The sequence below is a fragment of the Gilliamella sp. W8123 genome, from assembly GCF_016101085.1.
Lineage (GTDB): Bacteria > Pseudomonadota > Gammaproteobacteria > Enterobacterales > Orbaceae > Gilliamella > Gilliamella apis.
In genome coordinates this window covers 173,015-230,685 of sequence record NZ_JACFRE010000001.1, presented here as the reverse complement: position 1 = coordinate 230,685, position 57,671 = coordinate 173,015, and the positions used below count along the sequence as shown (strand labels likewise).

At 33.8% G+C, this 57,671-nt stretch carries 48 protein-coding genes and 4 tRNA genes (2 of these 52 running past the window's edge); 26 read left to right on the top strand and 26 right to left on the bottom strand.

Features of this window, described 5'->3' with window-relative positions; genetic code table 11:
- Together H3T56_RS11710 and H3T56_RS01040 are read left to right on the top strand one after the other, a co-directional pair.
- On the top strand, nucleotides 1-625 hold the end of the coding sequence (locus H3T56_RS11710) for an SWIM zinc finger family protein (RefSeq protein WP_198191803.1). 731 nt of this gene lie to the left of the window's left edge; 625 of the gene's 1,356 nt are visible here — the last part of the coding sequence; its start codon lies off the left edge, out of view; its stop codon occupies nucleotides 623-625.
- Nucleotides 615-3,932, top strand: coding sequence for a FimB/Mfa2 family fimbrial subunit (locus tag H3T56_RS01040; protein WP_198191802.1), 3,318 nt, complete (start codon nucleotides 615-617; stop codon nucleotides 3,930-3,932). Before H3T56_RS11710 ends, H3T56_RS01040 begins: the two co-directional genes overlap by 11 nt.
- 753 nt (nucleotides 3,933-4,685) lie before the next feature.
- Here the strand turns inward: H3T56_RS01040 and H3T56_RS01035 are convergent.
- From H3T56_RS01035 to H3T56_RS01025, 3 genes are all read right to left on the bottom strand, one after another.
- Nucleotides 4,686-5,504 carry a helix-turn-helix domain-containing protein gene (locus H3T56_RS01035; RefSeq protein WP_034902177.1) on the bottom strand — a complete coding sequence of 273 codons (819 nt, stop codon included), beginning with the start codon at nucleotides 5,502-5,504 and terminating at the stop codon, nucleotides 4,686-4,688.
- Between the two features lie 834 nt (nucleotides 5,505-6,338).
- Entirely contained in the window at nucleotides 6,339-7,868 is a 1,530-nt protein-coding gene (locus tag H3T56_RS01030) for a DHA2 family efflux MFS transporter permease subunit (protein WP_198191801.1), read from the bottom strand.
- 8 nt (nucleotides 7,869-7,876) lie between these two features.
- Nucleotides 7,877-9,052, bottom strand: coding sequence for an efflux RND transporter periplasmic adaptor subunit (locus H3T56_RS01025; RefSeq protein ID WP_198191800.1), 1,176 nt, complete (start codon nucleotides 9,050-9,052; stop codon nucleotides 7,877-7,879).
- A gap of 599 nt (nucleotides 9,053-9,651) precedes the next feature.
- Here H3T56_RS01025 and H3T56_RS01020 point away from each other — a divergent pair.
- Nucleotides 9,652-9,807 (top strand): hypothetical protein, encoded by a 156-nt coding sequence (locus tag H3T56_RS01020; protein ID WP_165755233.1) that lies wholly within the window; start codon nucleotides 9,652-9,654, stop codon nucleotides 9,805-9,807.
- A 264-nt stretch (nucleotides 9,808-10,071) separates the two neighbouring features.
- Here H3T56_RS01020 and H3T56_RS01015 read toward each other — a convergent pair.
- A tRNA-Ser gene (locus H3T56_RS01015) sits at nucleotides 10,072-10,159 on the bottom strand.
- Between the two features lie 193 nt (nucleotides 10,160-10,352).
- Here H3T56_RS01015 and H3T56_RS01010 point away from each other — a divergent pair.
- Genes H3T56_RS01010 through H3T56_RS00985 form a run of 6 tightly spaced genes read left to right on the top strand, consistent with a single transcriptional unit; the run spans nucleotide 10,353 to nucleotide 13,856 of the window.
- On the top strand, nucleotides 10,353-10,670 hold the full coding sequence (locus H3T56_RS01010) for a TusE/DsrC/DsvC family sulfur relay protein (protein ID WP_034902173.1): 318 nt from the start codon (nucleotides 10,353-10,355) through the stop codon (nucleotides 10,668-10,670).
- A gap of 21 nt (nucleotides 10,671-10,691) precedes the next feature.
- Nucleotides 10,692-10,985 carry a cell division protein FtsB gene (gene ftsB / locus H3T56_RS01005; RefSeq protein ID WP_065614553.1) on the top strand — a complete coding sequence of 98 codons (294 nt, stop codon included), beginning with the start codon at nucleotides 10,692-10,694 and terminating at the stop codon, nucleotides 10,983-10,985.
- Nucleotides 10,986-10,993: 8 nt separating this feature from the next.
- Nucleotides 10,994-11,689, top strand: coding sequence for a 2-C-methyl-D-erythritol 4-phosphate cytidylyltransferase (gene ispD, locus H3T56_RS01000; RefSeq protein ID WP_198191799.1), 696 nt, complete (start codon nucleotides 10,994-10,996; stop codon nucleotides 11,687-11,689).
- Between the two features lie 12 nt (nucleotides 11,690-11,701).
- Nucleotides 11,702-12,175, top strand: a complete 474-nt coding sequence (gene ispF, locus H3T56_RS00995) for a 2-C-methyl-D-erythritol 2,4-cyclodiphosphate synthase (protein WP_065614554.1) — start codon at nucleotides 11,702-11,704, stop codon at nucleotides 12,173-12,175.
- A 26-nt stretch (nucleotides 12,176-12,201) separates the two neighbouring features.
- Nucleotides 12,202-13,224: a tRNA pseudouridine(13) synthase TruD gene (gene truD, locus H3T56_RS00990; protein WP_198191798.1), complete on the top strand. Its 1,023-nt coding sequence runs from the start codon at nucleotides 12,202-12,204 to the stop codon at nucleotides 13,222-13,224.
- A 5-nt stretch (nucleotides 13,225-13,229) separates the two neighbouring features.
- Nucleotides 13,230-13,856, top strand: a complete 627-nt coding sequence (locus tag H3T56_RS00985; RefSeq protein WP_034902158.1) for a protein-L-isoaspartate(D-aspartate) O-methyltransferase — start codon at nucleotides 13,230-13,232, stop codon at nucleotides 13,854-13,856.
- A gap of 71 nt (nucleotides 13,857-13,927) precedes the next feature.
- Here H3T56_RS00985 and pnuC read toward each other — a convergent pair whose 3' ends face one another.
- Together pnuC and nadR are read right to left on the bottom strand one after the other, a co-directional pair.
- Nucleotides 13,928-14,632, bottom strand: coding sequence for a nicotinamide riboside transporter PnuC (gene pnuC, locus H3T56_RS00980; protein ID WP_065578644.1), 705 nt, complete (start codon nucleotides 14,630-14,632; stop codon nucleotides 13,928-13,930).
- 5 nt (nucleotides 14,633-14,637) lie between these two features.
- A complete protein-coding gene (gene nadR / locus H3T56_RS00975; protein ID WP_086320561.1) occupies nucleotides 14,638-15,870 on the bottom strand; it encodes a multifunctional transcriptional regulator/nicotinamide-nucleotide adenylyltransferase/ribosylnicotinamide kinase NadR in 1,233 nt (410 codons plus the stop codon).
- A gap of 232 nt (nucleotides 15,871-16,102) precedes the next feature.
- On the opposite strand from nadR, the gene H3T56_RS00970 reads away from it, so the two are divergent.
- The gene (locus tag H3T56_RS00970) at nucleotides 16,103-17,680 is read left to right on the top strand and encodes a DUF4139 domain-containing protein (RefSeq protein ID WP_034902154.1); all 1,578 of its coding nucleotides are present in this window, start codon (nucleotides 16,103-16,105) and stop codon (nucleotides 17,678-17,680) included.
- Nucleotides 17,681-17,704: 24 nt separating this feature from the next.
- Entirely contained in the window at nucleotides 17,705-19,561 is a 1,857-nt protein-coding gene (gene recD / locus H3T56_RS00965; protein WP_198191797.1) for an exodeoxyribonuclease V subunit alpha, read from the top strand.
- 74 nt (nucleotides 19,562-19,635) lie between these two features.
- On the opposite strand, the gene H3T56_RS00960 is transcribed toward recD, so the two are convergent.
- The 9 genes from H3T56_RS00960 to rsfS all read right to left on the bottom strand — a co-directional run bounded on the left by H3T56_RS00960 (nucleotide 19,636) and on the right by rsfS (nucleotide 26,777).
- Complete coding sequence (locus H3T56_RS00960; protein ID WP_034902152.1) at nucleotides 19,636-20,361, bottom strand: amino acid ABC transporter ATP-binding protein; 726 nt, start codon at nucleotides 20,359-20,361, stop codon at nucleotides 19,636-19,638.
- A complete protein-coding gene (locus H3T56_RS00955; protein WP_034902150.1) occupies nucleotides 20,358-21,059 on the bottom strand; it encodes an ABC transporter permease subunit in 702 nt (233 codons plus the stop codon). Before H3T56_RS00955 ends, H3T56_RS00960 begins: the two co-directional genes overlap by 4 nt.
- Before the next feature lies 1 nt (nucleotide 21,060).
- On the bottom strand, nucleotides 21,061-21,795 hold the full coding sequence (locus H3T56_RS00950; RefSeq protein ID WP_065578633.1) for an amino acid ABC transporter permease: 735 nt from the start codon (nucleotides 21,793-21,795) through the stop codon (nucleotides 21,061-21,063).
- An 82-nt stretch (nucleotides 21,796-21,877) separates the two neighbouring features.
- The gene (locus H3T56_RS00945; protein WP_198191796.1) at nucleotides 21,878-22,786 is read right to left on the bottom strand and encodes a glutamate/aspartate ABC transporter substrate-binding protein; all 909 of its coding nucleotides are present in this window, start codon (nucleotides 22,784-22,786) and stop codon (nucleotides 21,878-21,880) included.
- Nucleotides 22,787-23,012: 226 nt separating this feature from the next.
- Nucleotides 23,013-24,554 (bottom strand): apolipoprotein N-acyltransferase, encoded by a 1,542-nt coding sequence (gene lnt / locus H3T56_RS00940; RefSeq protein ID WP_198191795.1) that lies wholly within the window; start codon nucleotides 24,552-24,554, stop codon nucleotides 23,013-23,015.
- Nucleotides 24,547-25,419 carry a CNNM family magnesium/cobalt transport protein CorC gene (corC, locus tag H3T56_RS00935; RefSeq protein WP_034902143.1) on the bottom strand — a complete coding sequence of 291 codons (873 nt, stop codon included), beginning with the start codon at nucleotides 25,417-25,419 and terminating at the stop codon, nucleotides 24,547-24,549. The genes lnt and corC overlap by 8 nt, the downstream gene beginning before the upstream one ends.
- Before the next feature lie 87 nt (nucleotides 25,420-25,506).
- A complete protein-coding gene (gene ybeY / locus H3T56_RS00930) occupies nucleotides 25,507-25,971 on the bottom strand; it encodes an rRNA maturation RNase YbeY (RefSeq protein WP_198191794.1) in 465 nt (154 codons plus the stop codon).
- 13 nt (nucleotides 25,972-25,984) lie between these two features.
- The gene (rlmH, locus tag H3T56_RS00925) at nucleotides 25,985-26,455 is read right to left on the bottom strand and encodes a 23S rRNA (pseudouridine(1915)-N(3))-methyltransferase RlmH (protein WP_065651767.1); all 471 of its coding nucleotides are present in this window, start codon (nucleotides 26,453-26,455) and stop codon (nucleotides 25,985-25,987) included.
- A 4-nt stretch (nucleotides 26,456-26,459) separates the two neighbouring features.
- Nucleotides 26,460-26,777 (bottom strand): ribosome silencing factor, encoded by a 318-nt coding sequence (gene rsfS / locus H3T56_RS00920; RefSeq protein WP_034902136.1) that lies wholly within the window; start codon nucleotides 26,775-26,777, stop codon nucleotides 26,460-26,462.
- A gap of 676 nt (nucleotides 26,778-27,453) precedes the next feature.
- Here rsfS and H3T56_RS00915 point away from each other — a divergent pair.
- The 5 genes from H3T56_RS00915 (at nucleotide 27,454) to H3T56_RS00895 (ending at nucleotide 36,370) form a co-directional block, all read left to right on the top strand.
- Entirely contained in the window at nucleotides 27,454-28,692 is a 1,239-nt protein-coding gene (locus tag H3T56_RS00915) for a hypothetical protein (RefSeq protein WP_165601595.1), read from the top strand.
- Nucleotides 28,693-29,482: 790 nt separating this feature from the next.
- Nucleotides 29,483-30,589, top strand: coding sequence for a hypothetical protein (locus H3T56_RS00910; RefSeq protein WP_065578637.1), 1,107 nt, complete (start codon nucleotides 29,483-29,485; stop codon nucleotides 30,587-30,589).
- Nucleotides 30,590-31,209: 620 nt separating this feature from the next.
- The gene (locus H3T56_RS00905) at nucleotides 31,210-32,451 is read left to right on the top strand and encodes a hypothetical protein (protein ID WP_198191793.1); all 1,242 of its coding nucleotides are present in this window, start codon (nucleotides 31,210-31,212) and stop codon (nucleotides 32,449-32,451) included.
- A gap of 702 nt (nucleotides 32,452-33,153) precedes the next feature.
- Nucleotides 33,154-34,449 (top strand): hypothetical protein, encoded by a 1,296-nt coding sequence (locus tag H3T56_RS00900; protein ID WP_198191792.1) that lies wholly within the window; start codon nucleotides 33,154-33,156, stop codon nucleotides 34,447-34,449.
- Between the two features lie 385 nt (nucleotides 34,450-34,834).
- Nucleotides 34,835-36,370 (top strand): hypothetical protein, encoded by a 1,536-nt coding sequence (locus tag H3T56_RS00895; protein ID WP_198191791.1) that lies wholly within the window; start codon nucleotides 34,835-34,837, stop codon nucleotides 36,368-36,370.
- A gap of 268 nt (nucleotides 36,371-36,638) precedes the next feature.
- Here the strand turns inward: H3T56_RS00895 and cydC are convergent, their stop codons facing one another.
- The 5 genes from cydC to H3T56_RS00870 form a co-directional block, all read right to left on the bottom strand.
- Complete coding sequence (gene cydC, locus H3T56_RS00890) at nucleotides 36,639-38,270, bottom strand: cysteine/glutathione ABC transporter ATP-binding protein/permease CydC (RefSeq protein ID WP_198191790.1); 1,632 nt, start codon at nucleotides 38,268-38,270, stop codon at nucleotides 36,639-36,641.
- Nucleotides 38,264-40,003 (bottom strand): cysteine/glutathione ABC transporter permease/ATP-binding protein CydD, encoded by a 1,740-nt coding sequence (gene cydD, locus H3T56_RS00885; protein ID WP_198191789.1) that lies wholly within the window; start codon nucleotides 40,001-40,003, stop codon nucleotides 38,264-38,266. Before cydD ends, cydC begins: the two co-directional genes overlap by 7 nt.
- Before the next feature lie 15 nt (nucleotides 40,004-40,018).
- Nucleotides 40,019-40,972 carry a thioredoxin-disulfide reductase gene (gene trxB / locus H3T56_RS00880; RefSeq protein ID WP_198191788.1) on the bottom strand — a complete coding sequence of 318 codons (954 nt, stop codon included), beginning with the start codon at nucleotides 40,970-40,972 and terminating at the stop codon, nucleotides 40,019-40,021.
- A gap of 511 nt (nucleotides 40,973-41,483) precedes the next feature.
- Nucleotides 41,484-42,137 (bottom strand): NAD(P)H-dependent oxidoreductase, encoded by a 654-nt coding sequence (locus H3T56_RS00875; protein ID WP_034902787.1) that lies wholly within the window; start codon nucleotides 42,135-42,137, stop codon nucleotides 41,484-41,486.
- Between the two features lie 8 nt (nucleotides 42,138-42,145).
- Entirely contained in the window at nucleotides 42,146-43,408 is a 1,263-nt protein-coding gene (locus H3T56_RS00870) for an AmpG family muropeptide MFS transporter (RefSeq protein WP_034902784.1), read from the bottom strand.
- Nucleotides 43,409-43,682: 274 nt separating this feature from the next.
- Between H3T56_RS00870 and H3T56_RS00865 the strand changes: the two genes are divergently transcribed.
- The 3 genes from H3T56_RS00865 (at nucleotide 43,683) to H3T56_RS00855 (ending at nucleotide 47,913) form a co-directional block, all read left to right on the top strand.
- On the top strand, nucleotides 43,683-44,672 hold the full coding sequence (locus tag H3T56_RS00865) for a 2-hydroxyacid dehydrogenase (protein WP_198191953.1): 990 nt from the start codon (nucleotides 43,683-43,685) through the stop codon (nucleotides 44,670-44,672).
- Between the two features lie 55 nt (nucleotides 44,673-44,727).
- Nucleotides 44,728-45,801 (top strand): lytic murein transglycosylase B, encoded by a 1,074-nt coding sequence (mltB, locus tag H3T56_RS00860; protein WP_198191787.1) that lies wholly within the window; start codon nucleotides 44,728-44,730, stop codon nucleotides 45,799-45,801.
- A gap of 768 nt (nucleotides 45,802-46,569) precedes the next feature.
- Nucleotides 46,570-47,913, top strand: a complete 1,344-nt coding sequence (locus H3T56_RS00855; RefSeq protein ID WP_198191786.1) for a hypothetical protein — start codon at nucleotides 46,570-46,572, stop codon at nucleotides 47,911-47,913.
- A 141-nt stretch (nucleotides 47,914-48,054) separates the two neighbouring features.
- Here H3T56_RS00855 and H3T56_RS00850 read toward each other — a convergent pair whose 3' ends face one another.
- On the bottom strand, nucleotides 48,055-48,861 hold the full coding sequence (locus tag H3T56_RS00850) for a sulfite exporter TauE/SafE family protein (protein WP_198191785.1): 807 nt from the start codon (nucleotides 48,859-48,861) through the stop codon (nucleotides 48,055-48,057).
- Nucleotides 48,862-49,136: 275 nt separating this feature from the next.
- Here H3T56_RS00850 and H3T56_RS00845 point away from each other — a divergent pair, with 275 nt between their 5' ends.
- From H3T56_RS00845 to H3T56_RS00835, 3 genes are all read left to right on the top strand, one after another.
- A complete protein-coding gene (locus H3T56_RS00845; RefSeq protein WP_034902772.1) occupies nucleotides 49,137-49,556 on the top strand; it encodes an OsmC family protein in 420 nt (139 codons plus the stop codon).
- Between the two features lie 93 nt (nucleotides 49,557-49,649).
- Nucleotides 49,650-49,886, top strand: a complete 237-nt coding sequence (locus H3T56_RS00840; RefSeq protein WP_198191784.1) for a hypothetical protein — start codon at nucleotides 49,650-49,652, stop codon at nucleotides 49,884-49,886.
- A 490-nt stretch (nucleotides 49,887-50,376) separates the two neighbouring features.
- Nucleotides 50,377-51,003 carry a LysE/ArgO family amino acid transporter gene (locus tag H3T56_RS00835; RefSeq protein WP_198191783.1) on the top strand — a complete coding sequence of 209 codons (627 nt, stop codon included), beginning with the start codon at nucleotides 50,377-50,379 and terminating at the stop codon, nucleotides 51,001-51,003.
- 36 nt (nucleotides 51,004-51,039) lie between these two features.
- On the opposite strand, the gene H3T56_RS00830 is transcribed toward H3T56_RS00835, so the two are convergent.
- On the bottom strand, nucleotides 51,040-51,996 hold the full coding sequence (locus H3T56_RS00830; RefSeq protein WP_198191782.1) for a tetratricopeptide repeat protein: 957 nt from the start codon (nucleotides 51,994-51,996) through the stop codon (nucleotides 51,040-51,042).
- A 397-nt stretch (nucleotides 51,997-52,393) separates the two neighbouring features.
- On the opposite strand from H3T56_RS00830, the gene H3T56_RS00825 reads away from it, so the two are divergent.
- Nucleotides 52,394-54,355, top strand: coding sequence for a glycoside hydrolase family 3 protein (locus tag H3T56_RS00825; protein ID WP_198191781.1), 1,962 nt, complete (start codon nucleotides 52,394-52,396; stop codon nucleotides 54,353-54,355).
- A gap of 115 nt (nucleotides 54,356-54,470) precedes the next feature.
- Here the strand turns inward: H3T56_RS00825 and H3T56_RS00820 are convergent, their stop codons facing one another.
- The 4 genes from H3T56_RS00820 to H3T56_RS00805 all read right to left on the bottom strand — a co-directional run bounded on the left by H3T56_RS00820 (nucleotide 54,471) and on the right by H3T56_RS00805 (nucleotide 55,988).
- Entirely contained in the window at nucleotides 54,471-55,088 is a 618-nt protein-coding gene (locus H3T56_RS00820; protein ID WP_198191780.1) for a tetratricopeptide repeat protein, read from the bottom strand.
- Between the two features lie 621 nt (nucleotides 55,089-55,709).
- Nucleotides 55,710-55,785: transfer RNA gene (locus H3T56_RS00815), tRNA-Lys, on the bottom strand.
- A 16-nt stretch (nucleotides 55,786-55,801) separates the two neighbouring features.
- Nucleotides 55,802-55,877, bottom strand: a tRNA-Val gene (locus tag H3T56_RS00810).
- Nucleotides 55,878-55,912: 35 nt separating this feature from the next.
- Nucleotides 55,913-55,988, bottom strand: a tRNA-Val gene (locus tag H3T56_RS00805).
- Between the two features lie 201 nt (nucleotides 55,989-56,189).
- On the opposite strand from H3T56_RS00805, the gene H3T56_RS00800 reads away from it, so the two are divergent.
- The 3 genes in view from H3T56_RS00800 to H3T56_RS00790 are tightly spaced (each overlapping or abutting the next) and all read left to right on the top strand, a layout consistent with a single transcriptional unit that may run on beyond the window.
- Nucleotides 56,190-57,137 (top strand): PilN domain-containing protein, encoded by a 948-nt coding sequence (locus tag H3T56_RS00800; protein WP_086360796.1) that lies wholly within the window; start codon nucleotides 56,190-56,192, stop codon nucleotides 57,135-57,137.
- Nucleotides 57,130-57,603, top strand: a complete 474-nt coding sequence (locus tag H3T56_RS00795; protein ID WP_065651282.1) for a hypothetical protein — start codon at nucleotides 57,130-57,132, stop codon at nucleotides 57,601-57,603. The genes H3T56_RS00800 and H3T56_RS00795 overlap by 8 nt, the downstream gene beginning before the upstream one ends.
- Nucleotides 57,600-57,671, top strand: partial view of a hypothetical protein gene (locus H3T56_RS00790; protein WP_034902436.1) — the 5' end (the start) only. It continues 300 nt past the right edge of the window; only the first 72 of its 372 coding nucleotides appear in the window; its start codon is at nucleotides 57,600-57,602; its stop codon lies off the right edge, out of view. The genes H3T56_RS00795 and H3T56_RS00790 overlap by 4 nt, the downstream gene beginning before the upstream one ends.

The window sequence follows — 57,671 nt, the reverse complement described above, 5'->3', positions numbered from 1 at the left end:
TAAGCGACTAATAACTAATATTAAAAGTTTAACCTTTTACTGTTTGCAAAATAACGAGCAGGGGCCATGCATGATTGAAGTAAGCCTTTTGGGTGCTCGTTTAACACTCAGCTTAACAGCTGAAACATGGCAAGGATATTCTGGTGAAGGAGCATTGTTAACATCTTTAGTTTCATCAGCAGAACAAAAAGATTCAAAAATAGTGAATGATCTTTTACAGTTTGATGCGCTTATTAATAAAGAACAATTGTCAAATGCTTCAGCATTAGAGGCTTATCGCATTGAGCGCGCACTTGCTTATCTTGCCGTTTGTGGAAAACTTGGGTTTGATGCATACGAAGGTTCTTATTTTCATCGCGAGTTACCAGAAGATCCGAACCGAGTTTTAAAAGATAATCCACGGCTTATTGGTGCACATAAATTAGTTGATCAGGTCGAAAAAATAGATGAGATAACATGGATGGTCAATTCTACAGATGATAATTATCGTGTGTCTATTCCTACAAATCAATTGGATTGTAATCCACAATGTACATGTACTTGGTATCTTAAAAATCAACAGAAAAAAGGCCCCTGTAAGCACGTTTTAGCTGTACAAATCAAGGAAGGTATTTATGAACTCTAAGCTTGAAGAAGCCGTCGCTATTTTTAACTCTTTGCGATGGGAAAAAGTAACTATAGATACCATATTACAGCAACCACTAGGCACAAAAGAACAACAAAAAATAGCGCTGAATGGTCTAAAAAATGGAGACTGGGAGCGTCTTATTAAAAGAGAGGCAAACAGCGATTACAGCAATGAAGGATATATTGAATGCAATCTCAAACATATCACATTGTATGCCATTAGGATTGGCGTTTCTATCACCCGTGCTCTAGAGTTTGCTTATTTTGCTGATAGGCCCTTATTACTGCCTATTATTAAGGATAAAGGTGAAAAATATGCGACTAACTTTATCAGCAAAGCTTGCGTATCCAGAAGAAGAGTATTTGAACACTCTTCAAGTGTATTTGGTGATATTGCCGTTCAACTTGTTGATCAGTTAAATTTAGCTATTCCTGAAAGCTACGAATATATGAAAGATTGGGCTGTTTATGCTGCTTTGTCTATGGGATTACCTGCTGAAGACTATTCTAGAGCAGTATCGACTCAAGAGTTACCAACACAAGAACAAATAAAACGCAGATTTTCTGAGCATATTAAAATAGGGATTGCCGTCAATGTACCTGCAACTGGACCATTCTTTTCTGTATTTATCGAAGGTGTTAAACAAGGTTGGCTCTCAAAACACGATGCAATAGAGTTTATCTTTTTTGCGTTAGATATTGCCATTCGACCTGGGGATAGAAAGGTTTGGGTTAGTGCAATAGAGGGGTTAGGGATAAGTACTACAACGTTATGTGAAAGAACAGCTGTTTTGATTCCTTTACTTGCCAAAGGTGAATCAGATGTAATTGCAAAAATTGCGCCTATATTGATAAAAAATGTTGATGATGAACTTTTAAATGAGGTAATGATAGCTTCATTCTCAGCAAAGGTTAAATCAACAAAACAGTTAGTTTTAAAAACAGCAATGACAAGAAAAGGTCCTAGTAATATAGAGCAACTCACACCATGGCTGGCGATATGGTGTGACGATAAAGATAAATCTATTGCAAAGCTAGCTCGTCAATTGGCTAACCATTGGCAACTCAATTATGCACGAATTGAAGAAAGTCATACACAGGACATTAAACATCTTTGGCAAAAAACACCATCTTTGTGGGCATGCCCTCAATTTGATTGGGGGAAAGTTACACCTCAAGCACTAACAGAGCTTGCCAGTGAACTGGTTAATCGAAGAGAGTTTGTTTGTGATACTGTTGCTGAAAGATTTTTAGCTGTTGCAAATAAGATCGCTTATAACGATCCTCAATCGGCTCGAACAAGTTTGGCGGGGGTGAAACCAACATCTGTTGATGTACTACTTAATTTGATTGCTTGTTGGGTGAAAGGAATCGAACCTGAAGGCTATTGGGGAGCAAATCAGAAAGATATGGTACATGAAGTATTGCATGCTCGTAATTATGTAGTGTGCAAAAATTTAGATCAATTGCCTTGTATTTTATCAACTCCTAGTAAAAGTGATCTTTCAATTACAGTAGATGATCTTTGTAGGCGACTAAAAAAATATCAGAAAAATAAAATTTATGCACTTGAAGCGGATATATTTTTAGCTTTAACTCGTTTGGATACCAAAACACAAAGTAGTAAAAATTTAAACTTATTAAAAACGTTAAAGGTTGATGTCATTTTACAATCAGGTAAAAAAATTCCTGTTAACGCTGGTGACATGGTTTTAGCTTATCTTGATTGCCCAGTAAAAGAAGTTTTATTAGATTATAATGAGGAATATTTTTGGGATATAAAAATTCCAACCACTCCATCATTACAATACTTTCCTAAAAGGTTTGATTCTTTAGGTGATTTGACTACTAGTGCATTTTCTGTGTTTCCGCTCTGGGGTGATGCTGCTATACGACTGAGTGTTTCTTGTTTCAATGAAACGGAACATGTCAAGGGTCTCATTTTTAGGCAAATTGCTAAGCGGCAAATACCGTTAACTGCTGGCGCTGCAATGAATTTTCTTGCAGCACAGCGTTCAGCATCACCCCGTGCTATAGCTGATATAGCCTTAGCCGTGAATGAGGCATGGGAAAGAGGTTTACTTATACCAGGAATTGCTGATGTTTTCTTGCTAGATTGGGCAAATAGAACCCCTTCTAAATTAGTGAGCTTAGTTGCAACGCTGTCAAATATTGCTCAGCAAGGGCTTTTATCCGTTGTATGGCCAATTTTAGATGAATTAATTTTAGCGTCTTTAAAAGCGCCGAGATTACTAGTGGGAACTGATGAAATTGTAAATGCTATGGCAGAATTTTTACCCGAAGTTCAGTTTGCAGTTACCAATGGACTTGCGTCGCCAAACCAACTGGATCTTTTAGGTTTGAGAGCTTTAGCTGAAAAAACAGGTAGTTCACGGGCAATCAGTGTAGCAAAATATATTATTACCCAATTACCAGACATTAAGTCTGTTAAATCAAAAAAATCTAATGAAGTTAATATAACTGATTTTGATAAAATTTGGCCTAAAAAAGAAAGAAACATTCCGGTACTTGATGATGGCGCTATTATCTCAATTGATTTATTTGAGCAAAGCAAATCTAATTCCGCTTTCATTTTTACATTGAAACTACCAGATATTAATGACCATGTTTTTCATATAGTAAAAACAAATTGGTTTTTTGATTTAGAAATAGAAGGGCAATGTCAAGCATATCCCGCCCCCATAGAACACCCTAAATTTACAACAGATAGCCAAGAAAGTGTTTATTTGCATTGGGATAATGATAAAAAGGCCTTACTGGTTAGCAAATATCGGAATTGGCTAAGCAATGAAGATGAACCATTATCTAGTACAGAAATACCGGCATTATCGAATACTTTATTGATGGTTGTTATTGGACTTCTCGCTCAAGATGGCGAGGGTGCCTATTTTGCTGAAAACTATGTTTTAACGAATCGCATTGATGAAGAAACTGTTCGTAGAGCAATTTTACTATTTTTAAAAACTCCCATTGTAAGTCCTGCAAAACTTATTAGGTCATTAGAAAAAGAAATTAAATTTTTACCATTACTTTGGCCTATTTTAATTGAATGTGTTGGTTTTGTTGGTAATCTAATTAGTCGAGGGGAAAAAATACCAGTCTGGACAAATCGTATTTTAGATATATCGTTACAGTATGCCGCTTATTTGAAAGAAGCTGCATTGCGTGGTTACATCAAAGATGCTAAATGGGAAGGTCTGCACGAAATAGCTTCATCAAAATTAAAGTCAACAGCAGTTGCGAAAGCAAAACAGTTACAAGAAGCTTTGAATATTAACCTTTAATCAAAGACTGTTACAGTACTATTAAATCTAAATTTATTTAGGTTATTGCTAGTGTATTATCAATTTTAATGCCTAGGTAGGATGTTATACTTTTGTAGTAGTATGTCTATTTAGGTAATAGTTTTAGTTAAAATGAGCCTTAAGCATAGCTAATTCCTTTATCCATAATCATCCAAACGAGAGTGCTTTATTAATCCCCAAATATTAATTTGATGGTATACACTCCTCAATTATTTTTACAAATAAATGATGAAGTGATACTACAGTAAAGAAAGATAACTAACACTACAATAAAAATGACTTATCCTGAAATCAGTTATTTCTTTACCAAAAAATTCCAGATAGAATACTTGCAATTATATATTTTTTATATAGTTATATTCTCGGTTCAACGTATATTGATTAAATTTAATTTTTTATCATAATAACGATGTGTATGAGGAATAGGTGTTCCTCTAGTTTTGTACTCAATATGAAAATGTAACATACTATCTTCAATATTTATCAAGTGTATTTTTTCCATATTCGGATGCATTGTTAATTGTTTACATAATGCTTCAAAAGAGCAATTAGTCATTTTATCTAATCTGCAAAGTATTAACTCAGTCTTAATTCATCAAGGTATAAGTGCTTGCGAACGCTTGATACAACTCAATGGTATTGCGATTAATCAAATACAATCTTTGGTCAATATTTCTGAAACGAAGAATCTTATATTCAGTTAGTAGTATATAAACGATAATACAGTGTATTTTAGGTATGTAATGCCTGAAATACGCTGTACAAACAGTAATGTTTTCCGCATATAGTGTCTTTATTATCAATTATTAAAGCTCGTTTGAGTTGTGATGGTCTCAGCCCCAAACTAGATAAACATGTTCTACTAAAATGAGCCGAATCAGAAAATCCCATATCATTGGCTAATTTTGTCAGCGTTGTATGGGAGTCGAGTGTATCAATTACATCCTGCAATCTTTTCCACAATAGGTAACCCCTGAAATTAATACCCAACTCAGAACGAAAAAGATGAAGAAAGCGACTTTCAGAAAGGTGTATTTTTTCGGCGATTTCCCTCGATGAAATTTGCTTTATGGGTAATGATGAAATAATAGAGATTGCTTTATTAATGCGGTTATCTTGATCACATGAACAATTAGGATCTGACTCACATAATAACTTATAGACGTGATAAAGCTCAAATGGTTGGCTTATAGTAACAGACTTCATAAAATAACTGGCAATTTTTAATGCTTCTTCTTTAGTAAGAAAATAAACAGGATTAGTTTCAGTAAAATGCGATAATAAGTGATAATAGGGATCTTCTGGGTCAATAAGCAAATTAATACAACAGACATCTGGTGCGCGCAGTTTATGGGGAACATTTGATTGAATAATAAAACCAAACACCTCTTTTTTTTCATCTGGTGTTTCTAGCTCAAAAGACATATTGTGCAATGATATTGTCAATTGAAGAGAAGGGTGACGATGCCAATCCGTCGTGATATTGTTTATGAAAAGCAATGTAGATAAATTTTGTCGGTGCACTTTAACTAACAAATCATTGTCTAACATGATATTTTATCCTTGCTAAATAAACATCCTTGTCATTAAAAACAGTAACATAAACCATATTTAAAGACTATATATACGTAATTCGATTAACTAAAACTAACTAAAGGATAACACACATCATATATAAAGTTAATCAAGAACAATACAAACGTATTTTTGGCTATTTTAAACCTATCACCAAGAACTTTATTATAGGATCGCAAAATATTTCGCAATCTTTTAGCCATTTTCAGTAGATAATTTTAATATTAATAATTTTGATGATTTACCATTAAAATTAAAAAAAGATATTCAATACATTCCAGTAAGGAGAAAAATAGAGTTCTTAGCTGGTAGAGTGTGTTCTGCTATGGCATTAGAAAACTTATTGCGTGAGGGAGAATATTACTGGAGACTAAAAAAGTTCCAACGAAACCGTTTTATGGCCTAAAACATAGCTGGTTCAATATCTCACTCTAATAATTTTGTAACTGCGGTTACAATAAAACACTCAAATGAGGTTCAAAGCATAGGAGTTGATATAGAAAAAATAATGTCCACTCAAAAAGCAATTGATTTAAGTCAAACGATCCTAAAATGCTCTATTCCCAGTGACATGATAATGGACATAACACATTACATTACTTTAGTATTTTCAGCACAAGAGAGTTTATATAAGGCGTTTAGCTCAACTGGTATTACACTTTCATATGAAAATATTTTTTGCATAGGTATAAACAAAGAAAAAAACATGTACATTACATGTAGGTAATCCGATCAATAAAGTTTTTGAAGTTCATTTTTATTTTTCAAAATATCATAATCTTGTTATGACTTACGTACTTATCTAACCAACTATTTTTCTATTTCATTCTTTGATGTAATGGTTGATTTTGCAAACCAAACAACTATGATTAATAGTATAAAAATAATTCCATATAGCCAAAAAATTTCGTTGGTTGCGATTACCAGCCCCTGATTAGTAATATTTTGTGCTAGTTTTGCCGAAGCTTGAGTTTCAGAAAAACCTTGCAACTGAAACTGCTGATATGTGTATTCTAGCGTTTGTATATTTTGATTCATTAGATCAGTTAGTTGGTTGTGATGAATTGCTTCACGATGTTCCCATAATGAATTTGTTAAAGAAGTACCAATGGAAGTAGATAATGTTCTAAAAAAATTAAATAAACTTCCTGCTGCCGCTAACTTGTGAGCAGGTATATCAGTTAAAATTATTATATTCAAAGGCATAACAAAGCAAGCTATCGCAAATCCTTGAAAGAATTGGGGCCATGCAGAACTCGAAAAATTCATATTAGGCTCAAACGAGTAAGCTCTCCAAAAAAAGCACAAAGCAAAAACAATGAAACCAAAAGTCACAAGCTTCCTCATATCTAAATAAGGAACCAAACGGCCGACTATTGGAGCAAGAACGATAGGAACTAAACCGATGGGAGACAATGCTAATCCTGCCCACGTTGCAGTATAACCAAAAACTCGTTGTAATAGCTGTGGTTGCATAACTAATGTCCCTATATGTAGCAAAAATGCCAAACTTATGCAAATTGTCCCTACTGTAAAATTTCTTGATTTAAATAAAGATAGATCAACAATAGGATGATTCGATGTCATTTCCCAAAGAACAAAAAAAGAAAGTGTTACTAACGCTATCACAGATAAAATAATAATTTCAGATGAGTTAAACCAATCCAGTTCTTTCCCTCTATCTAAAATAAGTTGTAAACTACCAACACCAAATATTAATAAAGCAAGCCCGATAGTATCTATTCGAGATTTACTTATTTCTGTTTCTCGTCCTTTTAATAATATTCTAATACTTATCCATGCTATTAGACCAATTGGCACATTTAGTAAAAAAATCCAGCCCCAAAATAAATTGTCACTTATCCATCCACCCAAAATAGGTCCACAGACGGGAGCAATAATAATAGTCATCGACCATATTGCTAAAGACATATTTTTTTTGGAATCTGGAGAGTTAGCTAATAATAAGCTTTGAGAAAGAGGAATAATTGGTCCAGAAACCGCACCTTGTAGTACTCGTGAAATAATTAACATTTCAAGGCTGTTGGAGACACCACATAACCAAGAAGCAAATACAAACAACAAAATTGAAAACAAAAATAATTTAACTTCCCCAAAGTACTTAGCTAGCCATCCAGATAAAGGAATTGAAATGGCATTGGATACGGCAAATGATGTAATTACCCATGTTGCTTGGCTACTTGATGTTCCTAGGTTTCCAGCAATAGTAGAGAGAGCTACATTGGCAATTGTTAAATCTAAAATTTGTAAGAAGGCCACTGTTGCCAATGCAACAATAAGCCCAATTAATTTTGCACCTGATAGATATAATGGTGACATTTTATGATTCACTGAATATTACTCTCTAAAATTAAGTTATTTTGCATAATTTCTCGTACTAGTTGCTCGAATTCATCTAAGTCGTAAGCAAGTACATCTGTTTGATATTTAATTTCTTGAGGTGAAATATCAGTAAGTAATTTTCCACTTACATCACTGGTATCCACTGTTACATACATAGATAACCCCACCCGTAATGGATATTTCTTAATTTGCTCTTTATTCAATTCAATACGAACAGGTAAACGCTGAACTACTTTAATCCAATTTCCTGTTGCATTTTGTGCTGGTAATAACGAAAATGCACTTCCCGTTCCCATAGCAATTCCTGTAATCACCCCGTCGAATTTAATATCATCTCCATAAAAATCACTAGTTAACTTAACTTTTTGTCCTATTCGAATGTGTTTTAATTGAACTTCTTTAAAGTTAGCTTCTACCCAAACTTGATCCAAAGGAACAATAACTAATAATCGTTCTCCTCTATTAACCTGTGTTCCAACTTGGACTTGGCGCCTCGAAACATATCCAGTGACAGGGGAAACAATTGTTACTCGTTTTAAGTTAAGCCAAGCTTCCTTTAGTTTAGAAATAGCTTGCTGAATACGTGGTTGTTCTAATAATGAATTCTGCATTAATAGGGCATTATTAATTTCTAACTCTTGCTTGGAAATTTTTAAGTCATTTAACGCAATTAATACATCTTGCCTAGCATGCTCTATTTCTTCTTTTGAAATAGCATTACGAGACCAAAGGCCTTCTCTCCGAGCTAAATCTTTTTCTAATTTATCTAATGTCGCTTGCTTTAATTGAATACTTGCTGACAATTTTTCAGTTGTCAGTTTGATCTGTTGAATTTCTCTTATTACCTTGGCTAATTCATTTTTTGCATAACTAAAATTATTTTCAGCATCAATTGATTCTAATTGAGCGATAACATCTTTTTTTCTTATAAAGTCATTATCATCAACGTAAATGGAGGAGACTCCTCCGCTTATTTGAGTATGAATTGGAATTTGATTTCCCATAACATACGCATTATCTGTAGATTCTGTAAACCGAGAAAACATGTACCAAAAAATGAAGTATCCTATCCCTGAAACTAGGAAAATAACAGATAAAATAATCAATTTTTTATATCGTTTTAAACCATTGAATTGTCGGCCATCGGTGTTGTTTTCCATCCTACACTCCATTTACATCTTTCATTTTAATCATTGCTTCTATGAACAGCATCACAAAATGCTGTTTCATTAAGCAGACATTCCACCATCAATAACTAGAGTTTGACCCGTAATATAATTACCCCTACAACCGAGTAAAAAATTCACAGACATAGCCACTTCCTTATTATTTTCCATTATGTTAGTCCATCTCTTGTTTGGTTATTAGATTGTGAAAAGTTAACTGCATTATATAAATGGGTGAGTAATATTGTCTTGAACAAATAAGCTGACTTCATTTTATAAAAAAAAATTATTGATTTATTTAACTCTCTATATTTCAAATAGTTATTTATTCTTTGACAATTATTTTCATTTAAAAAAAAGAATGAGAGATTTAATATAGCTAGTTTATTCAATTAAATAACCATTGAATTGATATATGCTCACCCAACATATATCTATTAAAGGATATAATTCATGACTTACGACTGTGTAATCATCGGTGCTGGACAAGCTGGACTGTGTTTAGCATCGTTTCTGACTAAAAAGATATCACAGTTCTTATATTAGAAAGAGATGAACGTAAAGGAGACGTCTGGCGTAGACGACCAGATAGTATGCGGTTGTTTACACCAAGAGCAATGAATCAGCTACCAAGTTTAATTATGGCTGTTGATCAAAAAGGGTATCCAGATAAGCATGAAGAGGCTGATTACTTAGAGTTTTACGCTCAACATAACAAATTACATGTATTGCTAAATAAAAACCAATAAAATTCCGAATAAAAAAGGAGTTAGGCTTTACTCTAAACTTACTTTTTTAATTAGTGTTTTAAATTTAAAAAAATTTCATTATTTTTTTGCTAATTCGGCTAATTTAGCCGTTTTAGCCATAAGTTAGTGCGTATTGACTTAAAATATTGGCAGATGAGAACTTATTTAAGATTGTAAGATTATTTAACTAAAGTGGTATATTAGATGGAATACTAAAAAAATTCTATTTCAACTTTTTGATTTTTAGATAATATTTAAAGAAGATGGCGGAAGCGCAGAGATTCGAACTCTGGGAGGGTCGCCCCTCGCCGGTTTTCAAGACCGGTGCTTTCAACCGCTCAGCCACACTTCCGCAATGGCTGTGAATATTAAAGGAGACGGGCTTGTTTGTAAATAGTAAATTTAATATTTTTTATCGACTGCTTTAATTTTCGCCAAATTCGGATGAAATTCAGCAAAACTAGATTGTTTACTCGCCAAAACTAGTGTTGCAATGTTATTAATCGAGTATAATACGCAGCAAATATTAAGTTATGTTTTGAAAAATGTTAAATCAAATAGACACTGATGATAAAGGGTATTTAAAAAATTGGCAGGATTGGACTGTTGATTTAGTACCTGAATTAGCTACTTTAGAATCTATAGAGTTAACTGATGCTCACTGGGAAGTGATTTTATTTGTTCGTGATTTTTACTTAGAATATAAAACTTCACCGGCAATTCGTGCATTGGTTAAAGCAATGGAAAAAAAATTTGGTCCAGAAAAGGGCAATAGTAGGTATTTATATAAGTTATTTCCTGATGGTCCAGCTAAACAAGCAACTAAACTAGCAGGCTTACCAAAACCTGTTAAATGTATTTAAGTTAAGAGATAAATTAAACTTATGATTAGGTGGAAAATTCCATTTTTATTACTACTAGTGCTGGGTTATTTACAGTACTCATTGTGGTATGGGAAGAATAACATTTATGATTATCAAGAAAATGTGCAAATGTTACAGAATCTGCATCGAGAGAATGATATGTTGAAAGCACGTAACGAACAGATGTTTGCGGAAGTTGACGATTTGCAAAAAGGCTATGAAGCGATTGAAGAAAGAGCGCGCAGTCATTTAGGCATGGTTAAAGCCAATGAGTATTTTTATCGAATAATTATTGATTCTAAAGCAAAACAATAAGGTATTACGTGACAAATAATAGTGATATTATCGCAATCGTTCCTGCTGCAGGAGTGGGTTGTCGCATGAAAAGCCAATTACCTAAACAATATCTAAAAATTGGTCCAATGACAATATTGGAACATACTATACAAAAATTGTTAACTCATCCCAATATTTCCTGTGTAGTGGTGGTCATCAGTCCTGAGGATAAATTTTTTAATACACTTGAACTCGCATCGCAAGATAATGTTAAAGTGGCTTATGGTGGTGAAACTCGAGCTGATTCTGTTTTAGCAGGTTTAAATTTAGTTAATGATAACCAATGGGCCTTAGTTCATGATGCTGCAAGGCCATGTGTTACTCATGAAGATATTACAAAATTAATTAATCGAGTATTACAAGAAAATAAGGGTGGAATATTAGCAACACCACTAAGTGATACGATTAAACAAGCTTATAAAGATAATCAAACTGTTATTGATCACTCTATCGATCGAACTTATCTATGGGGAGCTGCTACGCCGCAATTATTTAATGCTGGTGAACTTAAAATGTGTTTAAGTAAAGCCTTAAAAAATAACATTGCAATTACTGATGAAGCATCGGCTATAGAGTATTGTGGTGGTCATCCATTATTGGTGGAATGTCGTCGAGATAATATAAAAATTACTCGACCAGAAGATTTAAACTTAGCATCATTTTATTTAACTAATCAAAATTAATATAGGTAGATTATGCGAATCGGTCATGGGTTTGATGTCCATAAATTTGGTGGTGAAGGGCCAATTACATTAGCTGGAGTGAAAATCCCTTATCAGTTTGGTCTTGTTGCTCATTCTGATGGTGATGTGGTATTACATGCTATTACTGATGCATTAATTGGTGCATTGGCTTTAGGAGACATTGGTAAATTATTTCCAGATACAGATCCTAAATACAAAGGTATAGATAGCCGATTATTATTGAAAGAAGTGTATGGTATTATCCAATCTAAAGGTTATAAATTAATTAATTTAGATACTACTATTATTGCACAAGAACCTAAAATGAGACCTCATGTAGATCAAATGCGGGTTAATATTGCTGAAGATTTGCAAGTTCATTTTGATCAGATTAGTGTCAAAGCAACGACGACTGAACAATTGGGTTTTACTGGCCGTAAAGAAGGCATAGCTTGTGAAGCCGTAGTGTTATTAGCAAAGAAATAGAGATAAATTAGACAATAGGCGATTACGTGTTAGCAGAACTCAATTATTTTTATGGTAAACCAACAAGCCATGGTTTATATAAGCAACAATATGAAGATTTTATTGTTATCGAAGAACTAGGTTTTGATTTCACTGGTGAAGGTGAACATGTTTTAGTTTATCTCGAAAAGAAAGATTGTAATACGGTCTTTGTGGCTGAACAGTTAGCTAAATATGTTGGCATTTCAGCGAAAAATGTCAGTTATGCAGGTCTTAAAGATCGCCAAGCTGTTACCCAACAATGGTTTAGTTTGCATATGCCAGGGCAAGATACCCCAGATTTTTCACAATTTGATTTAACTGGTTGTCAAATATTGCAGGTTACTCGGCATAATAAAAAACTGAAAATAGGGGCTTTAAAAGGTAACCGATTTAAAATTGTTTTAAGAAATTTGACTGGTCAACAAGAAGTCGAATCAAAATTAGACTTAATTAAACAGCATGGTGTTCCTAATTATTTTGGCGAACAACGATTTGGACGTGAGCAAAATAATATTCATCAAGCAATAAAGTGGGCTAATGGTGAAATTTCAGTTAAAGACCGTAAAAAACGAAGTTTTTATCTTTCTGCTGCACGTAGTGCTATTTTTAATGATATAGTCAGTCAAAGGATTCAACGCCAGATTCAGCAAACAGTTGTTGATGGGGATATATTACAATTATCAAAAAGTAATAGTTGGTTTTTATCTAAAACAGAGGAATTATCACTTTTACAACAACGTTTACAAAATGGTGAGATTAATATTACCGCTCCTTTGGTGGGGGATTCAGGATTAGGTACTGAATCTATTGCTTTAACATTTGAACAAAATTGTTTAGAAAATTGGGCTTGTTTTGCTGAGTTATTTAGAAAGGAACGGGTTGAAACGATGCGACGCTCAATATTGTTGCGTCCTGAGCATCTAGAGTGGCAATGGCGAGATGAAAATAACTTGGACATCAGTTTTTATTTACCTTCAGGTTGTTATGCAACAAGTGTATTACGTGAATTGATTATTGGAAATGAGTAATTTAAATGCAAAGTTTAAAAAGGCAGCAGTTGATTGACTTATTACGCCAGCAGGGCATAAAAGATGATCGTGTTTTAGAAGCTATAGCTTCAATACCACGTGAAAAGTTCGTTGATGAAGCGCTTTCACATCAAGCTTATGATGATCGCTCGTTACCTATTGGTAGTGGTCAAACTATTTCTCAACCTTATATTGTTGCTAAAATGACCGAATTATTAAACTTAACGCCTAATGCTAGGGTACTTGAAATTGGTACTGGTTCAGGATATCAAACAGCAGTTTTAGCCAAACTAGTTAATCATGTTTTTTCAGTAGAAAGAATAAAAAGCTTACAATGGAATACCAAACGACGATTAAAGTTACTTGATATCCATAATATTTCAACTCGGCATGGTAATGGTTGGCAAGGTTGGCCAGAACGTGGGCCATTTGATGGCATAATTGTAACTGCAGCAGCAACCGAAGTGCCTTCAAGTCTGCTGACACAACTAGCCGACAAAGGGCGACTAGTGTTACCTGTAGGTAAAAACCAGCAAACGTTACAATTAATTGAGCGAGATGGTGATAATTTTATTACTCAGAATATTGGTGAAGTGAAATTTGTTCCGCTTGTTGATGGTGATATAGAATAATGAAAAAGGAGCAAATAATTTGATTATTTGCTCCTTTTTCAATTTAACTATTCTCTTTCATTTATCGAAAATTAATTTTTCTTCTCTTTTTCTTTTTGTTCGGAAAGTTTCCACTCACAAATACCGTATACTGCATTAAACAGATAAATTAAATACTGAGTTGCGATAACAATATTGTCAGTATAAATATTTAAACTAATAACTAATACATTTAATAAAACCCATAAATACCAATTAAAAGCATATCTCATCATTAATAAAAGTTGAGCAACTACGCCTAGACCGAATATAAAGCAATTAGTAATAAGTTGGTAGGAGGTATTTATTGCGCCGATTTCATTAGTTAAATAAATATTGAAAAAAGCAGCCGCAATGAGGAATATTAACGCATATAAAAAGGCATTTTCATTTAAAGTACGAACTTTAACGCTTTTATTATTATCTAGATTTTTTTGCCAAGTTAATATGCCATAAATATGTGAGCCAAAATAGTAAAACGTTGGCAAACCCGCCCCAATATTACCACCAAGGAAATTTGCACAACATTCAGCAATTACCGCTAGCATACCAAGCACATTACCTAAATTTTTTCGTTTTGCTAATAAGATCACACATAACAATCCTAAAAATGCACCAGCGTATGATACTGCATAGCGTAAATTGAAATCATTAATTGGATCCGTATATATATATGCTCCGGTGACACAGATAATACAAAACAATGGATAAAATTTATTGCGGCCAATAGCTATGGCAAAATGGCTTAATTTATTCATAATCATTACTCTTCATCATTAATAAGTTGATTGACTAGTTCGATACTTCGCAAATAACGCTCTTCATAATCTGGTGAATCAATTTGGATGTATTTAATATGATTTTTTTTTAACAATGAGATCAGCAATTGTTGAAAATCTTTTCGTTGTTTTGGACTGCCTAAACTTCTTAATCCGTCAGCAACCCACGGTGTGTTATTACCTAATAAGATAACTAGATCGAATCGATAATTATTGATCATAGCTTGTAAAAAAGGATGTTCTTTACCTTCATATTTTTTACAAAACGCTTGAGTCGTAATAAAATCGGTATCAATAAATGACACTTTGTTAGCATGTTTTATTGCGAAATCAATATATTGAGCATGCCCTAATGCAATTTTATCATAGTCAGCATATTGCAATGCTCGTTCATCGCCACCAAGGTGAGAAAATACATAATCACGGCCATATTCCCAAGCACTAGTGGTATTAAACATATTGGCTAATTTATTTACTAATGTCGATTTACCGCTTGATTCACCACCAAGAATAGCTACCGTTCTCACAAAAAATGGTCTCACTTCTGTTGGTATATATTGCCAATTTTTTAATGGGGCTTGACGAATTTGAGTACCACTGACTTGCATAAATTGCCGAGTAGGATCGATAAGTACTGTGTCTAAATCGAATAAATCTTTATACATGGCTACATCTTGTGGTTCACTTGAATAGACGCAACTAGGATTAATGCCTTTTTCTTTAAATAATTTTTTGACTCTATCACTCCATTCATTCCAACCATTTGGATAAGCCGGAATACCATCTTCTTCTAAAAGTTCAATATGGATATTTTTTTGATATTTGAATGTTTGTAACAACCAACGAATCCTATCATTGATCGTTGGTTGGCGTGACATAGCACTTTCTTCAAATAACGCCATATCCCGGATAGTATCGGAACAAAGAATAATATAAAGTTCATCAACTTGGCTAATTGCACGTTGAATCAAATAAATATGACCAGTATGCAATGGATAAAATTTTCCAAAAATCACTCCAACTTTTTTATTTTTGCTAGCTAAGTCTATTTGTAAATAATGATGCAGTGATTGTAATTTCTGTGCGCTTGGATTTTTAATTTTATCATTGATCAATTGACTCAAATAACCTTTAGTCATCTGACAAGCATCAGCAACAGTCTGTAATGATAAGTTTTTGCGTTTTATGGCTGCTTTTAAATAATTGAAACCATCCATACCGCCTCCTTTTTGTTTTTTATCTGTAACAAAATTTACATCATTTTTTATAAATGTTCAATATACTAAACAAAAAATAAATATTTTTGATTTGTAATTTAAATCTTATGCTGATTAAATATAAAATAATGAATATTTTTTGATCATAAAAAACTGTAGATAATTATATTTTTATTAATTTATATTTAATAGATTAATAAATAAAATCATCATGATATAGGGAACTGCTAATATGAAAATTCACAAAATTGCATTGGCTATTGCATTAATTTCAGGAAGTGCTTGGGCAAATAATAATGTTACATTAAATAAAGTAACTTTGTTTTTACAAGGTGCCGAATTGCAAGGACAATCCACTGTTTCATTAACTAAAGGTGAAAGTGAAATCATATTAACAGGTATCGCAAATAATGTTAAGCCTGATTCAATCAATGTTGGTTTTGGTAATAATGATGTCAAAGTATTGTCGACATCATTAAATAATAAATATGCTGGAAATGTAAATAATAGTCAAGATATTCAAAAGCTTATTGATAATAGGCAACAGTTACAAGAAAAGCATGATATTGTAGAAATTCAACTAAAAGTGGTGAATGAACAAGTTTCACTTTTGCAAGGTAATCGCTTAGATAGCTTAGTTAAAAGTGAATCTGCTGATTTAATTGCCATGAAAAATGTACTAGATTTTGTAAAAGCTAATCTAACTGTGACATTAAATGAGCAAAGTCGATTACAAAAAGAAATTGATTGGTTAGATGAACAAATTAAACAATGCCAAACCCAAATAGATGAAATGCAAGAAGCTGACAAATTACATAATGCAGTTGTTGTCAAAGTCATTTCCAATAAAGATATTACATTACCTATTACACTTTCATATGTTACCTCTGAAGCTGGTTGGGAACCGATTTATGATGTCCGAGTTGCCGATATTAATTCGCCTTTACAATTGACCTATAAAGCAGCAATTTATCAAAACAGTGGTTTAGATTGGCAAAATGTCGATTTTAGTTTATCAACCTCTAATCCGAGTAAAGGTATATCTGCCCCTGAAATTAATCCATGGTATATTGATGTTTATAGTGAAAAAAGTGGTCTATTTTTTTCCAAGTCCGAGAAAGAAGAATATTACGAACGAGAATCAAAATCAAGATTGGTAGAGCCTGGCCAAAATACCAAAGTTAATACTTTAGGTATCAATACCCAATTTGATGTTAAATTACCTTATACTATCAAAACCAATAGTGAAAATAATATTCTTACATTGCAAACAAATGAAGTTGAAGCTAATTATCATTATATTTCAACGCCTAAATTAGATAGTAGTGTTTATTTACTAGCACAGATAAGAGACTGGGATAAACTGAATCTATTCTCAGGAAAAGCCAATATCTTCTTTAATGGAGATTTTGTTGGTGAGACAACTATCTCAACCCAAAGTGCTAAAGAGACATTGGATTTTTCATTAGGACGTGATAAAAACATTTTAATCGCCCGCAATCGTAATGTTAAAGAAACCTCAACTCCATCACTATTTGGTGATGATATTTCACAAAAGTATGCTTATACTATTGATGTCAAAAATAATAAAATATTGCCAATTGATATCGTAGTTAATGATCAGCTACCGGTGATTTTAAATAAAACCGTAATACTTGATGATGCTAAATATGATGGTGCTCAATATGATAAACAAACCGGATTATTAACTTGGCGATTTACTTTAAATCCAAGTGAAACTAAAGATCTTAATTTAAGCTTTAAACTCACTTATCCAAATGATAAAGAAAAAGATATATATGGTTTATAAACCTCATAAAATAAAGTACAAACAATGTTAACTAATTGGTTTGAGCAATTTAAACAGAATAGTCAGATAAGTTTACTCGATCTTCATTTGGCACAATTTTTGGTCAATAAAGTTGATGGCAACGATGAAATTATTAGTAAACGTTTTGCCTTTTTAATTATATCGTTAAGTCAGGAAGTCAGGTCAGGTCATGTTTGTCTTGATATTACTCGCCTGAATCAACAATTTATCGATCCACAACTTTGGCAGGAACTCAATGCTCCAACAGTTGAAGATTGGGTTAATGTACTCTGTGTAGCTTCATATAAACAGGTAGTAAGTGATGGGAAGCAACTTGCGCCACTTATTTTTATTGAAAATAAACTTTATTTTCAACGTATGTGGCTAGATGAACGTCATGTTGCACAGTTTTTTAATCAACCACAGTTGAATATTACATCAAGTAAACCGATTGACTTAAAAAATATTCTCGACCAACTATTTGTTGATGATAATACAACTATTGATTGGCAAAAAATTGCGGTTGCGGTGGCGCTAACTCGTAAAATTGCCATTATTTCAGGTGGCCCAGGTACAGGTAAAACAACCACAGTAGCTAAAATCTTAGCAGGAATAGTCTTAAATGATCCTACCACGCGAATCGTGGCAGCAGCACCAACTGGCAAAGCTGCATCAAGGTTAACCGAATCTCTCAGTCGAGCAATTGAACAGTTATCTTTTGAATCATTAAATATTCAAACTGAAGCCGTGACTCTGCACCGTTTATTAGGTGCAAAAACTGATAATCGCTCATTTAATTATAATAAACACAACCAATTACATATTGATGTTCTTGTAGTTGATGAAGCGTCAATGGTTGATCTGAATATGATGGCAAGAATTATTGAGGCTCTGCCTAATTGTGCTCGCTTAATCTTATTGGGTGATAAAGATCAGCTATCTTCTGTTGAAGCCGGTGCAGTATTTGGTGACTTATGTGACTTTATTTTAAATGGATATAGTCAATCTAGGGCTGATGAACTAAATCAATTAACTGGCTATACTATTCCAATCGCAGACCAACCAGCAAGCATGATTACTGATAGTATCTGTTTATTGAAAAAAAGTTATCGCTTTAATGAGTCTTCAGGAATAGGCTTGTTGGCTAATGCCGTTAAAGAAGGTCAATTGCAAGCGGTTAAAAAACTGCTAGCCAATAAAGCTTTACCAGATGCTTGTTATTATGAATTATCTTCAAGTCAAACTTACCAAGCTGTTTTAGATGATTGTGTAGCACATTATAAAAATTATCTAAATGCTATTAAACATCATCAAAATAATGATATTGCCAATGTTTTAAGTAAATTTGCTGAGTGTCGTTTACTGTGTGCTGTACGTGAAGGTAAATTTGGGGTAGGTGGGTTAAATAAGCAAATTGAATCATTATTAGCCAAACATAAATTGATTAAATTAAATAATCGTGATCAATGGTATATTGGTCGGCCAATTATGATCTTACGCAATAGTACCGCATTAGGTTTATATAATGGTGATATTGGTATCACTCTTATGGCTGAACATGATCACTCAAAATTACGGGTTTATTTCCCTTTTTCTGATGGTTCTATTAAAGGCTTTTCTCCCTATCGATTACCGGAGCATGAAACAGCCTATGCAATGACGATCCACAAATCTCAAGGTTCTGAATTTGATCATGTTAATATCATTCTACCAACAGAATTTTCGCCACTACTTAATCGATCATTACTCTATACGGCAATAACAAGGGCTAAAAAAACAGTCTCAATTTATTCTGATGCTAAAATTTTAGATCGTGTAGTGAAAAGTCAAATACATCGAGAAAGTGGCTTAGTTGAACAAATAAAAAATGTTCTACAATAGTAGCGACACTTAAATTATTGCTGATATAGATAAAGCACCAACTTATTGTATTATAGCTGGTGCTTTTTTATCTATTAGTGAATGATCTTAGCTAAAAAGTCTTTAGCACGATCTGATTGTGGATTGGTAAAGAATTGTTCTTTTGAGGTATCTTCAATGATTTCACCTGCATCCATAAAGATTACTCGGTGTGCAACTTTACGTGCAAAGCCCATCTCATGGGTAACAACCATCATGGTCATGCCTTCATAAGCTAATTCAACCATAACATCTAGTACTTCATTAACCATTTCTGGATCAAGAGCCGAGGTTGGTTCATCAAATAGCATAACGACAGGATCCATACATAGTGCTCGAGCGATTGCAACACGTTGTTGTTGACCACCAGATAGTTGAGCTGGGAATTTATCTGCATGAGCCAATAAACCAACACGATCTAATAGCGATAGCGCTTTTTCACGCGCTTCTTCGTTTGATCGGCCTAATACCTTAATTTGAGCAAGTGTCAAATTTTTCAAAATTGTTAAATGAGGGAAAAGCTCGAAGTGTTGAAATACCATTCCCACTTTTGAACGCAGTTTTGCTAAATTAGTCGATGGATTTGTAATCTCAGTACCATCAATAATAATTTTACCTTGTTGAATAGGTTCTAGAGCATTTACGGTTTTGATTAGTGTTGATTTACCTGAACCAGAAGGCCCACAAACAACAACAACTTCACCTTTACCTACTCTTGTAGTACAGTTTTTTAATACTTGAAATTTTCCGTACCATTTTGATACATTTTCTAAGGAGATCATCGACTTATCCCTTTCTTGAAATAATTAACTAAACGAGAAGCAGTATAACAAATTATAAAGTAACTTATTGCTGCAAAAATAATCATTGAATATTTAACAGTGCCACCCTGAACCGTACCGATTTGGGTAACACTGGCGCCAAATAAATCAATTAAGCTCATCACATAAACCAAAGAGGTATCCTGGAACAAGATAATACCTTGTGTTAACAACAATGGCACCATTGATCTAAATGCTTGTGGTAATATTATCAAACGCATTGCCTGACTTTTGGTCATACCTAATGCGTAAGCCGCATGATATTGACCTTTAGCAACCGCATTAATCCCTGCACGAATGATTTCAGAATAGTAAGCTGCTTCAAATAAAGCAAATGCGATCATTGCTGAAACAATCCTAACATCAGCATAAGGCGGTAAATTAAATATATGTTTAATAACTTGTGGTAACGCTAAATAGAACCATAACAAAACTAATAGTAATGGAATGGAACGGAATAAATTGACATAACATTTTGCAAAAATATTTAGTATTTTATTATTTGATAAACGCATTAAAGCTAATACTGTCCCCCAAACAATACCAAATACGACGGCGGTAAATGTAATTTTAGCGGTTAACCATAACCCACTTAATAGTAGATGATAATTGTCTGATACCAATGAAGGTATATCTGCAATCCAATTTAGTAGTTGCATGTTATCCTCCATGATTCATATTAGGTAAGCGGGTTTGTTTTTCAACAAAACGCATAATGGTTAGTACTGCATAGTTTATCAACATAAATGCAATCGTTACTCCACATAATATTTCAACAATGCTGTTAGTTGCATCGTTAATGCGATCTATTTGACCAATCAAATCTATCAATCCAATGGTGGATGCAACTGATGAATTTTTAATGATATTGGTCATTTCAGACGTTAGTGGTGGAATAATACGACGATAAGCATTAGGTAGTAGAACATACATATATGCTTGTCGATTTGTTAAACCAAGTGCAATAGCGGCATAACGCTGACCTATGGGTAAAGTTTGAATACCGGTTCTAACTTGTTCTGCAATACGTGCAGAAGTAAACAGACCTAAAGCAATTGCCGCCGTGATAAATGCACTGACATCAGGTGATAAACCAGATATAAACCATGTTTTTAAACTTCCAGATAGAATTTCTGGAAATAACATGTACCATAAAAACATTTGTACTAGTAATGGGATATTACGGAATAGTTGGATATAACCGGCTGCAAAACGATTTAGAAATTTATTTTCTAATGTTCGGCAGATTCCCACTAGTGATCCTAGTATGAATGCAATAATCCAAGCAGTAACTGCTAATGAAACGGTTACAATAATACCGTCAAAAAGCCAGTTTAAATAAATTCCATCACCATACGGGGTGGATTCAAAAAATAGTGTCCAATTGAAACTCATAATATATTTATTTCACTAAATTAGATTATGTACTAAATGCAACATACATTTAGTACATAGGATTAGAAAGATGAGAAAAGTATTAATCTAATGCTTTATCATTTGGATTTGCAAAAAGCTCAACCATTTTTGGTGAAATTGTTAGAGCCATATTCGCTCCTTTTGGTGGAACAGGTTGAGTGAACCATTTGTTATAAGATTCTAATGCTTTTCCTGATTTTTGGGCATCAGCAATGGTTTTATCCATTAATTGTTTAAATTGGGTATCGCCTTTTCTTAACATACAACCATAAGATTCATAAGATAATGGCTCACCGACAATTTTCCATTTAGCTGGGTTAATTGCACGTGAACGCTCACCGGCTAAAAGTGCATCATCCATTAAAAATGCCTCAGCACGACCAGTTTCAAGAGCATTAAATGCATCACCATGATCTTTTGGTGTAATAATACGAATACCTAATTTTTCTTTATTGTTAATTTGATTTAAACGGACTTCAGATGTAGTACCAGCGGTAGTCACTACATTTTTTCCTTTTAAATCTTCAATACTATTGATATTACTATCTGCTTTAACAAGGAATCGGGTACCTACAATAAAAATACTGTCAGAAAAATCTACAGTCTTTTGACGTTCAAGATTGTTTGTTGTGGAACCACATTCAAAATCATAGGTATAGTTATTTAGTAATTGAATTCGAGTCTTAGAGGTAACTGGTAAATATTTAACTTTAAGATCCGGTAAGTTTAGTTCTTTTTTAACTGCATCTATAATTAGGTTAGAGTAATCTTGAGAATAACCGATAACTTCTTGTTTTTCACCATAGTAGGAAAATGGGATAGAAGACTCTCGATGACCAACAACAATCACACCGCTTTCTTTGATTTTAGCCAATGTACCACTTAGTTCCTCTGCAACAGCGGCACCACTCATTAGGCCTAGCATTGCTAATGATAACACTAATTTGGTTAGTTTTGTCTTTTTGTACATACTCATCTCCTACTGTTTAATTTGTATCATATTAAATAAATTTAATATTTTTACAAAGGGCGTATATTATAACTTATTTTTTAGCATAAAAGTACTTTTTACTGTTTATTTATCGTTTAAAAGGACAAGCTATCGTCAAGAAATTCGATGATTTTTACCAATTCTTAACATAGCCAATTTTTTGAATTTCAATATTATATAAGCAATATTTATGCCAAAATATTGCTTAGCGACGATTTCTTACAAAAATCAAAATAAATAATATTGAAATAATCAGATAATAGAAAAGGTTTCCAAACCTTGCATAAGGGGTTAAACCAACAGTGGGGGATAATTTGTAATTTAAAACCTGAGTTTGAAATTGTGGTAATTGTTCAACAATTTGACCATGATGATCAATAATTGCTGTAATGCCTGTATTGGTACTACGAATCATTGGTCTGCCAAACTCTAAGGCTCTTGCTTGTGCCATTTGTAAATGTTGTTTGGGGCCAATACTGTTACCAAACCAAGCATCGTTAGACACAGTTAGTAAAAAATCTGTGTCTGCGGTAAAGTTGTTTAAAATCAAATTGGATAAAATAACTTCATAGCAAATTGCTGTAGTAAATTTGAAGCCTTTTATCTCAAGTGGTGGTTGTTTTTCAGCACCAGCTTGCATGGATGACATTGGTATATCAAGCATTTGCCCAATAGGATCAAGTAATGATTCTAAAGGAGTAAATTCACCAAACGGTACCAGATGATGTTTTTGATAACGGTTGGTGTTAGGGTATTGATATGGTGTTTTTCCACCTAACACTAGCAATGTGTTATAAATATTAGGGTTCTCTTGATAACCGTAATTTCCTAAACGGTAATCAATAATACCAACAGCTATTTCACTATTATTTGCTCTTGCTTCGTTATCTAAAAACTGGAGGAAAGGTTGCTGATTGATTTCGTAATCGGTAATGCTTGCCTCAGACCAAATAATAATTTTATCTTTAGCGAGATTTTGTTCAGTCAATGAGCCATATGTTTGCAGAGTTTTATTTAGTTGCTCTTTAGTCCAGCGAAGAGATTGTGAAATATTACCTTGAATTAAGCTAAAATCAGCAGAGCGGCTGTGGTCAATTGTTGTCCAATTAATTAAATTGAATGATATTGGTGCAATAAAGAGCATTAATAGTGCGAAAATTGCACCAATTGTGTGCTTTTTAGGGGAGCGATTCAATGCCATATTTAAACAATAGATGATTAAACCACAGCAGATAGTCAATATTAATGTGACACCATTTATTCCAACTATCGGGAAGTAGCCTCTCAATGGACTATCTAGTTGACTATATCCTAGTTCTAACCATGCAAAACCGGTTAAAATATAGCCTCGTAAAAATTCAGTAAGCTGCCACAAAATAGGGGTGAGCAAAACCAATTGTTTTATCGAGAATTTTGGTGCGAAACGATCACATACTCTTAGCAATAATGCAAATAACATAGGATAAAATGCTAAGTATGCGATTAGTAGTCCTAAAATAATTACTGCTACCGATGTTGGTACTTCACCATATTGTTTAATGCTTATATAAACCCAATGAGTACCCGCTAAAAAATAGCCAATACCCCAGCTAAAACCAATAAGCATTGCTCTCTTTTTCGGTTTATCAGCGATTAACCACAAAAGGCCGGCAAATGCTACAAATGCAAGTGGCCAGATATGAAAGGGTGCGTAACTAAATACCGCAATTGCACCAAAGATAAAGCTTAATAAAATTTGTTTAAGCATTTTCTGATTGCTCTAAATTAGGTATGTTTGCATCTTCAGGGATGGTGACATGCAATTGAATAATACGTCTTCGGTCAACAATGGTTACTTTAAATTGATAACCATCAATAGTAATCGTTTCGCCTCGGATTGGTAAACGTCCAAAATGTTGCATGACTAATCCGCCAATAGTATCCATTTCATCATCACTAAACGTGGTGGCAAAAATTTCATTAAAATCTTCTACAGGAGTAAGGGCACGGACAGAATAAACTGATTGTGATAAACGGCGAATATCGCGATCTTCAACTTCATCGTATTCATCTTCGATATCACCAACTATAAGTTCTAAAATATCTTCGATAGTGACTAAGCCTGAAACACCACCAAACTCGTCAATGGCCATTGCCATATGATAGCGTTGCATGCGGAATTCTTTTAACATATGGTCAACGCGTTTACTTTCAGGAACGACAACAGTTGGTCTTAGGATCTTTTTCAAATCAAAATCCTTGACACCTTGTCGAATATAAATGAGTAAATCTTTGGCTAATAGTACCCCTTCGATATGGTCTCGATCTTCACTAATTACTGGATAACGTGAATGACCATGTTCAGAAATAATATCTAAACATTCATCAAGGGTGAAATTATCTTTGATTGTTACAATTTGAGAGCGAGGTATCATGATATCACGAACGCGTTGATCGGCTATATCCATTACACCTTCGATCATATCGAGGGTATCAGGATCAATGAGTTGATTTTCTTCAGCCTCACGAATAACTTCGATCAGTTCTTCTTTATCTTTTGGTTCTGAATTGAATAATTGACTTAACCATAATGTAAACCCTTTTTTGGGTCTCCGGTGATTATCATCACTCATTTTGCTCTCTTCCTTTTTGTAATATCAAATATAGTTCGATTTATTGTTATTGTTCTAATATCTAAACAGATTATTAGTCACACTTATTTAATCAATTAGTTGATAAGGGTTATCAAAACCTAATTGTGCCATGATGTCGATTTCGATATTTTCCATTTCTTCAGCTTCTTCGTCAAGGATATGATCATATCCTAATAAATGCAAACATCCATGAACAATCATATGTGCCCAATGTGATGTTAATGATTTATGTTGTTCGTTAGCTTCGATTTCAACCACTTGCTTACAAATCACTAAATCACCGAGTAATGGCACATCAATTTCAATTGGTGATTCAAATGGGAATGATAAAACATTTGTCGGTTTATCTTTATTACGATAAGTGTAATTAAGATGTTGGCTCTCTTCTTTATCGACAATACGTATAGTAATTTCGGCATTATCCATAAACTGCGGTAAGATCACTTCTAGCCATTGCATAATTTGTTGTTCTGTTGGTAGATTCTCATGATGCTCACAGGCAATTTGCAAATCTAAAATAATAGTACTCATTTTATTATCCGATCTATTCACGATGATAAGGATGATTAGCCGTTAAACTCCATGCACGATAAAGACTTTCAGAAACAATTACTCGTACTAATGGATGAGGCAATGTTAAAGGTGATAATGACCAACTTTGTTCAGCCGCCGCTTTACATGCTGGCGACAAACCTTCAGGACCGCCAATTAACAAACTGACATCACGACCATCGGTTTTCCAACGTTCAAGTTGTTTTGCTAAATCGTGGGTTGTATAAGGTTTGCCTGGAATATCCAGTGTGACAATGCGATTACCTTTGCCACATGCAGCTAGCATTAATTCACCTTCTTTATCTAAAATTCGCACAATATCAGCATTTTTAGTCCGTTTTCCTGCTGGTATTTCAATCAGTTCTAAAGGCATATCTTTGGGGAAACGGGATTGGTAATCATTAAAAGCAGTGGTCACCCAATTGGGCATTTTATTGCCAACAGCAATAAGCTGTATTTTCACGTCACTAACTCCAAAGTTTCTCGAGTTCGTAAAGTTGCCGACTCTGTTCTTGCATGATATGTACAATGACAGAATCCATATCAACTACCACCCAATCAGCATCATTTTGGCCTTCACTACCTAATACAAGATGGCCTTGTTTTTTTGCTTCATCAAGTAAGTGACCTGCTATTGATGCAACATGACGGTTAGATGTGCCTGTACAGATAATCATATAATCGGTAATACTTGATTTACCTCGAACATCAAGGGTAACAATATCTTTGCCTTTAAGGTCATCAATTTTATCAATAATAAAATCTTGTAATGATTGTTGCAAAATAATCTCTCTACTATTTTAAATAAAGCAGTAGTATAGCATATTTTTTCTAAATCGCCTTGAAAATAGTGTGTCTCAGCAATAGCCCTCTATATTTAAAAAGTCACAAAAATAATTTTATGGAGAGCTATTTTAATCAAAAAAAGTTGAGGAGAGAGGGTTTTTAAAAGGGAAAAATATGATTAAACCGCTTATCTCACTAATAATATTTACAAAAGTTAACAATTTAGCTTTTTAAATCAGTTGCATAGATTATTTTCAATCACTATACTTTTAGATGATTTTTAGCGCAATAATAGGCTGTTATTTAGTTAAATTAACTTAAAAAAGCCAAATAAAACATGGAATTACTTGACAAGGCTGTTGTTATGAACTATAATTTTAAACACCAAACACCAAACACCAAACCTGCCCAACTTATACTTTAAATTCATCTCGTTATTGCAATCAACGTTTAGTCTTTTCTAATAATTTATTTTTTCCTCGATTTTTAAGGTTATTTTTATTCTCGCCACTTTTTAGTGTTTTCGCCGTTACTTTAGTTTTATTCTTTTCATCAAGTAGTTATGCACTAACATCCCTAAGAGCCAGTACCGTCAAAGTTATTACCGGGAATTCTCCCTATATTATATTAGGTGATGGTTTTAACCCTTTAACTGATTTGCGTCAAATAATAGGTTTGAATTTTCCTAATGGTCAAGGTGGTTATAATTGGATAAGCGCCTGGGATGCCGGGGTTGCCATCAAAGCACCTCCCGGTATGCATTTTAATCAAGTCTTGTCCCATAGTGTCATCAGTGATGGTAATGCTCATCATATCCCTTCTCTTTATATTGGTGATGCAGATGGTGATGAAGCGGGTGGATATATATCAGGTTATCTAAAAGCGACATGGTATGAAAATGGCGTACAAATTCCGAATGATAGGTTAGGTAATGAATTATGGGGCTGCGGTGGGCCTTATAAATTAAGAGTAGAGGTTAGGGATATTAAAGCTAATACCCCTTATGGTGTACCGAATAATCGTTATTATGGTAATAGTTGGGTGGAATATACCGTCATTCCCTATAATCCCAGTATCTGCTATTTAAGACCAAATGATATGGACGATTATGGTGGTTATGACGGAAATGTATTTCATAACTTTTGGGGCTTTTCACGCTGGAGTGGTTTCCCGACCACGGGTTTTCAAAATGCGGCATTTACGTTAATAGGTGCAGGTGCAGACCAAAGTCGTTATCGCTGTTATTCACATAATGGGGGTGGCAAAATATGGTTATCGACCATCAGTGGTTATGGTGAAAACTGCACGGTTAATTATGCGGCAGAAAAAAAATGGCAATTTATTCAAAATGGTACGCCGGTAATAACTATGGAGTATTTTAACGGTCGAGATTGGTTTTGGATAGATAGTTTTACGATCCCGGTACCGAGTAAATGGCCATCGAAAGGAGGTAAACGTATGACATATACCAATGTTAAATCAGAAGCAAAAAAAGATTCAAGAGCATTCGAAAAGTTTACAGATAAACTGACTTTTTATGTATTAGATTATTGTACAGGAAGAGAACTTCCTCCTGATAATGTAGGACACTATAATCCTAACCGAGTGCGATTACATGAAGCATTGGATGACAACTTCCGTCAACAATATATGTATAAATCAGATGAAATAATAATGAAAAACCCCAATAGTAATGATGGTTGGGTTCGTTCAGTTGGTAATTTTATGGGAGAATGGGGGATGTTAAAGAAATATAACGTAGGATTGTGGGGAGATAGAGGAATATGGACAGCAGATAGAGGTGTAGACACAAAGTATACAAGTCCAGTTTATGTTGCATCATATGGTATTATTTATCATGATAATTGGACAGATATATATCATGCTATAGAAGCAGTTTGTCGAGGAGATTAATCCTATGATGTTACCATTGATAATCTGACAAATACAACGTAACAAATTGTACCTATCAATAAGTGTATAAATACAATAAGTTGCGTTCAACCTTTAACAAATCAGGCATCGAATGTAGATTGACTGCATAGCATATCTTTGAAGAGCGCACTTTTTAAACTCAAGAATTTGAGGAGAGGTGAAGGGTTTAAACAGAGCGTTAACAGCTTATCTCACTAATAATATTTACAAAAGTTAACAATTTAGCTTTTTAAATCAGTTGCATAGATTATTTTCAATCACTATACTCTTAGCAGATTTTAAGTACAATAATCGACTGTAATTTGCTCGAACAGACTTAAAAAATTAAATAAAACATGGAATTACTTGACAGGACTGTCGTTATGAGCTATAATGTTAAACACCAAACACCAAACACCAAACCTGCCCAACTTATACTTTAAAATCATCACGTTATTTTAATCAACGTTCAGTCTTTTCTAGTGGTTTATTTTTTCCTCGATTTTTAAGGTTATTTTTATTCTCGCCACTTTTTAGTGTTTTCGCTGTTACTTTATTTTTATTCTTTTCATCAAATAGTTATGCATTATCGTCTTATACAACTAATGTTATTCATGGTAGTGCACCCTATTTAACATTTGATGAAGGACAGACTAAAGTTACTGATACCAATCATTTATTAGCTATCCGTTTATCTGATGGGCGATTATTTACAAATGAATCAAATAATTCAACGGCGACTAATCCTATTGTATTAACTAATTTGGGTGAAAGCTTCGCTGATATAAAGATGTTTATACCAACCAATACTAATTCAATCCGATTAAATACACTTATTGGCGCGCCTTATAACTATTGGCGCGATGATGATGGCGATGGTCAGGGGAGTAATGGTATTTCAGCTACTGGTAATTTAACTTTAACTATTGTTGATAATAAAAATCAAGTAGTAGCACGTAATCATGTACTAAATATTTGCGAAGCACCATATAAAGTCACAATAACAAGTACTGATGGCTTATTAAATACTCAGTATGGCGTTCCTAATCGTAGCACTTTTAGCGCTAGTAATGCTACATATTACATTAGCCCTAAAGCTATGCCAACGATCTGTTTTGCTAAACCAGAGCTAAAGTCTGGTACAGGCATATATGCTGGACCTAAATCGATATGGGATCCTGAAAGGGGATTTCTAGTCCAATCAACTACTCCATCATCTTATGCACGAAATTTTCCAACTACTGGAGCAAATGGTTTATATTTTGATTTAAGTATTGGTGGTAGTTATGAACCTTTGAGTTGGTCTGTTACTAATAGCGGTAGCGGTATTAGTGCTGATGTGAAGTATTTAAATGAATCAGATACCAGTGTTGTTCGGGTCACCTTAACGGGTCCCTTTGCTATAGATGAAAAGATACTTGTTCCATCATTGCCTCAGACATTTGAGTTAATAGGTAAAGATAGTGATGATAATGATGTGGTGAAGTATGGTTTTCAGGTAAAAAAGTGGTTTATCAACCGAGGAAATGTAAAAGCTAAAAATGGTGACCAACGTTCGTGGTGCAAAAAAATTGGCTATCGTCTTGCACAAGTAAAAGATTTAACTAATGCTTCTTGTCAAGGAAAAAATGCTGATGATCGTTGTGTAGGTGCTGTCGGTGCGACGCCATTGTCACCTAATAATTATTATCAACGTATAATTAATGCAGGTTTTTTTTCGGAGTGGGGATATATGATTAAATATGATGGAGCTAACTTTTTTAATGACTATTATTGGACAGACGACACAAAAACGAATGGGGTTTATACTGGTATATTTGTGGTTTTTCCTGATGATGGAGACATTCATTATAGAAGTTTTAGCAAAAAAACTTATGCCGTCTGTGTTACACCTTAATGATTAATCTCTGATTAGCTTGCTAAAAACGATAAATAATACAGTTAAATAAAAAATGGTCGTTATTGCTTTGTATTTAATACACCCTATATCATCTATAGATGGTATGGGGTGTATTAAATAGTCACAATTCATAAATATGAGATATCTTTACATAAATTAACAATTTAGATTCTAAAATCAGTTGCATAGATTATTTTCAGTCACTATACTTTTAGATGATTTTTAGCGCAATAATAGGCTGTTATTTAGTCAAATTAACTTAAAAAAGCCAAATAAAACATGGAATTACTTGACAAGGCTGTTGTTATGAACTATAATGTTAAACACCAAACACCAAACACCAAACATGCCCAACTTATACTTTAAAATCATCTCGTTATTACAATCAACGTTTAGTCTTTTATAGTAGTTTATTTTTTTCTCGATTTTTAAGGTTATTTTTATTCTCGCCGCTTTTTAGCGTTTTCGCCGTTACTTTAGTTTTATTCTTTTCATCAAGTAGTTATGCACTAACATCCCTAAGAGCCAGTACCGTCAAAGTTATTGCCGGCAATTCTCCCTATATTATATTAGGTGATGGTTTTAACCCTTTAACTGATTTACGTCAAATAATAGGTTTGAATTTTCCTAATGGTCAAGGTGGTTATAATTGGATAAGCGCCTGGGATGCCGGGGTTGCCATAAAAGCACCGCCCGGTATGCATTTTAATCAAGTCTTGTCCCATAGTGTCATCAGTGATGGTAATGCTCATCATATCCCTTATCTTACTATAGGTGATGCAGATGGTGATGAAGGGGGGGGATATGTGTCAGGTTATCTAAAAGCAACATGGTATGAAAATGGCGTACAAATTCCGTATGATAGGTTAGGTAATGAATTATGGGGTTGTGGTGGGCCTTATAAATTAAGAGTAGAGGTTTGGGATATCCAAGCTAATACCCCTTATGGTGTGCCGAATAATCGTTATTATGGTAATAGTTGGGTGGAATATACCGTCATTCCCCATAATCCCAGTATCTGCTATTTAAGACCAAATGATATGGGTAATTATGGTGGTTATGACGGAAATGTATTTCATAACTTTTGGGGCTTTTCTCGTTGGAGTGGCTTTCCGACCACGGGTTTTCAAAATGCGGCATTTACGTTAATAGGTGCAGGTGCAGACCAAAGTCGTTATCGCTGTTATTCACATAATGGGGGTGGCAAAATATGGTTATCGACCATCAATGGTTATGGTGCAAACTGCACGGTTAATTATGCGGCAGAAAAAAAATGGCAATTTATTCAAAATGGTACGCCGGTAATAACCATGGAATACTTTAACGGTCGAGATTGGATTTGGATGGATAGTTTTACCATACCGGTACCGAGTAAATGGCCATCAAAAATGGGCAATGAGAGTAATTTTACCAATCAAGTGATTCTTGACGGTATGCACGAGCCTGGAGATCGAAATGTTTGGGATGGAGGTGCTGAACATGGACAATGGGTACATGTTCCTAAAACAATTTATTACATATTGGATTATTGTAGTGGCAGAAATAGTAACAATGTAAAACGCCGAACCCAAACATCGGAAGCGATGGATGACAATTTTCGCAGGGGATTGCTATATACGCTTGTAGAGCTTAAAGGTAATAATAATACACGAGGTTTTGTTCGTGGTTTAGGTAATTTTATGGGCGAATGGGGGGCATTGAAGAGTTATAATTCACTTTGGGGAGATAAGATATGGACAGCAGATAGAAATGATGCTTACAAGCCTTTTTATGTTCGAGTAGATGGATATGCTATTACACCAAGTATAAACCGTAATGGAGTGACAATTTCAGCCAATTCAATATGTCGTGGAGATTAATCCTATGATGTTACCATTGATAATCTAGCAAATATAACGCAACAAATTGTACCTATCAATAAATGTATAAATACAATCAGTTGCGTTCTGCCTTTAATAAATCAGGTATCGAAGGTAGAATTAACTGCATAGCATATCTTTGAAGAACGCACTTTTTAACCTCAAAAATTTGCGGAAAGGAGTTTTAAAAAGGTTAAAACAGTGCGTTAACAGCTTATCTGACTAATAATATTTACAAAAGTTAACAATTTAGATTCTAAAATCAGTTGCATAGATTATTTTCAATCACTATACTTTTAGATGATTTTTAGCGCAATAATAGGCTGTTATTTAGTCAAATTAACTTAAAAAAGCCAAATAAAACATGGAATTACTTGACAAGGCTGTTGTTATGAACTATAATTTTAAACACCAAACACCAAACACCAAACCTGCCCAACTTATACTTTAAATTCATCTCGTTATTGCAATCAACGTTTAGTCTTTTCTAATAATTTATTTTTTCCTCGATTTTTAAGGTTATTTTTATTCTCGCCGCTTTTTAGCGTTTTCGCCGTTACTTTAGTTTTATTCTTTTCATCAAGTAGTTATGCACTAACATCCCTAAGAGCCAGTACCGTCAAAGTTATTACCGGGAATTCTCCCTATATTATATTAGGTGATGGTTTTAACCCTTTAACTGATTTACGTCAAATAATAGGTTTGAATTTTCCTAATGGTCAAGGTGGTTATAATTGGATAAGCGCCTGGGATGCCGGGGTTGCCATCAAAGCACCTCCCGGTATGCATTTTAATCAAGTCTTGTCCCATAGTGTCATCAGTGATGGTAATGCTCATCATATCCCTTATCTTAGTATAGGTGATGCAGATGGTGATGAAGCGGGGGGATATATATCAGGTTATCTAAAAGCGACATGGTATGAAAATGGTGCAAAAATTCCGAATGATAGGTTAGGTAATGAATTATGGAGCTGTGGTGGGCCCTATAAATTAAGAGTAGAGGTTAGGGATATCAAAGCTAATACCCCTTATGGTGTACCGAATAATCGTTATTATGGTAATAGTTGGGTAGAATATACCGTCATTCCCCATAATCCCAGTATCTGCTATTTAAGACCAAATGATATGGGTAATTATGGTGGTTATGACGGAAATGTATTTCATAACTTTTGGGGCTTTTCACGCTGGAGTGGCTTCCCGACCACGGGTTTTCAAAATGCGGCATTTACGTTAATAGGTGCAGGTGCAGACCAAAGTCGTTATCGCTGTTATTCACATAATGGGGGTGGCAAAATATGGTTATCGACCATCAATGGTTATGGTGCAAACTGCACGGTTAATTATGCGGCAGAAAAAAAATGGCAATTTATTCAAAATGGTACGCCGGTAATAACCATGGAGTACTTTAATGGTCGAGATTGGATTTGGATGGATAGTTTTACGATCCCGGTACCGAGTAAATGGCCAGCGAAAATAAATCAAAACCTTCTTGAATTTACTAACCAGTTATCAGACGATATTAGCGATCCCGGAGATCGAGATGTTTGGCGTGGAGGTGGAGATCGTGGTGGACATTGGGAGCATATTCCCAAAACAACTTATAAAACATTAGATTATTGTCGTAACGATGACCACTCATCGCTCTTAAGATATAAAACAACAAGAGATGAAGCTTTAGATGATAATTTTCGTAGGGGATTGCTATATACACTAGAAGAATATAAAGGAAATAGTGATTGGAATCCAAATTTTATACGAGGAGTAGGCAGTTTTATGGGCGAATGGGGGGTATTGGGTAATTATAACTCTCTTTTTGCAAACGAGATATGGACCGCTTCTAAAACGGCTTATAATAGTCTTGGTGTTACACGTTTTTATCCGCTTGGTTTGAGACAAAATGGTCAGGTTGTATTCCATATGGGCGGCAAAAATCAAGGAAATTCTAATATTATTAATATGGCTATTTTTAACAAAAGAGCGATATGTCGTGGAGATTAATTCTATAAAGTTAATGATTGATAATCTGGCAAATACAACGTAACAAATTGTACCTATCAATAAACATATAAATACAATAAGTTGCGTTTAACCTTTAACAAATCAGGCATCGAATGTAGATTGCCTGCATAGCATATCTTTGAAGAGCGTACTTTTTAAACTCAAGAATTTGAGGAGAGGTGAAGGGTTTAAACAGAGCGTTAACAGCTTATCTCACTAATAATATTTACAAAAGTTAACAATTTAGACTTTAAAAGAAGTTGCATAGATTATTTTCAGTTACTATACTTTTAGATGATTTTTAGCACAAGAATAGGCTGTTATTTAGTCAAATTAACTTAAAAAAGTTAAATAAAACATGGAATTACTTGACAAGGTTGTCGTTATGAGCTATAATATTAAACACCAAACACCAAACACCAAACACCAAACCTGCCCAACTTATACTTTAAAATCATCTCGTTATTGCAATCAACGCTTAGTTTTTTCTAGTAGTTTATTTTTTCCTCAATTTTTAAGGTTATTTTTATTTTCGCCACTTTTTAGCGTTTTCGCCTTTACTTTAGTTTTATTATTTTCATCAAGTAGTTATGCATTATCGTCTTATACAACTAATTTTATTCATGGTAGTGCACCCTATTTAACATTTGATGAAGGACAAACTAAAGTTACTGATACCAATCATTTATTAGATATCCGTTTATCTGATGGAAGATTATTTACAAGGGAATCGAATAATTCAACGGCGACTAATCCTATTGAATTAGCTAATTTGGGTGAAAGCTTCGCTGATATTGAGATGTTTATACCAACCAATACTAATTCAATCCCATTAAGTACGGTTATTGGTGCGCCTTATAACTATTGGCGTGATGATGATGGTGATGGGCAGGATAATCTTGGCATTACTATTACAGGTAATTTAGATCTGAAAATTACTGATAAAGATAATAAGGACGTGTCCCGCAATGAAACGTTAGATCTCTGTAAAGCTCCTTATAAAGTGACATTAAGTAGTACTTCAGGAACTTTGAGTACAAGTTATGGTGTTCCCAATAGTAGTGATTTTATTGGCAATAGTGCGACCTATTATATTAATCCTAAGGTCATACCAAAGGTTTGCTTTGCTAAACCCAATATGGATAGAAGTAAAAATGAGTTTGCTGGTCCTGATTCAATGTGGGATCCTGAAAAGGGATTTTTAGTCCAATCAACTACTCCATCATCTTATGACAAAAATTTTCCAACTACTGGAGCAAATGGTTTATATTTTGATTTAATTATTAGTGGCAGTCATGAACCTTTGAGTTGGTCTGCCGTCCCTAATGATGGTAAAGGAGGTATTACTATTGATGTGGGGTATGATCCTAAAAAACCAGATACAAGTGTTGTTCGGGTCAAAATAAAAGGTTATATTGCGGATAATCGACAACGGAAGTCAGACTCTCCTTCCCATGTGAAAAAGCCAACATTACCTCAAACTTTTGAGTTAATAGGTAAAGGTAAAGATATTCACAATAATGATGTTGTTGTGAAGTATGGTTTTCAATTACAAAAGTGGTTTATCCTTCGAGGACAGGTATTAGGTGATTTTACGCCTCAAATAGAATGGTGCGATAAGATTGGTTATCGTGCAACTAAAATTAAAGACTTGACCAATGCAAAATATGAAGGCGTCGAAAGTGCCACACCTTTGTCGTCAGGTAATTATTTTCAGCGCCACATTGGTGCAGGTTTTTTTACAGAGTGGGGCACTATGCAAAGGTATAGTGGTGCTGAGTTTCCAGATATTTATAATTTTTGGCAAAACGATGAGTATAAGAAAAAACCGTATGTTGCGAGCCAGACAAATGGATTTATCCGTAACTACGCTGTCAAACATTTTGGTGATGGTGGTCATGTTCTTTGTGTTACTCCTTAAACTTGGTACCTATTTTTTAAGCAATAAGAAAATATTAACAAAATGTGGGTAAGCAATTATAGGATAGTTATTAACTAAAATATGGCTAATGAACTAATATTTGTTTAGAAATGCTAAAAAAGCACATTACAATACTCAATATTTTTTAAATATAGGCATTATATTAAATATCACTCGATAAATTAATCAAGTTATATTTAATATAAAAAATTGTGGATTAGAGTTTGAACTATGAGTATAACGATATTTTACATATATAATGCAAAAATTATAAGTTTATAATTCGATCAAACAACGGATTATTGGTTAATCTATGGGTGACCATTAGTAATGTTTTATTTTTACAGGTTTGTTTAATCAGCTCGATGATCTGATGTTCGGTTTGTTGGTCAAGACTTTCAGTTGGTTCGTCCATTAGGATCAGTGGTGAATTATGTAATAATGCTCGAGCAATACCGATACGACGAATTTCGCCGCCTGATAGAGCGCGCCCACCTTGTCCTAATGGTAAATTTAAACCTTGATCGTTCGCTAATAATTTTGATAGTTCAACTTGATGTAATACATCGATCAACTGTTGGTCAGATGCCTGTTGATTACCAATTAGCAAATTTTGTTTAAGTGTATCACTAAAAATAGTAATAACCTGAGGTACAACCGCAATGATTTGTCTAAGTGTGGTTTCATCGAGTTGATCAACCGGAATATCATTGATCAAAATTTTGCCGGAATTTGCTTCCCATGTGCGTGTAACTAAATTAAGCAGTGTTGATTTGCCACAGCCAGTTTTACCTATTAAACCAACATGTTGACCGGAATTAATAGTTAATGAAAAGTGACTTAAAATAGCAAAAGGTTGATTAGGATAACTAAAACTAATGTCATCGAATTGTAGTTTAGCAATAGATAAATCAATAGTTTTGCCTTGTTCAATAAATTTGATATCAGGTGTTTGGTTAAATAAGACTGTTGTGCGTGTTGCGGATGTTAATACCTGCCCTAAAAAGATAAATGCTCCTGGAATGGGCGCTAAAATTTCACTACTAGCCAAGCAAACAAAAACAAATAAGGCAACTAAAGGTGATAATGTGTATTGAGTAATCAACCACAGCACCAATAAAGTTAAAAAACCAGCAATCAACACGACGAGTGCACTTGATAATGCCATTAATGTTGATTGACGTTGTTGATGAAAAAGCCAGTCTGATTCAAGTTTATCTAGTTTTGTGCGGTAACGATGTTGCGCATTAAATAACGTTAGTTCAGCTTGACCTTGTAAATAATTAATTAATGACGCCCGATATTCACTTTGTTGTTTAGCTAATGTTTCTCCTAACTGTTTGCCTGCATGATAAAAAATGACAGGTATAGCAAGTAAGGTAATTGTTAACACGATAGTAATGATTAAGGCAATGGGTAAATTGATATAACTTAGTCCGACAAACAGCAACAAAATTATGACTAATGCTGTAACAATCGGTGAAAATAGTTTTAAATATAGATGATCAAGTGCATCAATATCGACAATAAAACGGTTAAGTAAATCAGCTTTTTGATATTGAGCTAATTGGTTAGCACTGAGTGGTAAAATCTTTCTAAATGCTAACGTTCTTAAATAAGCTAAAATTTTAAAAGTAGTGTTATGATCAACTAAACGCTCTACATAGCGTGATGCTGTTCGGGTAATTGCTGCTGCTCGTACACCAGCTGCAGGTAACATGTAATTAAAGGTATATAAACCGGCAACACTAACAACGGCTGTAGAGGCTAAAAACCATCCCGATAATGAGAGCAAAAAGATACTGGCTAATAGCGTAAGAATAGATAAACCAAGTCCAATAACAATTTGCCAAAAGTAGTGCTTATAAAGTGCAATATAAGGGAGTAATAGCGTTAGCATAAACTCTCCTTAATGGCGTTAATTTGTCCTTTTGACAGTTTCCAAACTAGCTCAAAATCATGCATATCATCATGTTGATGAGTTATGGTAATACTGTTAGTGGCAATATCATATGGTGCTAACAATTCTACTGTCTGTTTATCTAAACTTGCGGTTGGTTCATCTAGGATTAGTAATTGGCAAGGTTTTAGCATTGCTCTGGCGAGCGCTACACGTTGGGCTTGTCCTACTGATAATCGTACCGCATCTTCGCCGACCTGTGTCTCCACTCCCTCAGGCAGTTTAGCGATAACATCAGATAATTGTGCTTTGGCTATCACTTCATCAAGCTCATTAGTGGTTGCTGTGGGTTTACCAAGTAGAATATTTTCACGAATCGAACCGTTAATGAGATAAGGATTTTGGCCAATCCAACTGATTTGTTGTTGCCAACTCTTTAAATCTAAATGATTAAATTCAATACCATTAATTTTAAGTGAACCTTGATAAGGCAAAAATCCAAGTAATACTTGCATGAGCGAGCTTTTTCCTTCACCACTAGTGCCAATTAAGGCTAGTTTAAAGGGCGCATGTAATGAAAAGCTAAGTGGCCCAACAATTGGCAGAGCTTCATTGGATAGTACGATCAGATCTTTGGCTTCAATTGTTTTTAAAACTCCAATATCTAGATAATTGTTTGCTTGCAATTGGTTCAAGTTATTTTTTGGCTGAGCGTTATCAACTTGTTGCGGTAAATTTTTATTTAAAAAAGTTTCGATATTATCAGCAGCAGCAATAGCTTCGGCTTTAGCATGATAATAGACTCCGAGATCTCGTAAGGGTTGAAAATACTCAGGTGCTAAAATTAATGCAAAAAAACCAGCAAATAAAGTAACAGTTCCATTATAGGCGCCAAAATCAAATTCGCCTAAATAAGAAAAACCAAAATAGACTGCCACAATAGCAATTGAAATTGAGGTAAAAAACTCTAACACAGCAGAGGATAAAAAGGCCATTTTTAACACTTGCATGGTTTTAACTCGGAAATCTTCAGATGCTTGAGCGATTTCTTCCGTTTGTTGTTCACCTTGATTGAATAAACGAATGGTGTTAAGTCCTTTTAATCGATCTAAGAAATGGCCACTTAAATAAGCTAACGCTTTAAAATGGCGTCGATTAATGTCAGCTGCTCCCATTCCCACTAAAATCATAAAAATAGGGATCAGGGGGGCTGTGCAAAGCAAAATAATGGCCGCAGCCCAGTTGAAAGGGAAGATAGCAATACAAATTAATATTGGTACCATGCTGGCTAAACGCATTTGCGGTAAATAACGAGCAAAAAAGTCATGTAAATTATCGACTTGTTCAATAACTAACGTACTCCATGCTCCGGTAGTGCTTTGATTTAAATAAGCTGGACCAAACAATTCAAACTGATCGATTAATTTTTGTCTAATTTGCTTACGGATCTTTTGCCCTAAAGCAAAGTTAATCTTTTCACGAAAATAAATTAACGATCCTCGAGCCAGTAAAATGATAATTAAAGATAAAAAGTAAGGAATGACCGTCAAAAAAGACTGTTGTTCAATAATTAATCTTTGTAAAATAATCGCCAAAAAAGCTGCTTGAGCAATCATTAAAATACTTAACATAAATCCAGTCAAAACCGAAGCCCGTAAATCTGACTTGTGTATTTTGGTGTGTTGTTTTAACCAGTTAAGTAAATAAGTTTGGCGTTGTTTATCTAAAGACATATTATTTAGCTGATTCTATTTTAAATTATCTAAATAATGTTCAGCATCTAACGCTGCCATACATCCCGTTCCAGCCGATGTAATTGCTTGTCGATAAATATGATCCATAACATCACCGGCAGCAAAAATACCCTCAATGCTAGTTTGAGTTGCATTACCTTGAGTGCCTGATTGCACTTTTATATAGCCATTATTTAGTTCAAGTTGGCCGTCAAAAATAGCAGTATTAGGTTTGTGGCCTATAGCAATAAAAACGCCCATTACATTAATTTTTTCGCAAATATTGGGATCTTGGCTACTACGAATTCTAACACTTGTCACGCCCATATTATCACCTAGAATTTCATCAATAATTTGATGAGTATGCAATATAACTTTACCTTCTTGCACTTTTTCAGCTAAACGGTCCATTAATATTTTTTCAGCCCTAAAACTATCACGACGATGGATCAAATGAACTTCGCTAGCGATATTGGCTAAATAGAGGGTTTCTTCAACAGCAGTATTACCACCACCGACGACAGCAACTTTTTGGTTACGATAGAAAAAACCGTCACAAGTAGCACAAGCTGACACACCTTTACTTTTAAACGCTTCTTCCGATGGTAAACCAAGATATTGTGCTGACGCGCCTGTAGCTATGATTAATGCATCACAACTATATTCGGTATCACTACCAAAAAGTTTGAATGGTTTTTGGCTAAAGTCAACACGATCAATATGATCTAAAATGATTTCTGTATTAAATCGTTCTGCTTGTTGTTGCATTTTTATCATTAATTCTGGTCCGGTAAGTTCTGGATCGCCAGCAGGCCAGTTTTCGATTTCGGTGGTTGTAGTCAGTTGTCCACCTTGTTGTGTACCAGTAATTAATACTGGTGATAAGTTTGCTCGTGCAGCATAAACAGCAGCTGTATAGCCAGCAGGTCCTGACCCTAGTATCAATAAGCGGGCATGTTTGGTGTTCATGTTATATCCTTCTTTATTCTGATATTCTGGCTAATTTAAATACGGTTAGCGCAATTTATAGTTGATAAGTCTAACATTATCAAGCACTATCGTGCAAAAAAATTGGTTATCATAGCAATAGGTAGCATTGATAATTTGAATCGCTATTGAATTTTTTATTTCTTTATATTTTTATTTTTTTAATTAGGTTTTTCTTTATACGTTTTGCGTTGTTTATATTAATTTTTTAAGTTTTCAATTAGATCTTAAAAATTATTTTTTATTAAATAATGAGATCACACTCTCATAATAAACTGTGGAAGCTCTGCTTGCTAAAATAAGGTGAGTTAAAAAATTTTAAATTCTACCTAAAAAATATTAGTGATCCACAAATAGGTAATATTTTATCTGGTATTGAATTTATTTTGCAGTCGTTATCAACTGATGTTGAAATACTGTATACGTTGATGATGAGTTTTTAGGCTTTGATCTTCATGCCGCCAATTGGCGACAGAAGAGATTTTGTTATTGATTATGATAAATAAGTCGTCACATCTTGAAGTGACCAACGAATATGCGGTTGTTGCTCATTAACTCGATAACCAAATGCTAAACAGAGTCCAACTCCAAAAGTTTCACCACTAAACTGTGGAATATGTTTTTCTAAAATCTGGATGACTTTATCATGTTCAAATCCACCAATAGCACAAGAATCAATACCATGATAAGCCGCTGCTGTCATCATATTTGCTGCCGCTAAGTAATCTTGCATTTCTGACCAATGATTTACCGTTAAACCATTTGCTAAGCCAAATTTAGTAAAATTAATAAAATCTTGGCAAGCAATATCAATGGCGGTTTGATCATTTTGATTAGGTAACGTTCTTGCTACCGCTTGACGTAAATAATGACTTTGTGAAGTAAAGTTATTGGCTTTACGGTAAAGTATAATCACATAGTGTGAGCAACTAGTAACTTGCTCTTGGTTATAACAAGCAGCACGTAATTCAGTTTTAATATCTGCATTATCGACAACTACAAAATGCCAAGGCTCCATCCCAAATGAGGAAGGAGATAAACGACCAGCCTCTAAAATTGCTTCAAGATCTGTATGATTAATTTTTTTTGATTCATCAAACAGTTTACAAGCATGTCTAAACTCAAATGCTAGAGATAGTTTGTCCATAAAGTCTCCTAAGATTTTAAATTCCATGGCGCTACTTTTAATAATAACACCATACCAGGTATCGCTAACATCGTACATAAACCGAAAAAGCTTGTCCAGCCTAAATAATCAACCATAATTCCTGTTGTCGAATTAATAAGTGTTCGAGGAATAGAGGCAATACTGGTAAATAACGCAAACTGTGTTGCGGTATATAATGGATTAGTGGTCTTAGCAATAAAGGCAACAAAAGCAGCTGAACCAAGGCCAACACCTAATGCTTCAAATCCTATTACTAATGCTAATAAAATTTTTTGATGAGTATTAATCTCATCAAAAGGTCCTTCGATTGATAACCAAGCAAAACCTAAAATAGAGATAACTTGGACAAAGCCAAAACACCATAAAGCGCGATTAATTCCTATTTTTATCATTAATATACCGCCAAATAGAGCTCCCAATACACTTGGCCATAATGATGCATTTTTAGCAATCCAACCCACATCAAAACGGCTGAAGCCCATTTTTAGATAAAATGGGGTAGCTAAGGACGTTGCCATGCTATCCCCTAATTTATATAAAAAGATAAAAGCTAAAATCAATACGGCACTTTTAACACCTTGGCGTGTAATAAATTCACTAAAAGGTTTAATAATAATTTCATCCAAACTATGAGTCTTGGGAGTTTGATTGATTGGTTCTTTAACCAGTAATGTCATAATAATTGCTGGTAACATAAATAATGCGGTAATGAGAAAAACACTGTTCCACGGTAAATAACTTGATAGTATCAATGATAGTGAACCAGGTACTAATCCGGCAATACGATAAGCATTAGTATGAATACTATTACCTAATCCAAGTTCATTATCGAGTAACAATTCACGCCGAAAAGCGTCTAAAGCAATATCTTGGGTTGCTGAAAAGAGTGCGATAATAAAACAGATATTAGCTATTAACCAAATATTTAACGTAGGTGACAAAATACCTAAAATTGCAATCGAAAAGAGTAAAACTAGTTGTGATATAAACATCCAACCTCGACGTCGTCCAAGTTTTAATAGAGAAATATTATCCATAAATGGTGCCCAGAGAAATTTGAAAATATATGGCATCTGGGTTAAAGATAAAATCCCAATAGTTTTTATGTTGATATCTTCACTAGCCAGCCATGCAGGTAATAGTTGTATTAATAAATAAAAAGGCAATCCTGACGCAAAACCTGTGAAAATGCAGATTAGCATTTTTGTATTAAAAATAGTTTTGAAAATAGAATTTTGCGGGTTATTCATTACATAACATTATTGGTGAGTTTTTAGGGAAGTGCTATCATAGCATAATAAAAAAAAAAGTAATTGCTAAAGCCATCATAAAACGTTTTACTATATATGTAGATTTGTTGATGCCCAGTTTTCAAGGCTAAAATAGCCAATTAAATCAAAATAAATCAAAACTCAGCATTCAATGTTGTCAAAATTAGCATGTGACAATGTGTTTCAATCATCATTTAAAATCAAAACAATACATCAATTTATCTTAAAGGGAGTAGCCATTATGAAGAAAACTGTGAAAGTTGCTGTTTTTAGCAGTAAACATTACGACAAAGAACATCTAGAAATCGCAAATAAGCATTTTGGATTTGAAATTGAATATTATGAGCATAAATTAAGTCATAAAACAGTGGTTACTGCTGAAGGATATGATGCTGTATGTGTGTTTGTAAATGATGAAGTGGATAAACGGGTATTACAAAAATTAGCTCATTATGGGATTAAAATATTAGCCTTACGCTGTGCTGGTTTTGATAATGTCGATCTGGCTGAAGCTAAGGAATTAGGCATTACTGTAGTTCGTGTTCCTGCTTATTCGCCAGAGGCAGTGGCCGAACATGCTGTTGCATTAATGATGACATTAAATCGTAGAACACATAAAGCTTATCAACGTACACGTGATGCTAATTTTTCTTTAGAAGGATTGACAGGTTTTAATATGCATAATCGTACGGCTGGGGTTATTGGTACAGGTAAAATTGGTCAAGCTGTTATTCGTATTTTAAAAGGATTTGGCATGAATATTTTAGCTTATGATCCTTATCCTAATGATATTGTCGTTGAATTAGGTGCGCAATATGTTCAATTAGATGAACTCTATACTAAATCCGATGTGATCACTTTACACTGTCCTATGTCACCAGAAAATTATCATTTGCTCAATAAAGAGTCATTTAATAAAATGAAAAATGGTGTGATGATTATTAATACTAGTCGTGGTGGTTTATTGGATGCAACCGCAGCCATTGAAGCTTTAAAACAAACTAAAATTGGTGCGTTAGGCATGGATGTGTATGAAAACGAGCGAGATCTTTTTTTCGAAGATAAATCCAACGATGTTATTTTAGATGATGTATTCCGTCGCTTATCATCATGCCATAACGTGCTGTTTACTGGTCATCAAGCATTTTTAACCCAAGAAGCATTGTTAAATATTTCTGATACAACATTAAATAATATTGCTCAAATTGCAGAAGGGAAAGAATGTCAAAATATTGTTAAATAACAATAAATAATTTAATATGTCGCCGTTATTTTAATTAATTAAATATGGATGATTTATGCAACGTATCGTTATTTGTCTCATGATGATTTTATGGCTTGCTGCTTGTTCTAGTGGCGGTTCTTCTAAAACACCTATGCAGAAACATCGAGGGCATTCAGATGTAAAAGGTGGTGTTTATTTAGAGAAACAGCATGAACAGCCGAAACCTATTAGTGCACCTTTATCTGTTGATAAAGAAAAGTTTATTACCATGATGGTAAAAAAACATGGTTTTAATCGTCAACAGCTTCGTACAGTTTTAGAGCAGACAAACAAACTTGATTGGGTAATTGGTCTAATGGATAAGCAAGCACCTAAATCAGGCTCTTCAAATGTACCTAATGGCGCATGGATTCGGTATAAAAATAAATTCATTACGCCAAATAATTTGCCTAAAGGTGTCGATTTTTGGAATAAATATGACAAAGATTTACAACGAGCATATAAAGAATACGGTGTGCCCCCTGAAATCATTGTTGGTATTATTGGCGTTGAGACAGGTTGGGGCCGAGTAATGGGCAAAACAAAGATAATCGATGCATTATCAACGTTAGCATTCCATTATCAAAGACGATCACAATATTTTGCAAAAGAGTTGGAAGACTTTTTAATTATGTGTCGTGATGAAGGGGTAGATCCCTTTGATTTGAGTGGATCATTTGCCGGCGCTATGGGATATGGTCAGTTTATGCCATCGGCATTTAGAAATCATGCTGTTGACTTTAATCATGATGGTCATATTGATTTATGGGATCCAGTTGATGCGATTGGTAGTGTGGCTAATTATTTTAAATCACATGGTTGGCAACGCAATAAAAAAGTGGCGGTCATTGCTGATGGACAAGCGCTTTCTCTTGATACAGGTTTTAGTACCAAATATTCAATTGAGCATTTAGCTCAATCAGGATTAAAGCCAAAAAGTTCATTAGAAGGTCATAAAGAAGTTAGTTTGTTACGTTTAGATATGGGCGATAGTTATCAATTTTGGTATGGTTTACCTAATTTTTATGTAATTACTCGTTATAATCATAGTACACATTATGCTATGGCGGTATGGCAATTAGGATTAGCTGTTAAACAAGCCAGATAAAATAACGTTAAATCACAAAATTAAAGGCCGCAAAATGCGACCTTTTTTATTAATTCCAGTAAACTCTGTTCAAAATTTGAGGAGAGGGGTTTTTACAACTTTAAAATTAGTTAAATCAAAGCAAATAACTATTCAAGTTGTTGGTAAAAATACAATCAGTTCTTGCAATATTTTCTTTTACTGTTAAAAATAATTTTCAAGGCTTATGCTATTAAATTGCCCTTACAATCAAGGACATTAAGGATAGAAAATATCAAAGGCTAGTTTGTTAATATCTAATAAAAAACTGGTTAATCAAATAGTGGTTAATTTTCAGTATAATTATATTAATAAAATTTAACGAACGTTAAATAATCCTGGTAAAACTAAACCGTCTTTAATAATCAATCTTAAAAAGCTAAAATAGCTTAAGATTATCCTAATTACTTAGAATCAATATCAATTCATTCTGTATCAAAATAATTGTTTTTACAAAACTTAACAATTTTTAGACAAAAAATTGTTGCGTAGTTTTTCCTAATAATTATACTTCTTTAAATCACATAAAAAGTGATTAGATAGACTATAATTTAGTCATTTAAATAGGAAAAGTTTAAATTAAACATGAAGTTACTTGATGGGATTGTCTCGATGCGTTATAATGTTTAACACCAAACACCAAACACCAAACCTGTAAAACCAACTTTATTTTTAAGTTTATTTTTATCGAGTCCGCTCTATTTAGTTCCAGTACTACTTTTTTTATCGCTTCCATTTAGTAGCTATGCTTTGACTGCTAGTACAACAAATTTTATTCATGGTAATGCACCTTATTTAACCTTCGATGGTGGTCAAATTCGCGTTACTGATATGAATAATTTACTTGGTATCAGCTTATCTGATGGTAGAACTTATTCGCCAAATAATAATTCGGCGACCAATCCGATTGTATTGCCGGATATAAATGAGACATTAATTAATGTTAATATGTTAGTACCAACCAATGCGAATTCAATTGCATTAAATACACTTATTGGAGCACCCTATAATTATTGGGGGGATGATGATGGCGATGGTCAAGGTAGTAATGGTATTGCAGTTACTGGTAATTTAACGCTCACCATAACTGATAAAAATAATCAAAAAGTATCACGTAATACCGTATTAGATATCTGCAATGCACCTTATAAAGTTGTATTGAGTAGTGATGGCGGTACATTATCTACCCAGTATGGTGTACCTAAAAGTAGTGATTTTAGTGGTAGTAGTGCGACTTATTATATTAATCCTAAAGCCCCTCCAAAGCTCTGTTTCGCGAAACCTTCATTGAGATATGGTTCAAATACTGAGATTAGTGGCATAGACTTTCGTGGTCCGGCTTCAATGTGGGATCCGAATAAAGGTTTTATTGTGCAGTCTACAGATCCATTATCTTACGGTTTGAATTTCCCAACAACTGGTGCTAATAATCTATATTTTGATTTAGATATTGGTGGTGTAGGGGCATTGAGATGGGATTCGGTTACCCATGATAGAATTACCGCTACCATGACGCCTAATTCTTCGGGTACCTCTGTTCGTGTTACACTAACTGGCCCTGCAGCAAACGAACTTCAATGGCAATCAGATTCTCCCGGTATTATATATAGACCTTCTTTACCTCAGACATTCGAGTTGGTTGGTAGAGATAGTTTAGGTAATGCTATTATTAAATATGGTTTTCAATTAAAGCAATGGTTCATCAATCGAGGTAATAAAAGTTCTAATTATAGTTTAGCATTATCATGGTGTAACAGTATTGGTTACAGTGTACCTCAAGTTAAGGATTTAACTAATGCGGTTTGCTCAGGGCCATGGAGTGGTGATAACTGTCAGGGTGCTGTCGGAGCCATACCTTCATCTACTGGTAATTACTACCAGCGTCGAATAAATGCTGGATTTTTTACTGAATGGGGATACCTAACCAACTACATTGGTGCGGGTACAGGTCACTATTATTTGTATTGGACTAGAGATCAATCAGGAAGTGAGCAGTTTATTGTTTACCCGTATGGCGGGGATGTTTATATGTACAATCCAGCCATTAACTTTTACGAACCCTACAGTTTTTATGCTCTGTGTACTTCATCTTAGTTGTTGTTTCTCGAATCGAGATTGAATAACTAAAATAGAGTCAGGTAAAATTATTCTTGTTTGGGATAAATAGAGACGTCATATTAACCGCGCCAAATAAGAGCGGTTAATATTTTTGAAAACAGGGATTTTAATTGCAAATTAAGAAATGATAAGTTTGACTGAAATTAATAATAAGAAGATACCAAAATATCTAATTAGTTTATTTATTGGTAATTTTTGAGTAATTTGAACCCCGACTTTTGCCATTGGTATGCTAGCTAACATAATTGATAATACTGCTGGTAAATAGACGAACCCTAAACTGTATTTTGGTAGTTCTTGGATATTCCATCCAGCAATGATATAACCAATAGTACCGCCAAGGGCAACAGGTAAGGTAAATGCCGCAGAAGTACCGATCGCTTTTCGCATATCCACGCCGCATTTCTTTAAAAAAGGTACCACTAACACACCACCACCTACACCAACTAATGCGGCGAATACACCAATTAATCCGCCGATGAAGATATAGATTATGTTAGGTAATGATGTCGCTTGGTTATTTTGTTTTTTCGCAACTTTTCCAGTTTTTAGAATAAATTTACTGCCTGTATAGATGAGGAAGATAATAAAAATCCATTTAAGCCAAATACCGGGAATATAAGGTGTCATGTAGGAGCCACCAATAGTGCCAATAATGCAACCTAACACCATCTTTTTTAAGATCGACCAGACAATATTATTATTTTTATTCTGAACCCAACTTGATGATAAACTTGTACCAATGATCGTTGCTAGAGATGAAGCCACAGCGATATGGTTTATCCATTGCCCGCCATGACCAAAATAATCGAGTAGCATAAGTAATGCTGGTACAATTAATGCTCCACCACCAATACCAAACATACCTGCAAGTAATCCAGCCAATGCGCCTATACAAAGCAAGATAATAAATTCAATAATCATACTCTATCCTTAAGTTGTGAATTCATAAAACTAATTATTTGATTATTTATTAGTTATAATGAGTTTTTTGGCAAGTCTATTTAAAATAGTATTGGTTATGTACTATGGCAATATTGTACTGAGGCTAGCTAAAAATACCAGTAGATAGTTAATTATTGATGATTTATACCAGAAAAATAATTCAAAAGATGACATATCGTTTAAAAAGACTTATGTTATTTAGCAATTAATATGAATAAATATGTTTAGTTGATTTTTGATGAAAGGGGAAAATAATGAAAGATCGTTTGAAATGGATTGATGAGTTTGGTTTTTTAGCTGAAACCGCAAGTGGGCACTCCTTAGTAATGGATGGCGGTCTTGAACATGGTGGTCGAAACCGTGGAGCGAGACCTATGGAGCTTTTGTTACATGGTGCTGCAGGTTGTATGGCTTACGACATTATTGCTATTTTGAAAAATAATAAAAAGGATGTTCGAGATCTTTGGATCGACATTGATAAAACTCAAGCCACCTCTTCGCCAAAAGTGTATACCTCAATTAATTTTCATATTGTAATTACTGGTAATAATATCGATAACGAGGCTGTTGAAAAGGCGATTAAACTTGCATCTGAAAAATATTGTAGTGCTTCAATTATGTTAGGTAAGACAGCCAAAATGTCCTACACTTATGAAATAAGGGATCATGTTTAATAACTTTTTTATAACTGATAGTTATAAATAAATAACCAGCTGATATTAGTCTGCATTGTTTAATCTATTGTTGGTGCTTTATGTGCATTTATTATGTTACATGTATCAGTGATAGGTTATTTTAAGTTTAAAAAACGTTCGAATGGTTGGCGAGCTAATTTATTTGATATTTTAATCCCTATTATTGGCATTGCAGTATTATTACCTGTATTGTTACATATTGATAATTATGCAAAAATCATCGGTGGTATTTGGTTAGTTATAGGAATAATCATTCTTATTTTAAATAAAAGTAAATGCCAAATCGATTGGTTAGAAGCAAATAAATAATCAAGATTTTGTCTAATCAAGCTATTAGTTGTCTGAATTTATAACGGATAAAATGTTTTAAAAGCATTTTCTAAGCCGAAAAATTTGAGGAAAGGGGTTTTTTAACCTCTTCCTCTAAGGAATCGCAAGTTTTACTGTAACGAATAACAGGGAGATAGCAAAATAGTTAATCAGTTTCTTTATTGATAGTTACCTTGCAATTTATCTAACAATGTTTGCTATAAGCTTAATAGAAAATACTACCGCTTTTACCAATCTAAAAATAAGCTGATAATTTTATTTGTGCTAAATAAGATAATAAACTCAACGATAATAAAATTTTGTTGTTTACATTTTTAATTAATCATATTTCGATTAGTTAACTTCCAGATTTTTAATGATTAATAATTGTATGACTGTTTTTTTATAAAGGATGCATAATCATTGTTGTTTTAATAGTTATACTCATAACCTTTTTGTATAATGCTTCTTATTTACGATGTTAAGTTCAATGCTGACAGAAATATTACGTGGCTCGATGATTTCGGCAAGTTTGATTATAGCTATTGGTGCACAAAATTTGTTTGTACTTAAGCAGGGGTTATTAAAAAATCATATCTTTTTTGTCGCTGGTATTTGTTTTATCTGTGATTTTACATTGATGACTATCGGTATTTGGGGAGTCGGAGCATTTATTAGTCGTAATCCTATCATTACCGACGTGCTTGCCATTTTGGGCGCTTTATTTTTGATTTGGTATGGATTTAATGCCTGCAAGAGTGCAATACAAGGTAACAGCACTATGCAAATTGATTCTACTCAGCAACAAAAGAATGCGTTAACTAAGGTTATATTGTCTACTTTGGCTGTTACTTTACTTAATCCCCATGTTTATTTAGATACAATTGTAATTGTTGGTGGTATAGCTGGCACTTTATCAACTGAGCAAAAATGGGCATTTTTAATTGGTGCTGTTTGTGTTTCTTTTATTTGGTTTTTTGGTATTGGTTACGGTGCTAGGTTACTTATACCATTATTTAAACAAAAAAGAATGTGGGTTATATTGGACTCAATTGTAGGAGTCGTTATGTTCTATATTGCTTACCGACTTATTTTTTATGTTATTTATGGCAGTTGAATGTTGTTAATTTCCCCACAACATTCAACTTGAAAATCAATTAGCATTAGCCTGAGTACAACTTTCTTCATAGCCATTTTGACAAGCTAGATAATAATAATGTCTGGCTCGTTCTGGATCTTTATCAACTCCCAAACCTTGTTCATAGATAATTGCTAACATGTATTGGGAGCCTGCTTCATTTTGAGCGGCTGCAAACTCAAATGATTTTCTGGCTTTGGTATAGTCTTGCTTAAAATAAGTACCTTCATAGAAAAATAAGCCTAAATTGTATTGTGCTAATGGTGATCCTTGTTTGGCAGCTTCGATATCCAATTTTACACCTTTAGCCAAATCTTTGGTTAGTCCAGCATAACCATTGTAGTACATTATAGCCAAATTATGCTTTGCATGACGATCACCACCTTTTGCAGCTATTTCATAATATTTTCTTGCTTTAAATTCATCTTTTTCAACACCACGACCATTTGCATAAAGAACGCCTAAATTATAAGTTGCTTGCATATTTCCTTGTTGTGCGGCTTTTTCATACCATTCTCTAGCTTTGACAAAGTCTTGATAAAATCCACTATCATCTATATTTTTTTCAATTCCTTTGTATGTCTTTTGGGGTTCGGCTTCTTCATATAGAACACCAAAGTAAAATTGACCGATGGGATCTCCACTTAATGCTGATTCTTCAATCAGTTCTTTACCTTTTTGTTTATTTTTATCAATTCCATTACCAAAAAAGTACATTGAACCCAAAACTGCTTGTGCACTCATATGATGTTGTTCGGTTGCTTTTTCAAACCATTCCTTTGCCTTGGTAAAATCTTGTTTAACTCCTTCACCCTTTAGATACATGCGGCCTAAATAGAATTGAGCTTCAGCATCATTTTGCTGCGTTGCTTTTTTATATTGCTCATCAAAAAAAGCCTCAATATTTTCAACTGCAAAGCTGGCATTTATTGCAAATAAAAATAAGCTAATCATTACTATTAATCTGGTCACTGTTTCACCTTATTTGTCCCTAAAATTTAATATCTATTGTTACTAAATACATTCATATATGTAGCATTATTTAGTTAATTGGCATTAAAAATTTTTATCATTATCAATGTATAACTAGAATATGTTTAGTTAATCTAATAATAACGTGATATTTATCACAATTATAATATTTTTTGTTTATGACAAAAGTAAGTTTTTAATATTATGCTAATTTATAAATTAGGATTGTTACTGTTTAGTTCACATAACTATTCAGGCAAAACCTAAACATCTTACTCAACAAGGTGTTTAGGTTTTTTTGCTTTAAGAAAGCCAAATATATTAATAACTAGGGAATATCTGTTTTAGCGGCTATGCAAAATTAATTGGATACTGAGTAAATATACAAGGGGTTCTTATGACAAATAAACTAGTGAAATTAGCATTATTGGTTAGTGCGGCTTTGGCTGTTGGTCAAGCTGTTGCTATTGAGCAGGTTGAGATTAAAAACCATCAATTAAAGAAAATTGTAATTGATAATCTAGAATTTAAAGACTTTGATAAAGATGGCAAATTGTCTCCTTTTGAAGATTGGCGTTTGTCGCCTGAAGTTCGTGCTAAAGATCTACTTAGCAAATTGTCGTTAGAAGAAAAAGCAGGGCTGATGATGCATGGTAATGCCAAAAGTTTAGGCGATGAGCTTGGTCATGGAGATAAGTATAATTTAGAAGAAATTAAACAGTTAGTGCTTGATGATAAGGTAAATAGTTTAATTACTCGTTTAGAGGTGAATCCAAAAGATTTTGCTGAGCAAAATAATCAATTACAACAAATTGCAGAGTCCTCTCGTCTGGCTATTCCTCTTACCATTAGTGTTGATCCGCGAAACACTTTCTATTATGGCTATAAAGTAACGAGTAAAGCTGGATTTAGCCAATGGCCAGGGACATTAGGTATGGCGGCGATTGGTAATGAGTCAATTATAAATGAGTATGGAAACATTATTCGACAAGAGTATCGTTCACTAGGGGTAACTCAGGCTTTATCTCCTATGGCAGATTTAGGAACTGAGCCACGTTGGTCTCGTTTTGAAGGTACATTTGGCGAAGATCCAATGCTAAGTAAAAGTATGGTGCGTGGTTATATTTCAGGTATGCAAAATGGCAAACTTGGCTTAAATTCACAAAGTGTGGCTACCGTCGTTAAACATTGGGTTGGTTATGGTGCTGCAGAAGAGGGGTTAGATAGTCATAACTCTTATGGTAAATATGCACTCTATACTCATAAAAACAGTTTAGAACAACATATCATACCATTCACTGGTGCATTTGAGGTCAATGTGGCTGCAATTATGCCGACTTATTCTATTTTAAAAAATGCCCAATTAAATGATCATAAAATTGAACCTGTCGGCGGAGGTTTTAATCGCTATTTATTGAAAGATCTATTACGAGATACTTATCAATTTAAAGGGGTGATTATTAGTGATTGGAATATTACAAAAGATTGTAATGAAGTTTGTATCAACGGTAACCCGCCTGATATAGCTCCTAAAGCGGAAGGAATGCCATGGGGAGTAGAAGATCTTACTGTTGAGCAACGTTTTATTAAAGCTATTCAAGCCGGTGTTCAACAATTTGGTGGAGTGAGCAATAGCTCTGTTATTGTGTCAGCTGTAAAAAACAATAAACTGGATGAAAAAACTATTGATAGTGCAGTTTTAGCAATCTTGACGCAAAAATTTGCTTTAGGACAATTTGAAAATCCTTATGTTGATCCTAATGAAGCAAGCCGTTTCGTTGGCAATCAAGATTTCCAAAAAGTTGCTGATAAAGCGCAATTTGATTCATTGGTTTTATTAGAAAATAAAGATAAGATTCTGCCATTGAAATCCAGTAGTAAAGTCTATTTATATGGTTTTGCTGAAGATGCTAAAAATACCTTAAAAGGTAAAATAACTATTGTTGATAAATTAGATCAAGCTGATGTAGTTGTTGCTAGAGTTAATGCGCCTTATGAACAAAAACATAAAAATTACTTCTTTGGTGCAAGATATCATGAAGGTTCACTAGAATATACTGCTGATGATAAAGATATAAAATTTATTAATGAAGCAAGTAAAAAACATCCCGTTGTAGTCACTGTTTATTTAGATAGACCTGCAGTTTTAACTCCAGTAAAACAAATAGCAAATGCAGTGGTTGCAAATTTTGGTGTAAATGATGTTGTGTTATTTAAACGTTTATTGGATAGTAAACCATTCAGCGCTAAATTACCATTTGCATTACCAGACTCAATGAATAGTGTTATAAAACAATCTTCTGATTTAGCAAACGACATGCAGGCATTATATCCATTAGGGTATGGTTTAACGCTTTAAGTCGTCTATTTTGTGCTATTGAATTAAGTTAAGGCAATAGCACAATTATTATTTTCAGTAGAGTTTTTAACTATAAATAAGCAATAAATTGAAAAATATGATAATTTTTTCAACATTAACTACATCCACAATCAACACTGCTAGTTTTTTGTTTTTTTGCTTGATTATTTTTCTTGATAATTGCTTGAACTTTTTTGGAAACTACTAATAAATGGTCTTTAGAATCTAAATAGTTTTGTTCTGCGGCTTTAGCAAACCATTGTTTTGCTTTAAAATAATTCTGTTTAACACCAGTGCCTTTATAATACATAGTTGCTAAAGTATATTGTGCTACAGGATCCCCTTTTTGCGCTGCTTTAGTATCCCATTCAATACCCTTTAGATAATTTTGTTTAGTACCTTGTCCGTTATAATACAACATAGCTAAACTATGCTGAGCGCCAATATGTCCTTGTTTAGCTGCTTTTTCAAACCATTCTTTTGCTTTGCTATAATCCGGTTCAGTTTTTTGCTCGGGCTCATTAATTGCCCCTTGTTCAATACCTTTAAATATCCGTTTTTTAACTGTATAACCATTAAAATACATTATTCCAACATGATATTGAGCCTCAGGATCATTTTGTTCTGTAGCTTTTTGATATTCACTTTCAAAATTTAATTCAGGTTGTTCATCAGCAAAAGCCGAACTATAAGTGAACAAACCTAATATTAGGATTAGAATTAATTTTTTCATTATATACCCAGTAATTTTATTACTGTAAAAGAACTGTAGCGAATTTATTCGTTATAGATAAATCTTTTGTCGCTATGTAATTTAGCTATTTTATAAGCAAGTTTGCAAAAGTATCAATAGTTTTCTTTTGGTTAGTAAAAATGGTGGGTCGTTAGCCAGATTATTCGGCACATCGTGTGCCTCACCCTTTCAGGGCCAACACTTTGTGTTGTTCAAATTCGTTCCAGACGAATTTGTCGAACGCAGCGTTCTCATCGCTAAGTAATTTATCTGTAATGGAATAGGTGAAAGAGAAAAAAAGTGGTGGGTCGTGAGCCAGATTATTCGGCACATCGTGTGCCTCACCCTTTCAGGGCCAACACTTTGTGTTGTTCAAATTCGTTCCAGACGAATTTGTCGAACGCTAGCGTTCTCATCGCTAAGTAATTTATCTGTAGTGGAATAGGTGAAAGAGAAAAAAGTGGTGGGTCGTGAGCCAGATTATTCGGCACATCGTGTGCCTCACCCTTTCAGGGCCAACACTTTGTGTTGTTCAAATTCGTTCCTGACGAATTTGTCGAACGCTAGCGTTCTCATCGCTAAGTAATTTATCTGTAGTGGAATAGGTGAAAGAGAAAAAAATGGTGGGTCGTGAGCGATTCGAACGCTCGACAAACGGATTAAAAGTCCGCTGCTCTACCGACTGAGCTAACAACCCATTAAGATAGTAAAAGTGGTGGGTGATACCGGGTTCGAACCAGTGACCCCCTCCTTGTAAGGGAGGTGCTCTCCCAACTGAGCTAATCACCCCAAGTGTTTTATTTCTAAAACATCACGGTAAGAATTGGTGGGTGATACCGGGTTCGAACCAGTGACCCCCTCCTTGTAAGGGAGGTGCTCTCCCAACTGAGCTAATCACCCTTACCGTGTGGATGTGCATTATAAGGCACGTCTTATTTCAGTCAACCTTTTTTTTTAATTTTCCTTAAAATTAACCCTGTTCGGTTTAATTTTAGACATTTTTTGGATGATACTTCGCAAATATGCATATTGTTGGCTTATTTACAGCTACTTATGATTATTATTTTGTGATATCACTAATCAATATTATTTAAGATACATATGATATTTTTTAATAAAAAATGTGCTGTTATTACAATCGAACCAGAAATATTAAGCTATCAAGTGGTAACTGTTAAAGCCCTTAACGAACATTCTAATAATAAAAATTTAGCTGATATTCCTTATCAAAACTCGACTGATATTGAGCAACTGATACAAAATTTAAAAAAACAGCAGCCAAAATTAACCGCAATAGCACTGAATTTAGGCCAAAGTTACGTTCAGTTTCAGAAAACGGCTTATCCTGAGGTGAAATTAAATTCAGCAGAATTAACTTTATATGTAAAAGCAATAATCAGTAAACTATTTCAGTTACCGGCAAACAATATGTTTTTCGATTTTGTGTCATTAGCAGGTCATCCTAAAACTATTATGATTGCTATTTGTGAGAGTGATACAGCCAATTATTGGATAGATTTATCCAAAAAACATGGTTTAAATTTGCTTTCTATTAATAGTAAGTTTGATAATATTAGATTTAATTTTTTACCGTGGCGCCAGCAAAAAGCAAGGCAGCATCAGTTTCAATTACTACTTTTCATGGTTAGCTTTATTGGTTTATTGAGTTGTTTCTTCTTTTATCTTTTACTTGATAGCCAAACTACATTTACTCAATATTCGAAACAGCTATCAACACAACAAGCGCTAGAACAGCAATTGTCTGCTCAATTAGCAAGTTTTATTCCTAATCCTTCACCAAGTCAAAAACAGATTCAACAATCGCTACAAATGTTTGCAGAAATTCTGCCGGAGACAATTTGGTTAAGATTGTATGAATATGAAGCACAAAAGATAAAAATTACCGGTCAAAGTATTAATTATGTAGATATTATTAATTTTAATCAGCAACTTTTATCCAGTCATGAGGTAAATAGTAGCCAGGTGAAAAATATTGAAAATATTGGAGACAGTTTGTTATTTCAAATGGATATTGAATTAAATGAATAATGATTTTTTTTATAGGCCTATTTGGCAACAATATTTAATCAGCCTTTTGCTACCTTCAATTGTGTTTTTTATCTGTTATCAGTTTTTTATTCAAGAATTAAAACAACAAACTGAGATGCAAATTACAATATATGAAGAAAAGAAAACGACAATTAAATTACTTCAATCAAAAATTGAACGTTATCAATCTGCTAAAAATAGTTCGCTAACTTTACTAACAGAACTTGAGTTTGCTAAAGCAATCAAACGTAATCAATTGCATTTAACTTCCTTTAAATATGAGAAAAATGAATCGTCAAGTTATTGGCATATTGAGCTACAAGGGCAGTTTATTAATTTTATGCAATTTATTAGTGAGTTAAATGACAATTTTTATTATTTAGATTTTCAGAATTTTATTATTGATAAGCAAGATACTTATTTGCTAATTAAATTTAGCATATTGATTAAAAGGGATATTAAATGAATCATTATCTTATTATCAGTTCTTTTTTATTAATGATTTGTTGTTTTAATGTTAATGCAGATATTCAT

What these genes read in the sequence shown, in the direction of transcription:
- H3T56_RS01040 (WP_198191802.1), top strand. Translation starts at nt 615, where the DNA reads ATGAACTCTAAGCTTGAAGAAGCCGTCGCTATTTTTAACTCTTTGCGA.
- H3T56_RS01035 (WP_034902177.1), bottom strand. Translation starts at nt 5,504, where the DNA reads ATGTTAGACAATGATTTGTTAGTTAAAGTGCACCGACAAAATTTATCT.
- H3T56_RS01030 (WP_198191801.1), bottom strand. Translation starts at nt 7,868, where the DNA reads ATGTCACCATTATATCTATCAGGTGCAAAATTAATTGGGCTTATTGTT.
- H3T56_RS01025 (WP_198191800.1), bottom strand. Translation starts at nt 9,052, where the DNA reads ATGGAAAACAACACCGATGGCCGACAATTCAATGGTTTAAAACGATAT.
- H3T56_RS01020 (WP_165755233.1), top strand. Translation starts at nt 9,652, where the DNA reads ATGCGGTTGTTTACACCAAGAGCAATGAATCAGCTACCAAGTTTAATT.
- H3T56_RS01010 (WP_034902173.1), top strand. Translation starts at nt 10,353, where the DNA reads ATGTTAAATCAAATAGACACTGATGATAAAGGGTATTTAAAAAATTGG.
- ftsB (WP_065614553.1), top strand. Translation starts at nt 10,692, where the DNA reads ATGATTAGGTGGAAAATTCCATTTTTATTACTACTAGTGCTGGGTTAT.
- ispF (WP_065614554.1), top strand. Translation starts at nt 11,702, where the DNA reads ATGCGAATCGGTCATGGGTTTGATGTCCATAAATTTGGTGGTGAAGGG.
- H3T56_RS00985 (WP_034902158.1), top strand. Translation starts at nt 13,230, where the DNA reads ATGCAAAGTTTAAAAAGGCAGCAGTTGATTGACTTATTACGCCAGCAG.
- pnuC (WP_065578644.1), bottom strand. Translation starts at nt 14,632, where the DNA reads ATGAATAAATTAAGCCATTTTGCCATAGCTATTGGCCGCAATAAATTT.
- nadR (WP_086320561.1), bottom strand. Translation starts at nt 15,870, where the DNA reads ATGGATGGTTTCAATTATTTAAAAGCAGCCATAAAACGCAAAAACTTA.
- H3T56_RS00970 (WP_034902154.1), top strand. Translation starts at nt 16,103, where the DNA reads ATGAAAATTCACAAAATTGCATTGGCTATTGCATTAATTTCAGGAAGT.
- recD (WP_198191797.1), top strand. Translation starts at nt 17,705, where the DNA reads ATGTTAACTAATTGGTTTGAGCAATTTAAACAGAATAGTCAGATAAGT.
- H3T56_RS00960 (WP_034902152.1), bottom strand. Translation starts at nt 20,361, where the DNA reads ATGATCTCCTTAGAAAATGTATCAAAATGGTACGGAAAATTTCAAGTA.
- H3T56_RS00955 (WP_034902150.1), bottom strand. Translation starts at nt 21,059, where the DNA reads ATGCAACTACTAAATTGGATTGCAGATATACCTTCATTGGTATCAGAC.
- H3T56_RS00950 (WP_065578633.1), bottom strand. Translation starts at nt 21,795, where the DNA reads ATGAGTTTCAATTGGACACTATTTTTTGAATCCACCCCGTATGGTGAT.
- H3T56_RS00945 (WP_198191796.1), bottom strand. Translation starts at nt 22,786, where the DNA reads ATGTACAAAAAGACAAAACTAACCAAATTAGTGTTATCATTAGCAATG.
- lnt (WP_198191795.1), bottom strand. Translation starts at nt 24,554, where the DNA reads ATGCTTAAACAAATTTTATTAAGCTTTATCTTTGGTGCAATTGCGGTA.
- corC (WP_034902143.1), bottom strand. Translation starts at nt 25,419, where the DNA reads ATGAGTGATGATAATCACCGGAGACCCAAAAAAGGGTTTACATTATGG.
- ybeY (WP_198191794.1), bottom strand. Translation starts at nt 25,971, where the DNA reads ATGAGTACTATTATTTTAGATTTGCAAATTGCCTGTGAGCATCATGAG.
- H3T56_RS00910 (WP_065578637.1), top strand. Translation starts at nt 29,483, where the DNA reads ATGTTTATACCAACCAATACTAATTCAATCCGATTAAATACACTTATT.
- H3T56_RS00895 (WP_198191791.1), top strand. Translation starts at nt 34,835, where the DNA reads ATGAGCTATAATATTAAACACCAAACACCAAACACCAAACACCAAACC.
- cydC (WP_198191790.1), bottom strand. Translation starts at nt 38,270, where the DNA reads ATGCTAACGCTATTACTCCCTTATATTGCACTTTATAAGCACTACTTT.
- cydD (WP_198191789.1), bottom strand. Translation starts at nt 40,003, where the DNA reads ATGTCTTTAGATAAACAACGCCAAACTTATTTACTTAACTGGTTAAAA.
- trxB (WP_198191788.1), bottom strand. Translation starts at nt 40,972, where the DNA reads ATGAACACCAAACATGCCCGCTTATTGATACTAGGGTCAGGACCTGCT.
- H3T56_RS00875 (WP_034902787.1), bottom strand. Translation starts at nt 42,137, where the DNA reads ATGGACAAACTATCTCTAGCATTTGAGTTTAGACATGCTTGTAAACTG.
- H3T56_RS00870 (WP_034902784.1), bottom strand. Translation starts at nt 43,408, where the DNA reads ATGAATAACCCGCAAAATTCTATTTTCAAAACTATTTTTAATACAAAA.
- mltB (WP_198191787.1), top strand. Translation starts at nt 44,728, where the DNA reads ATGCAACGTATCGTTATTTGTCTCATGATGATTTTATGGCTTGCTGCT.
- H3T56_RS00850 (WP_198191785.1), bottom strand. Translation starts at nt 48,861, where the DNA reads ATGATTATTGAATTTATTATCTTGCTTTGTATAGGCGCATTGGCTGGA.
- H3T56_RS00845 (WP_034902772.1), top strand. Translation starts at nt 49,137, where the DNA reads ATGAAAGATCGTTTGAAATGGATTGATGAGTTTGGTTTTTTAGCTGAA.
- H3T56_RS00840 (WP_198191784.1), top strand. Translation starts at nt 49,650, where the DNA reads ATGTTACATGTATCAGTGATAGGTTATTTTAAGTTTAAAAAACGTTCG.
- H3T56_RS00835 (WP_198191783.1), top strand. Translation starts at nt 50,377, where the DNA reads ATGCTGACAGAAATATTACGTGGCTCGATGATTTCGGCAAGTTTGATT.
- H3T56_RS00825 (WP_198191781.1), top strand. Translation starts at nt 52,394, where the DNA reads ATGACAAATAAACTAGTGAAATTAGCATTATTGGTTAGTGCGGCTTTG.
- H3T56_RS00820 (WP_198191780.1), bottom strand. Translation starts at nt 55,088, where the DNA reads ATGAAAAAATTAATTCTAATCCTAATATTAGGTTTGTTCACTTATAGT.
- H3T56_RS00800 (WP_086360796.1), top strand. Translation starts at nt 56,190, where the DNA reads ATGATATTTTTTAATAAAAAATGTGCTGTTATTACAATCGAACCAGAA.
- H3T56_RS00795 (WP_065651282.1), top strand. Translation starts at nt 57,130, where the DNA reads ATGAATAATGATTTTTTTTATAGGCCTATTTGGCAACAATATTTAATC.